We start from the raw sequence: 57671 nt of genomic DNA on the forward strand, positions 1-57671 counted from the left end.
TGTGTTTCCATTCTGATGAATGAAATAGGATTTGTATAAATCCTTGAAAATATCTTAAAGAAATTTTCAGGGTTAACATGTTATTAATTTGTCAAAGGTTCATATTTGTCGTTCTTAGCGACAACTTCTATAAGATATCACTTTATTTCGTCTTTGTCAAGAACTTTTTTTAATTTCTTTTGACTCTTTCGACGGCATATTGTGATGTCGAATAGTGTTTTTTGCTGTCTTATCAGCGACAGCTTGCTTATAATAGCACTCTAATTTTGGAAAGTCAACCCCCTTTTTCAATTTTTTTATTTTTGTCGAATCGGAGGTCTGTTTTCCTTTATTCTGTCACTGTGCAACCTTAAATGCCCAGATCGCAGATATCTGATATTGTAATGTATCATAGTCCCACAACTGCTGGCTTCGTTCAATACTGTTTGGATCATGAACACGGAACTTATCTCCTTCCATTCCAGCGATCACGATAAAATGTCCCTGTGAAGTAAAGTCTCCAGACCGCATTGCACATACAAGCGGATGTCCCTGTGAGAGTTCCTCCTGCATGTTATCTTTGCTCAGGTAAATATAGTATCCCTGTACGCCATACACTGCGGCTACCTCATCCATAAACGACCACTTTGTTCCAGAATTCTGTTCATAATATCCATGTTCTGTTGCATAGTCTGCCAGCTTGTCCGGTGTTGCCTCCTGATTCTTCGTAAGACCAATGACTATCATCGAAAGACAGGTTGGTCCGCATCCTGACAATCCGATGACATCATTTCCGTAGGCATCATACCCCCAGCGCTTATCCCATTGGATAAACAGAGGGATTCCATCTAATTCAGATGTCTCCAGCGTACCGGAGGTCGTATCATAGTTCTCCGGATAGCCAAGTGCAAAATCCAGCATATTCGGATTGCAGCACAGATTATTCAAAAGTGCTTCCGGATATTGATCCATGTGATCGTAGATCGTCTGGAACTCCGGATACCGGTCTGACAGATTCTTCAATCTTGTCTGGATCTCCTCTGTCGAATAGTGCGCTGGTGATCCTACCATATATTTCTTCTCATAATAATTCGGCAATGCCTGACTCTGTACCTGCGCAATCTCTCCGGTTGCCGACACCTTTGGTTCCGCGGCATCTGCCTGCTGCTCTGTGAACGCCGATTCACTGGCAGCCACCACTTCGGATACATCCTGTTTTTTAGAGGAAATCCCTCTCCGCACCAATGCCACGATCAATACCAGCATGGCAACACAGATACACAAGCAGAACAATTCCTTTGCCCGTTGTTTTCTCCTTCTGCGCCGGCGCAGCTCTTCCTTTCGTTTCTTTAATTTCTTTCTACGCAGTTCTTCGCGTTGCTGTTCCTGCAATATCGTCCGCCTCCTGATGACTTCTGAATCCTCGGAAATTATACCCACATTCCCGTTCGTTTCATTCCGTCTGTATCTTTCACTGTATCTTTCGTATTCCATTTTCATGCACACTCCTTTTATAAACTTCCCGTAGTTTACATGGACTGTGCATCATATCTGTCTCATATATGTATCATTTTTCCATCTTAGTTGCATATTTTTGTATGTCACCTGACGGCTCCACATGTGCCTTCACATTATGTCTGTCTGTGCAGGTGCATCCATCATATTGCTCATTGTATCGCAACTCCATCATAGATGGTTCCAATCGATGATATATCCTGATCGACCCACATGCCAATCTCTACAAACTGCTTTCCGTCTTTTTCCTGCTCCTTCACACCTGCCATATAATTCGCAGTCAGTTTGCCATCTGCATTCATATTATAGCCTTCTCCATACATTTCATTATAGACGCCATAGTTATACTTCTTAATAATAACCTCTTCGGAAATGCCCAGCTCCTCCGCCATATATTTCACCACATCCGCTTTTAAAAACGCCTGCCATTCAGCATCTGTCATATAGGCATATACAGTATACCCCAAAATCTTTCCGGTTTCCACATCTACACATAAATACATATAATCATCAGAAACCTGACACACCATATATTCAAGCATCACGTATTGATTCATATTGTCCAGATTAACCAGAGTTTCATACTGCGTATCCGCATATATATCAAGAATATCAAAATCTAATTCAGGAAGTAAATGTGCTGCCTGCATCCTTTCAATCTGCGGTGCTACCTGCACTTGCATATCATAATCATCATATACGTCTGCATTTTCCACCGGATAAGAAGTTGACACATGCATCCCTTTTGATCTCCCGTCCATCAAATCAAGTTTTTCTTCCATCGTCATCTGCGCGGCAGTATCCAGATAGGATGTATCTGCCTGCTGCACGTATATGTGATCAACCTCACTTTTATCCATCATGGCAAATATTGTCTTCGGTGCCATAATTCCGATTGTCAAAACAGCAGCTCCCGCCAGCACGCACAGGCAATTGCGCAGGATATTTTTATGCATTTCATTGTTTTTCTCTGTTTTTTGTTCATTTTTCTTCGTTTCCGCATGTCCCCTCATACTTCTTCCTCCATTTCCATCTTTTCCGAATTAACCTGTCTGCATACCTCCTTCGGAAAACAGACACTCACCTGCGTTCCAATCCCCTTTTTACTCATGATCTGCAGCTTTGCCTGATGCAGCTTCACAATCTCGCTACAGATAGCAAGTCCCAGTCCCGCACCACCGTTTGCCCGGGAGCGTGATTTGTCTACCATATAAAATGCTTCGGTCAGCCGGCTCAGATTCTCCTCATCGATACCGCATCCGTTATCCTTGATTCCGATACGATATTCGTCTGATACCCACACACCAAACAAAGAAATTTTCCCTTTTCCATCCATCGATTTTCTGGCATTGTCAAACAGATTGATCAATACCGTCTTCATCAGATCCGGCTCAAGCTTCACTATCGCAGGCTGTACGTTGACCGTCAGTTCAACTCCATATTTACCGGCAACCGGAAGCAGGGTCTCATACACTGCTTCCGCAAAAATCGTTATATCCATATCATAAAACAGAAAATCCTGTTTTTTAAGCACGATCAGGTCCATCAGTTTCATGGACATTTTCTCTAAGCGCCTGCCCTCCACAACAATCTGGTTGGCATAGGTAATCAACTCCTCCTCCGAAAGCTGATTGGAACGGATCAGATCTGCATATCCGATCATTGAGGTAAGCGGTGTTTTCAACTCATGAGCAAAGTTATTTGTAAACATCTCCTGACTTTTTGTTTTTTCTTCCAGTTCCTTCATTGTCCTGTTCAGACTCGTGGACATCCGGTTGAAATCTTCCGCCAACACACCGATCTCATCTTTGCTTCTTTTTCTAATGCGGATTCCGGCACGTCCGCCAGCTACCAGCTTTGTTGCCCTCGACAATCGTCGGATCGGAACCACGATCATATTGTTTAAGATTGCCATCAGCATGAGACAGACAATCATGACAATAATCATGATCACACGGAACATCCGAAGCTGCGCGTCACGGTTTTCATAGTCACGTGTGATATCCGAAAATGTCTCCACATAATAGACCCGGTCAAGTACCTCAAAACTTGTTCCGGTATATAATACATATCTGCCGTTTTGCTTGACAATCTTGTAGCCTTCCTGCCCAGCTTCAAGTTCATCCCGGCAGATTGATTCCTTTGATTCTTTCAGTCTGTTTGTACTGTAAATCCTTGTTTTTTCATCTGTCCAAAGTGCAAACTGTACTTCCTCTCCGGCATTCCGGACAGAAACTGATTGTGCCGCCTGACGCACGACAACATTTTTTTGTTTTTCATATCCGGTATCCCGATATACAAGATTGATCGTCCGCTTTACATTCTGTACAAGATTGATACAGACAACGCTTGCATTATTATATCCGTTCTGGATATCTTTTTCTCTTGCACTTTTGAAGCCCGAATGGATCAGAAATGTTCCACACGCCGAAAATGCCAGCATCATACAGGTACAAACGGATAAAAACAGTTTCCAGAATAATTTCAAGCTTATACCTCCAGCCGGTATCCCACCTTATATACCGGTACAATTTTATCTTCCAATCCAAGCTTCTTACGCAGACGCTGTACATGCAGATCAACCGTACGGCTGTCCCCATAGTACGGTTCATGCCATACACTCTCGAAGATCCGCTCACGGAACAATGCGACATTCGGGTTGCGCATGAACATCACTAAAATCTCATACTCTTTCTTCGTCAGGTGAATCTCCACCCCGGCTTTTTTTACCTGAAATGACTGCGTATCCACCTCAATATCATATGCGGTAAGTGTCTGTGATACTTTATTATACCGACGCAGCACACGTTCCACTCTGGCAAGCAGTTCGATGATTTCAAATGGCTTTACCATATAATCTTCCGCGCCAAGCTTTAATCCCCTGACCTTATCCTGCACATCTCCCATCGCTGTGAGAAAAATCACCGGGACATGATAATAGTTAAAATATTCCATCAGGGAAAATCCATCCGGTCCCGGCAGCATAATATCGACAAGTGCCAGATCATATATCTCCTGTTCCAGCTGTCCGGAAACCGAGGTGCCATCGTAGACACAATCACACAGATAACCTGCATTCCGTAAACTGATCTCTATGACATTGGAGATGGATGTATCATCTTCCACAACTAAAATTCGATTCATAAAACTGTCTCCTTGTTATTTGTAAATGACGGCTTAATGCAAACCATTCCGTATGACAGTCGGTTGCACAAAAAACAGAGAGGAGCCATCTCTGACCTCTCTCTGTTATTTTACATCATTTTTGCATCATTTTAGCATCAAAAATGATGAATTTTGATTTTTTTGTAAATTTTATGAAAATACCTGTTTGATACTGTCATAATGCAGGAATTTCCCCTGTGCACCAAGTGCTTTGATTTCTTCTGCAGTCGCTAACATACACCCATCCGTTTCCGCCTCCTGCAGATGCAGGTCTGCTTCTGTAAAATCTCCGGTAAAGCAATAGATATCCACAAAATAGTTGTCGCCCTCGTCCGGGTTTTCGCGCGTATAAGAAAACACAAAACCACCTTCAAATGAAGAGATGTCGAGTCCGGTTTCTTCTTTGATTTCGCGCTTCACAGCATCTAAAGAGTCCTCACCCGCCTGTGCCGCACCTCCGGATACTTCCCAGCTTCCCGGTGCCCATGCCTTTGTCATGACACGCTTCGTAATCAGATATTTCCCGTTTGTATGCCGAATCACACCAAGCACAGTCAGGTGAAAATCTCCCGGCTGCATATGCCAGTCATTTCGTTTCATTGTTCGTCCGGTACGCTGTTTGTCCCGGTCGTAGATATCCCATAATTCCATGTATGTCCTCCTTGCGGGCTCCCGACTGCATCTACCGCGGGGAACGCCCACATTTTCATTCATCATTTTCTTTACTTGGCAAGGTCATATTTCTGCAGGAAATTAAACAATGCACCAATCAGGTTCGAATCATTGCCGAATTTGCATAAGTCAATCTTCATCCGCTCATAAATATAAGACAGACGACGCAGCTTCGATGTATATTTGATGATTCCCTCCATAAACTTCGGCTGTGCACTGATGCCACCGCCAATCAGGATAATCTCCGGTGCAAGCGTGATGTAGAGGTTACAGCAGTGCCATGCAATGTTGTAATACATCTGCTCCAGAATATCCTGTACCTCCGGATCGGTCTCTGCCATCTCATAGATATCCTCACCGTTTACTTCCTGCCACTTGAGTCCCTTTGCCTTAGCAACCTTCCGGCGAAGTGCCTGCACGGATGCCTGCTGTGTCCATATACAAGGATCCGGAAGTGCTCCCCCTTGCTTCGAATTGATCTCTTCAAGCGGGCAGATCTTATCCACATCCTCAATCGGCAGTCCGTCATATAAAAAGGACATCTCTCCTGCAATCATACCGACACCATGGCGCACCTTCCGGTCAATAATGATACCGCCACCAATTCCGGTACCAAACACAAGCACGCAGGCATCTTTGCAATCCCTGGCATTTCCAATCCAGACCTCTGCAAGTGCGGCGCACTTTGCATCATTTTCAAGTGCAACCGGAACATTTCCGCATCGTCTGCTGATCAGATTACCAAGCGGCACCCGGTCAAGATAAGGCAGACTGCCACCCCCATAGACGATACCCTGATTCACATTCACCTGTCCCGGAAGGCTCATCGCAATTCCTGTAATCTGATATTCCTTGCTATACTTTCCGTATATAATATCAATCTGCTCCAGGAATGCGGCAATACCATCTTCTGTTTTCACTGTATACGGCGTAATCTCATCGCCATTGTCATCCACTTTTCCATCCTGAAATGGTGTCGGGACTTTATACTTCTCATAAATCTTGCCCTTCTGATCCATGAGCGCATACTTGATAAATGTACCACCTACATCAAATACTAAATACATATGTCACCTCCTGTATTTCCCTGCATCCGCGCGTCTCCTGATATAATTTACTCCGCACACCGGAGACGATGCACGGAGTTTTGTTTCATTTCTTTATTCTGTTGTGCAGGTATTGCGATACGCACCCTTACATCGTTACACCGCCGCAGTAACGCAGGAAGATTACGATCATGGAAATCGTAACAACGATAATCATCGCCGGAGCAGCCGTCTTACAATATCTGCCCCATCCGATCGGATATCCGTTCTTTGCTGCCACAGATGTACCAACAACATTTGCAGACGCACCGATCGGGGTTGCACTGCCACCGATATCAGTTCCGATTGACAATGTCCATGCAAGGCAATCAAGCAATGGCTGATTTGCACCTGCCAGGCTCTTAATGATTGGAAGCATCGTTGCTGCAAATGGGATATTATCTACAAATGCACTTGCAATCGCAGAGATCCAGATGATAATTGCTACCATTACGTATACATTTCCGCCACTGACCTTACCGATGAAGGATGCAATAGACTTCAGGATTCCTGTCTGCTCCAGTCCACCAACGACAATAAACAATCCGATGAAAAATAACAGTGTCTTATAATCTACTTTTTTAAGCAGTTCTAACGCATCTTTTCCTGATGTGACCAGCGTAATGATTGCGATAACTGTACCGATAAATGCAACGGTCAGACCTGTTGATGCATGGGATACAAGAAGTACCACTGCACATGCAAAAATCACGCTGCTGATAATAAACTTCTTCTTGTCTGTAATAGCTGTGGAAGGGTCTGGGATATTGGATGTATCCAGCTCCTGTGACTCTTCTGACAACAACTCCTTACGGTATACAAGGTAGAAGTAAATAATAACTACAACAAGGCAGATACCGGCGATCAGACCGGTATTTGTCAAAAAGTCGGAGAATGAAAGTCCCAGTCCTGTTCCGATGATGATATTTGGTGGGTCGCCACACATCGTTGCGGAACCACCTAAGTTCGCACAGAATACCTCTGACAGAATCATCGGTACCGGATCTAGATGCAACAGCTTCGCGAGCTCGATCGTAACGGCTGCAAGGAACAAAATAACCGTAATACTGTCAATGAACATCGACAAAACGGCTGCCATAACCATAAATGTCACGAACAATGGTATCGGCTTATAATGCACCAGCTTCGCAAGGCGTAAGCATAACCACCGGAAGAATCCGGCCTTTGCCATACTTTCTACCATTACCATCATGCCTGCAAGGAATATAATCGTCGCCCAGTTGATACCGGATGACTCCTCGGAACCCTCACCGGATGTAATCCAGAATCCCTTCGTGAAAATATTCTTTACATTCAATGTCTCTATGACCGCATCCATGCTATGCATTGCCACACCGAACACAAGAATCAGTGTCAGCGCGCCAGCCACGAGTGTGATGTACTGCTTCTCAATCTTATCCAGCACCATCAACACAAACATGACCACAAAGATGGATACAGCCAAAATCTGTGCTACTGTCATATCATCGTCCTCCTTTAATCTATGTTATGCCACATATGTACCTGCGACAAGTTGCACATTGATTTTTCAACCTGCATTATAATAGCATTAAACATCGAAAAAAGGAATAACTTTTTCTACTTTTTTTACATATTAAAAAGAGTTCTCAAAATATGTATATTTTATTGGTTATAAATATCCTCTTTGCTCATGGATGTAAATGCGAGGATTCCCTTTGCTTTTACCTTTCCATCAACCATTACCTTCGCATTGAACTTCACAAGTCCGGCACCGCCGCTTTCCTTACGGACTTCGATTTCCAGACAGTCGCCCGGTATTACCGGTCTTAAGAATTTGAATTCCTCGCACTTTAACAGTACGTAGATTTTATCCTCCTCCGTTCCCTGGCTTTCCATCGTGATGGAGCAAAGCTGTGCGCACGCCTCAATGACCAGTACTCCCGGCATGATTGGTGCATCCGGAAAATGTCCTGCAAAATATGGTTCATTCACGGAAACACATTTGATTCCCTTTGCATATTCGCCGTCTTCCACTTCTAAAACCTTCTCGATCATCTGAAATGGCGGGCGTTGCTTGATTCTTTTTTGTACTTCGTTAATATTCATCATTACAGGCTCAGTCCTCCATCCAATACAATTACCTGCCCTGTCATGTAGGAGCATGCAGGTCCGGCAAGCATCGTAACTACATCACCGATTTCCTCGGCTGTACCAAACCGCTTCATCGGAATATCTTTTAAGTATTCTTCCTTCTTATCCTCCGGCAATGCCTCTACCATATCGGTTGCGATAAAACCCGGTGCCACTGCATTGACACGGATGCCATATGGTGCAAGCTCCTTTGCCATTGTTGCCGTCATGGAGTTTACAGCGCCTTTCGTTGCACTGTATACACTCTGTCCCGGTACTGCAAGCTTAGAACTTACGGATGATACATTCACGATCACGCCCTGTTTCTTCGAGAACATCTTCAAAACTGCCTGCTGGGTACAGTACATGTATCCCTTGATGTTCAGGTTGAGACACTGATCGATCGTATCCGGGTTCATCATCAGGACAAATTCATCCTTTACGATTCCGGCGTTGTTGACAAGGACGTCTAACTGTCCAAATGTGTTTATGACTTCTCGCATCATTGTCTTTACTTCGGCAAGGTCGGATACATTTGCCTTGATGGCAACTGCCTCACTACCTGCAGCCTTGATCTTCTCTACGACTTTGTTTGCGGCTGCTTCGTTTGAATTATAGTTGACGGCTACCTTGTAGCCTGCCTCTCCAAGCTTGATTGCACATGCGCGCCCGATTCCGCGGGATGCGCCTGTGACAAGCGCTACTTTACCATTTGTCATGTTTTTCTCCTTTATTCTGTATATTCTACAATTGCGAACCCCACATATCTCGAATATATATTTCCAGTTTGTTCATTCCATATACAATGTATTGAATCTAAGAAGTTCTAAATGTTCTGATATATGTATCTATAATATGCGCCACCGCCGTCAATTCGCCATCCATGGCTCAATGACGGCTTGTTTGAACATCGTGTTCAAACATGGCTAATATTATTACAGAACATTAAGAACTTCTAATATTCAAACATATCGTATATGTTCATGAAACAAACTGGAAATATATAATTCACTTTATCATTTTGTTCGCAATTGACTCTATAATTATCTTTTTATAATCCATACTATGCTGCTTTCTTTAAGATGACTGCGGCGTAGCTGCCACCGATGGCGCAGCTTGTTGCGAGTACATACTTGTATGCGGATGTATCGACAACTTCCTTCGTTACCTCTTCGGTCGTTACATAGTAAGCATTCTGTCTTGCGTCAAGATCTCCGGACAGTGTAAGTGCGGCATGTGCAACAGACAGTGCGGAGCTTGCAGCTCTGCCTTCACCTGTATAATCTCTGACCTGATGTACAGGAACCTTTCCTGCGAAAATTTCCTCATAGACATGGCGTTCCAATGTATCGACTTCGTCTGCACCGTTTGCAAATCCGTAAACGGCATCAATCTGATTCAATGTGATGCCTGCCATAGCAGCTGCATCTACGATTGCGTTCATCAGTCCCTTCTCAGTACCTGCAACATCACCGTAAGCAACGCCTTCGTGTGTCATGGCATAACCGCATACTTCTGCATACTTCTTTGCGTTGTGGCTTGCTGCATATGTCTCGTTTTCAAGTGCGATACTCGTACTGCCATCGGCAAGCACGAATCCGTCACCGCCGGCATATGCCTGCTTTACATCACCGGCTACCTTGCCAAGCTTCGCGTAAAGCTTCTCCATAACCTCGCTGTTCTCGTCGGTACCGGTTGCAAGCATTGCCTTGCCACGGTTCTGCTTGATCTCGTTATATGCGTAACACAAGCTGCTCATACCGGACTGTGCACCGTTTGTCACGGTTACATTATAGCCACGCATACCTGTCTTGATGGAGAGGTATCCGCCTGCTGCATTGTAAACGGTATTCGGGAAGTTGAAGGCAGAACCTGCCGTTGTTCCGTTCTCAGAGATATGCTCCTGGAACTCGTATACGGTTGTAAGTGGGCCATCGCCGGTTCCGACGATCATACCAAGCTCTTCTGCATTCTCCTCTGTCACCTCGATGCCTGCCTCCTGCAGTGCCTCAAGACCGGAAATTACCTGCATCAGGCTGAACTTATCAAGCTTTCTGTAGAATGCCATCTTCAAGCCATATTTGTCGTAATCTTCTTTTCCGACATTTGCATGTACAGACGTTGCTTCCGGCTTTGCCTGCGCATTAACCTTGTCAATATAGTTGGCAACACCGTTTCCAAGTGGGCTGACAATACCAAGACCTGTGATGTAAACCTTCTCGTCGTTCTCGGTTTCCTTCACATTTCCCGGCTCCTTCGAGAAGATGATACTTGCATTGCTTCCGCCAAATGCAAAGGAGTTGGACATGACATAATGCAGGTCCTTTTCCTTCATTGTATTCGGCATGAAATCGAATGTGCCTGCCTTCTCTCCAAGTGCTACGATATCTTCCTCAGAATATCCGATTGTTGGTGGAATCTTATTCTCTGTCAAAGCCTTGATTGCGAAGACTGCCTCGATTGCACCGGCTGCACCTAAGCAGTGGCCAACCATTGCCTTTGTGGAGCTGACGCTTAAATCCGGATTTGCCTCGTCAAAAATCGTATGTAAGGAGAGGAATTCTGCCTCATCGTTCTTCGCGGTTCCTGTTCCGTGTGCATTTACATATGCAACATCCTTTGGCTTAATTCCTGACTTCTCAATTGCCTGACGGATTGCATACATCTGTCCAAGTCCGTCCGGACGTGGTGCTGTAATATGATGGGCATCACTGCTGATACCTGCCGAAAGCACATCACAGTAGATCTTCGCATTCCGCTTCTTTGCATGCTCATAGCTCTCCACGATAATCGCACCAGAACCTTCACCAAGTGTGATACCGTTGCTGTGGTTAAATGGCGAACATGCCTGCTCAGAAAGCGCATGAAGAGCTAAGAAGCCTGAAAATGGAACAGATGCAAATGCATCGGCACCACCAACGATAAACGCATCTGCCACACCGGCACGGATCAACTCACACGCATAAGCAATACTGATCGTACTTGCTGCGCAGGCATTACCAACGTTTGTGACAACACCCTTTGCGCCTGCCATATTTGCTACATGGTTTGCAATCGAGGCAATCGTCATCTTGTTGATATCCTCTGCATGCTCACCCTTTGTTACATAATTTTCTACACTGACAACACCACCGACGCAGCTTCCCATGACAACACCGACACGACCGGCATTACTCTCATCGATCACAAGACCTGCATCATCGAGTGCTTCCTTGGAAGCCTTCAGGCAGAGCTTGCTGACACGGTCAACATCCTTTGCCTCATCGATCTCATCCAGTGTATCGCAGTGTACTTCTGCACCAAGGTTTGCATAGCAGTCGGTTGTATCGACGGATGCTACCTTGTCAATTCCGGTTTTTCCAGCCAGTGCATTTGCGAAGCACTCATCTACGTTATTTCCGATTGCGCTGATCATGCCAAGTCCGGTTACAACGCAACGTGTATTTGTAATCTTATCCATTTTTATCTCCTTTTCAGAATACATAGGGCTGCCCCAAAGTTTCCTTTCGGGACAGCCCTCTTTGTATGACTTGCTATTACATATTTGCTACAACGTACTTTGTAAGGCTCTCGATGTTGTAGAAGTGCTCCTTTGCAACACCTGTCATAGCTACGCCGTAAGCAGAATCGATACAAGCGATAATCTCCAGGGAATCAACAGAATCAAGTCCAATTCCATCACCAAACAATGGAACTTCATAATCTAACTCTTCCTCAGGGATTCTAAGATTCTTTGAAAGCATTCCTTTAATGTTCTCAGCGATTTCTAATTCTTTTTCGTTCATTCTATGTATCCTTCCTTTTCTTATATTTTCCCCCGGATAAGCGGGGATATTTTAAGAGTGTTCCCACTCAAAATATCATGATTTTTTCACACCGTAGGTATCACGCAGTTCGTAGATTCTGTCCCGGCAGATACCTGCGTATTTTTTAAGGACAACCGACGGTCTGCCCTCTTCATTCAGATCCATCTCAACCGGCTTGCCGATGATAATATGCATGCGATGGAACAGCTTGAATTCGCCATCGATCACGACCGGTACAACCTGTGCCTGTGCCTGTCTTGCAAGCATCAGAAATCCTGGTTTGAATTCATCCATCACTCCGGTATGGCTTGTATGTCCCTCCGGAAATATGTAGACCGGGCAGCCCTCATTCATCTTCTCCAGTCCCATCGACAGCCAGCTTGTATCCATCTCCTGCCGGTTCATCGGGATGTACGGAAGATTCCGGAACAGCCAGTTTATTTTCTTCCTGTCATACCAATCCCTTGCAACAAAGGTATGTACCTTATATCTGCCAAGCAGACGCGTCATATAGAAGCCATCCACATGGCTTGTATGGTTGGAATAGACAACACAGTTGCCTTTCTTCAACGCTTCTTTCGCAGCTTTTTTATCTTCCCATGTCACCTTCGGTGGGTACAGGATGCGAATCACGCCATTCGCAATTGCAAAGGCTAGCTTCGCCGCAAATCTCTTTAGTATCTCCACGTTCTACACCAGCTTTCCGTAAGGTCCAACCTCCGGGTTGTCCCAGTTCATATTGATTGCCATTTCGAATGTACTGTGTCCAAGCAATGGTCGCTGCAGCCTGTTCCACGTACGTTCCGATAAGCAACCTTCCCTTGCATATTCGTGACCGGCCTCTGTGAATTTTTCCAGATAGCGTGCCACCTTCTGTGCAAATCCCTGTTCTGAGAGTGGTCCACCCTGCGGTGCAAGCACCGTTGTGTATTTCCCTTCTCCGCAGATCCGGTCAAACTCTGCAAACACAGCATCGTAACAGTTGTCTGTCACCTCATAGCCACATGTGGATACTAAAATCAGTTTTTTCTTTTCCAGCTCCGGATACCGCATGTTATGCAGGAACCTGTGATTTTCCTCATCGCCCGGATTCCCGCGATACTCCTTTACATAGGAGATCATACGATCCGTAAATGCCTTCAGCTTCGAAGGCAGTCCAAAGAAATAAAGCGGAAAGCTCTCAACAATGATATCGCTGTCCATCACCATCTGTCGCAGCTCATCCATATCGTCGTGGATACAACACTGTCCCGGCGTCGTCTTCCAACAGGCAAAGCACCCATGACAATGGTCAATCCGCTTGTCCTTCAATGCCACCTCACAGACTTCGGTGTCCGCTCCATATTCTTCCACCATGCCTTTCACAAATGCATGGGCAACTTTGAGGGAAGAACTGTACTCTCCACGTAAGCTTCCGTTAATCAAAAGTATCTTCATCTTCGCTCACACTTTATCTTCTAATTTTGTTATGTTTCCTCTGCACACATCCAGTCATCATCGGTATGTGCGTAGAAAATCACTGTGTTATTTTCGCATATATTCGCATTTCCTACAAGTGTCAAAAAACGGAATGTGTATAGTTTTTACACATTCCGTCTGATTTGCACAACTTTTTATCTGTTCTTATTCTCCAAATACCCGCTTCATTACCGGATCTTCACGAAGCACCTGTTTTGCTTTCTCCCGGTACTTTTCCTCATGCAGATAGGTGTAGCGGTTCGGCTTGATCTGCGGGGCCATGTCGATTGCTGCCTCATAGTCTGCACGGTTTAATCCCAGTGTCGCTACAAAATCCCAGAAACCGGTATCCTCAAATATCTTATTCACACGTACGTACCGGTGATCCTGTACGACCGCCATCACATAGGTGGCAATTCCAACCTGCACACCGTGAAGCTGCGGCACTTCGAGCAGCTTGTCAAGCGCATGTGAGATCAGATGCTCACTGCCACTCGTCGGTGCACTGCCGCCTGCGATCTCATTTGCAATTCCACTCATCGCCAGCGAATCAACCAGTTCTTTCAGGAAGAGATTATCCTGTATGCTTTCAAACGGTGTCCGTACGAAGCTGTTAACCGCTTTCTTCGCAATCATCACCGCGAAGTCATTTACCTCAGACACGCCATGCTCCGCCTCGAAGATCCAGTCGTAAAGTGCCGTGATCTTCGATACCATATCTCCGATTCCGGAATATAGAAACTTCGCAGGGGCTGATTTTAATACATCGGTATCGACCACGATGCCATATGCCATGCGCGCCGGCACAGAGGTACGTTTGCCATTTACCATAAGCGATGCACTTGCCGAAGAAAATCCATCACTCGATGCCGATGTCGGCATACTGATAAACGGAAGCTTCCGCAGATATGCCGCATATTTACCGGCATCAATGACCTTGCCACCGCCGATACCTAAGATGACCTGTGTCTTCGCATCGATCGAAAATGCCAGATCGATAATATCCTTGATATCCGTCGTGTCAAGTTCACAATAAGAAAGCACCTCGATATCCGCCTCGGAGAGGGAATCCATCACTGTCTTTCCGAACATCTCGACAAGTCCATTGCCGAAGAATACTACCGCCTTTTTAAATCCGCTTGACTGCAGATATTTTCCTACGTTTCCAAGTGTTCCGCTCCCGATCTTTAAGATTGTCGGGATTGCAATATGAGATCCTGCCATGTATATACCCTCCTGTTTATTTGCCTGATCTGTTTATCCGTCATATAAATAAGCAGCTCTGCCTGCAAGCAGTCCCGCTGCTTATTTGCCTGATCTTTTTATTATACTCTGACCAAATAATTACGATTTCTTCGTTCTTCGAACTCTCGAAATCGTAAACAGCCATGCGCATTCCGGGTTATCACCCTGCATGCTTATGCCTGTTTATCCGTCATATAAATAAGCAGCTCTGCCTGCAAGCAGTCTCGCTGCTTATTTGCCTGACGGAATTATTTGGTTCAGATTATTCAATAATACCTGACCGACACCATCCACTGCAGCTATCGCTTTCTCCATCAGCGCGACCGGATCCTGTTCCACACGCCCGCGTATCCACTCGACTGCATTTTCCGAAAGCATCTTCGCGAGTATATAAGATGTATCCTTGATTGCCTGTTCCTTGTATGTGATGTCCGGATTTTGCACCATTTCTTTTTCTGCGTACGCCTGCACGCTCCGGTAAATGGAGCCATAGCTGATTTCTAACAGCTGGTCGCCAAACGCGTCCCGTCCCATTGACTGGTAAAGATTTCTTATAAAGTTCTCGTTCTTCTTGCCATACTGTCCCATGAAACGCAGGTTACTCTTCCACGAGTTCTCCAGATTGTCCTCGTCCAAGACAAACAATTTCTTCGCCTTTGTGACGACGATTTCCTCCAACAATGCATAGATATCCTGATAGTGATAGTAAAATGTATTCCGTGTAATTCCAATATAATCGGTTACCTTCTTCACCGTAATCTTATCGATTGGCATCTGCTTGGACAGCTCGATAAATCCATCCATAATCGCCTGCTTTGTAAATTTGGACATGCCATCTTCCTTCCTGTATAAAACCAGATCTTACAATTCCTACATCATTGTTTCTTCGAACCGCTCACTATCCCTGATGTATTTCTTCCACATACTCCTCACACTGCCTGCGTGCGAATTCCTGCAGTGCTTCACCATGCTCTAACCGCAGCCTGCACAGGTCACGTTTTGCTTCCTGCACATAGGCAATGTACGCTTCCCGGTCTACAAACTTCCGCGTGCCAAAAAGCACCGCCTGCATGTAGCCTGCCACATCATCTTCCTTCAAAAATGCACGCAGGGCAAAATCCCAGCGTTCATACCATGCATCTGTCCCGATCTCTCCACCGGTCAGCAGATCCTCCGCCTTCAGGAACCGTGGCACTGCAGCAAGCAGCTTCGCAATCCCTGCCTCGCGGTCACCGTCGAATGCCAAGATTTCCAGATTGCCACAATCGTCAAACACACCATTTCCAAGGCGCAGGTCTGCAAATCCGTCAATTCCCTCTGCCACAACCTCAGTCAGGTGTTCACAACGTGCAAATGCATAATCATCCAGATAGCGCAAATTTTTTCCAAGATATACACGCTTTAAATTCTTCTTATCATAACATGCCTTTTTTCCAAGTTCTGATACCGGAAGGATACGTGTATAGCTTCTTCCCTGTATATCAAACAGCGTAACCGGGAGTTCATCCGGTATCTTCAAGGTCTCCGTATCACTGTCAATATGTTCAATCCGGATACGGTCACCATCCAACATCGCCAGACCTTTTTTTATCATACATGTAAATGAATTCTCCTCATAGAGGCAGCTAAATTCATCCTGAACCATACGTTATTCCCTCAATTTTTAATCATACGAAAGCTTCGTATCTTCCAGACAGAGTTCGCAGGTAATCCGCATCGTATCCCCGGCATCCACATACCGAATCGTACCGCCATTTTCATCGACGATCCGCTGGATGATCTGTGTTCCATACCCATGCGAGCCGCGATCCTCTTTTGTCGTCTGATATCCCATTCCTGCTTCATTCGCATGCAGCTTCTGACTGCTGTTCTTTGAGTTCTGTAATTTCAATTCCAGCATCTGCGCCGCAGGATCTTCTGCGATCACAACCTGAATCTGTCTGGTCTCCGTCTGCACACATGCTTCGATCGCATTGTCCAGCAGATTCATCACGAGGCTGACCAGCGACATCTCGTCCATACGCAGATTCCCATTTAAGGTTCCCTGCACATCACAAGTGATCTGTTTATGCTCTGCTTCCTGTATTTTCTTCTGCAATACAAGCTCCAGCAACTGTCCATGCGTGACCGTTCCCATATTCTCACGCATAACCTGTACAAGCCACTGATACTTTTTTAATTCATGATTTATCTGGCGATACGATTGGTTCTGTTTTGCCACATCCACATATTGCTTCTGCATCTGTTTGATACTCTGCTCCAGCCTCTCGCATTCTGCCTTTGCCCGCTGCCGTTCTTTGAAATAATGTGCCTGCACAAAGGCAACACCCACAACCAGCAGGGCAAACAGTCCAATCCCCACTGCTTTCTCCATTTACATTTCTCCCTGTTTCTATACTACACATGCTGTTCCACCATACGCATGTACTGTTCATGAAATGATGTCCGGTATGTCCGTCCAATCGGAATCTCCGTACCATTTGACAAAATCACGTTCTCCCGCATCACAGTATCAATATAATTATAATTCACGACATATCCGCCATGACAGCGCAGGAAATTTCTTCCAAGAAGTTTCATAATCTTTGTCAATGATTGATAACATTGGTACGTTCCCTGTGTCGTGTGAATCTGTACAACCCTATCCTGTCTTTCTGCATAGAGAATATCTACCTGTCGTACATATAGCATCTTTCCATGATTACGTAATTCAATAATCTCATGATCTACCTGATCGCGATAAATTTGTATTGCCTTTTCCATCGCACGCGGCAGCATTTTCTCCTCATTTTGCTTTAACACAAAATAACAGTGGATTGTATCATACACTTCCGGTGCAAATTCCAGCATCCATGTCAGATAGATAATCTGACACAGCGGCAGCTTTTTATTTATCTCTTTGCTTAATGTAATCCCGTTGAACTGCCGGCTTTCATACTCGATATCCATAATCGCAATATCACATTTTATATCCTGCACATCCAGTCCCAGATGCATCTCCTGTGGTGTAAAAATCGTAATGTCTTCCTCCTGAACACCTTTGCAGGAAAGTAATATCGTTTTCGCACGTTCGGCATCCATTCGTTCATCATCACATATAATAATCTTCATCGTAATAATCGTTCCTTTGTATTTCTCTTTCAGTGGCGAACCGTAGACTGTGGAAGCAGCACACAGATCTGCCGTTCTCTTCCCCTTTTCCGCAGTTGTTTACTACCATCATATTTCTTAATCAGCGCTTCTGCAAGTGCCTGTTCCTTTTTGTGCGGCACTCGTTTTCCCGTCATATAATCAACATCCAGAAACAAACTACCCTTCCGCTCACTCACTGTAAGCTGTACAAATGCATCCGCCTCCTCAACAACTCCTGCAAATGCCGTCTCCAGCATCGCATCCACAATCACCGTTACGTCCAGTTCCGCCTTATCCGTACATTGCAGCGGTTCCACGACTGCCTCAAACAGCAGCGCACGTGCCTGTGCACGCTTCGCATAATCCGCCACGACTGCATCTAGTGTAACATTTCCACTCAGGTTCTGTCCATAGACAAATGGCTGTTTTGCAAGTGCTGCATAATGCATCAGACTTTCTGCCTGTAATTTTTGCAGCATTTCCTGCTCCCGTTTCCGCCACACGATTTCAAGTTTATTATACACATATGGCACATAATTACAAACCATAATCAAAGATAAAACCCACACGATACCCAGTGCCAGCACCTCGTATCCTGTAATCGTATTTTTCCTCATCCGGTCAATCAGCTTCCAGCGGGATGCCAGTGACACATATGAGATAAACGTATAACCAAACACAATTCGTTTGTAGATATATCCGCTTCCCTCATACTCCTGCTTAAATATTTTCTTTAAGAAGAGTGCCGAAAGAACAAATGCCAGTGACATCACTCCAAACACCAGAATGCACGCCCGAACCGGTTCAACCGGTGTAAAGCTTACTAATTTTGTCAGATCTTTACTTAAATCCGGAGATGCATATCCGAAAATCGAAAACAACAGACTTGTCATACCCTGTTCCAAAATCAATATACAATAATTGCGCCAAAAGCATCCCTCATTATTGATTACGATTAACAATGCCAGCATCAAAATCTCCGACAATCCGGTATAAAACCAGATTTTCTCTCCATGATAAAACATCATAATTTCGTAGATTTCAAAATACCCGACAATCATAAACAGAGACAGCAGCCGCATCCATACGCTCTGCCGTCTCCGCTTAATCAAAACCATGCACGTTATAAACAGCCACACGGAAATCTCTAACCCCAGTGCCAACACGGAAAATAATTCTTCTACCATAGTACCCCCACGTACAATTTATCCTTCTGTTTCTTCTTTCTGTACCTGATTTGGAAGCAACACACAAATCTGCCGCTCTCCGCCTTTTCTTCTAATCTGTTTACTGCCATCATATTTCTTAATCAGCCCTTCTGCAAGTACCGGTTCCTTCTTGTATAGCAGGCGTTTTCCCATCATGTAATCCACATCCAGAAACAGACTCCCTTTTCTCTGCCGCACAGTAAGCTGTACAAACGCATCCGTGTCTGTCGAAGTTTGTGCAAATGCCATCTCTAACATAGCATCGACAATCACTGTTACATCGAGTTCTGCCATATTGGATATGTGCAAAGGTTCTACCACCGCGTCAAACAAAAGCGTTCGCTCCTGCGCACGTTTCGTATAATCCGCCACTACCGCATCTAACGTCACATTTCCACTCAGTGCCTGTCCATAGGCAAACGGTGCTTCTACCAGCCGCTCATAGTGGAGTTCACTCTCTGCCAGCAGCTGTGACAACATCTGTTGTTCTTTTTTCTTCCATTTTGATTCTGAACGGTTGTAGATATACGGAACATAATTGCAAAGAATCACAATCCCTATGATCCATACCATATATAGAGCAATAAAATTACTGATTTCCACATCGCCTTGCCGTATCCGGTCAATCAGCTTCCAGCGTGAAGCAAGGGATACATACGCGATCAAAATATATCCGATCATGATATTCCGGTACAGATGTCCATCCCCGGTATATTCCTTCCGGAAAATGAATTTCAGAACAAGTGTTGCAACGATACAGCTAACATTCATCAAACCCAAAATGAAAAAGTTCGTAACAGAAAACGGAAGCGGACGAAATCCGACGATATTCATTTGATACTCCTGCAATTTTGGAAATGGCAGTGCCGCCATTGTAAAAAACAGGCTTCCAACCCCTTGCTGTAACACAACGATGCAGAAGTTTCTCCATAAATTTCCCTCGTTATTCACGGCAACAACCGTCATCATGACTGCAATCTCCACGAGTCCTGCCGGAAACCACGCTACCTCACCGTGATAACTCATCAAAAACTCATACAGTATAAAATATACAATCAACACAGCCCACATGCCTGCATGAAACAGAAACGGTCTTGGTTTCCGTTTCAGCAGAAACATGGAGCTTAAAAACAGCCACGATCCAGTTACAAGCCCTAACATAACAAGCTTATAAACATTCTCTGTCATACCAGCAACCTGTTACAGTGCCTTCATCCGGTCGATTGCCTTAACCGTATTCTCATAGGTTCCAAATGCAGTCAGACGGAAATATCCTTCGCCGCTTGGTCCAAATCCAGAACCCGGTGTACCAACGACGTTCGCCTTCTCTAACAGATAATCGAAAAACTCCCAGGAACTCATACCGTCCGGTGTCTTCAGCCAGATATATGGTGCATTCACGCCTCCGGATACCGAATATCCGGCACTCTTCAATCCGTCGAAAATATACTTTGCATTCTTCATATAGTATGCAATCTGCTCACCGGTCTGCTTTTTCCCTGCCTCAGAGTACACAGCTTCTCCGGCTGCCTGCACGATATAAGGAGCGCCGTTGTATTTTGTTCCGTGACGTCTTGCCCAAAGCGGATTTAAGGCAACGCCATCTGCGGATTTTAACTCCTTTGGAATCACGGTAAACCCAAGTCTTGTTCCTGTAAATCCGGCGTTCTTCGAGAAGCTTCGAAGCTCAATCGCACAGGTTTTTGCACCGTCACACTCATAGATGGTATGTGGTACATCCGCCTCACTAATATATGCCTCATATGCAGCATCGTAGATGATCACTGCATGTTTTTCGTTTGCATAGTCCACCCATTTCTGCAGCTGCTCCTTTGTGATCGTTGCACCGGTCGGGTTGTTCGGGAAACACAGATAGATGATATCCGGTGTCTCCTCTGGAAGCTCCGGTGCAAATCCGTTTTCTTCCTTACATGGCATGTAGATCACATCACTCCAAAGACCGGTTGTTGCATCATACGTTCCGGTTCTTCCTGCCATAACATTGGAATCTACATAGACAGGATATACCGGATCGCAGACAGCGATCTTATTGTCAAGGGAAAAGATCTCCTGAATATTTCCGGAATCACATTTTGCGCCGTCGCTGACAAACACTTCGTCGATTGCGATATCAACACCACGTGCATTGTAATCGTTCTTCACGATTGCACTACGCAAAAACTCATAACCAAGATCCGGCGCATAACCTTTAAATGTCTCCTGCACGCCCATCTCGGATACTGCCTCATGCAGACGGTCAATGATGGCTGGTGCCAGTGGCTGGGTTACATCACCGATTCCAAGACGGATGATCTCCTTGTCCGGATGTGCCTCCTGATATGCACGTACTTTCTTGCCGATGGTTGAGAAGAGGTAACTTCCCGGAAGCTTCAAATAGTTGTCGTTTACTTTAAACATGTCTTTTCCTCCTAATATTATCACGCTGCAAACCTCTATACTGCGTACAGGTTGTTCAAAATGGTCAATTCCATGCAGACGCGCTCCCGCTCAATTCAACACGCAGTGGTACTAAATTCGTGCCAGCAAGCTGACTCTTATTAAGTACCAGCGTGTTTCAATGGTCTGCATTCAAATTGACATTTTTGAACAACCAGATTTACTATTTTAAGGTTTGCAGCTGTATTTACAAATATTCACAAACAAATAGTATCGTAATGTAATCAACTGCAAAATTATATGATTTACACTTTTTCTTATTGTACAATTTTGTATTAGTTACTGCGAATGTTTTGTAACCGCTGCCTTGGTTATATGTCTATTTCACCATCGAAGACAACCTTCGCAGGACCGGTCATATAGACGATATTTTCGTCACGGTCCCAGCGGATGATCAGCTCACCGCCAAGCAGCTTCACTGTCACTTCATCTTCTGTCCTGCCATTTAAGATGCAGGCAACAGCGGTTGCACATGTACCGGTTCCACAAGCAAGTGTCTCTCCGGTTCCACGCTCCCACACACGCATCTTCGCATACGTCGGACTGACTAACTCAACAAACTCTGCGTTGACACGGTTCGGGAAAATCGGATTGTTCTCAAACAGCGGTCCCACTTCCTCCAACGGGAAGTTCTCGACGTCATCCACGAAGCTTACGCAATGTGGATTGCCCATCGATACGCAGGTAATGCGGTATTCCTTTCCAGCTACCGTGATTGGATAATCCTTCACGAGATCGTCTGCCTCCGGAAGCTTTACCGGAACATCCTCCGGGGTAAGAATCGGGGATCCCATATTGACACGCACAAGTTCTACTGTCTTCCGTCCGTTTTTTTCCTCATCGCTGGGTGTAAACTCCAGGTATTTGATACCTGCCAATGTCTCGATGGACACGGACGTTTTATCCGTCAGTCCATAATCATACACATACTTTCCGACACAACGGATGCCATTTCCGCACATCTCGCTCTGTGTGCCGTCCGCATTGTACATATCCATCTTGAAATCCGCCACCTCTGACGGCTTGATCAGTATAAGCCCATCCGAGCCAATCCCGAAATGCCGGTCTGATACCCGCACCGCAAGTTCCGATGGATGTTCTATTTTTTCCTTGAAGCAGTTGACATAGACATAATCGTTGCCAAGTCCTTCCATCTTCGTAAAATGAAGTCTCATATGCTCACCTTCCATCTTTCCTGTTGATTTTATATTTTACTTGTTTTAACAAACTAAACCATTGAAATTTTACCATAAAACAAAGGAGAGTGCAACGCACTCTCCAATAGAATCTCGAGATTATCTATTTATCCGTCAAATAAATAATCAGCCGGCTTCCTTATACCGTGAATGTAAGATCTAAATAATACATATACTGCCCTTCCACGATCTGACCGTCCACGGCACTGACTCCAAACAGATATCGCTCTTTTCCCCCTTCTCTCGTAGATCCATAATACGCCCATATCGGAATCACATTACATTTTCCATCCGTATAACACACATAGACATAATTTAGCTCCACCCGGTCTATCATTATCTTATGGACATCTGCATAGGCATTCGTCTTTTCAAATTTCTGCATATAGTTCTGCGCCGCTGCATCCACCTGTTCCAGGGTAAGAGCACTTTCAATTCCGGTTCCTGTCTCTTCCACGTCATATGGTGCTGACTGTATATCTGCCACAGCCACGCCGTCAACATCTACTGCAACCGTGATCACCTCTTCCGAAGCCGGCAGTTGATCGGCGATTCCAAATGTAAAATTATGTGCACCGGGTGTCCCAGCTACCAAAATTCCATCCCTCGTACGAGTGTAGCTAAAGCAGTACGCACAATCGTTCAACGTACTCGGATTCATAGCTGCGGTATCCTCATTTGCAACGAGTTTTGCTCCAATACCGGTTTCAAAGCATGTGAAATCGTCATATCCAAGTTTTGCAAGAAACGCATCGGCCTTTGCCTCCGCATCTCTTATATCCAGCCCCTCCACAGCATCTTCCTCTGTTTTCGGCCGCACCGTAATTTTCGCTTCATACGAATACATATCATACCTCATGTAACGCATACGGGAATAAGGATATGCATTCGAGTCATAATATGCACATGTATATACATACGGGATTTCATCGATTTCACCATCCACGCGGGCAAGACTTGTCGTTAATCCATCTGCAATCTCATATGTATAAATAGCCTTTCCTGTTTCCTCTGTGACCATTGACTCATCCCGTTGATCTGCAAGCCAGTCCTCCGTTTCCAGATCCGACTGAATCCCCTTTTCCCATATTGCATGAACGGAACTGTTCTCCGTATCTGTCTGCAACTGTAATTCCTGCTGTCTCTGAAGCAATTGTTTCTGTCTGTTTGCAAGCTCCTGCTGACTGCACACCTCATACGGTTTGACCTGCTGCAAAGTTCCCTCGTCAAATATTGTATAGACATGCTCCTTTAGATATGCCTCATCCACTCCCACAGGTTTTGCCCCATAGCAGTGACTTTCTGCAAGCTTTCCACCGCCTGTCGCATCGGCATCCACCGTGAATGTGATTCCGGAATCACTGATAAGCTCATAGGTCAGATGTCCTGTAATATCTGCATCTGCAGATGTATCACTCGCCAGCTCGTCGTTCTTCTGGTAGTCCTTCGCCAGTTCATCGCCCCGGTCTTTTCCACATCCGGCAAGCATCAGACAGGTTAACCCTAATATAATCATTTTATCCCATTGTCTCATGATACTATCCTCTCCTCTATAAATCAAACGGATTTGTTACAACTTTGGAATACACGCCCTCGATAATCTGTCCATCCACCGCACTGACTCCAAACAGGAAACATTCCCGCGGTGAAGCATTGCCCCCGTGATATCCTTCTTGATATGGATTTCGTTCATACTGATATCCATAATACGCCCACATTGGAATCATATTGTAGTTTCCATCTGTATAACGGACATAAGCATAATTTAGCTTTACATGTGTTACAGAGACTGCCTGTGGTACATTCTTCGTGATATAATCCGGTTGTTTATATTCACTCATGTATTTCTGAGCGGCTGCATCCACCTGCTCAAAGGTAAGATAAGACGTAATACCGGTTCCTTCTTCCTCTAATTCATATTGATTTGTCTGTACCTTCACAGTCGCAACGCCCTGTGCATCCACCATAACATCGATGGTCTCCTGTGGAGCGGTCAGCTCCCCTGATACACCAAATTGCAGATCATTGACACCTGCTGTAACCGCTGTCGCAATCCCATCCATCTTCCGGCTATAAGAAAAGCAATACCAACGATCGATCAGATTAGTTCCCATCGCATACGGATCTTCCTCCCTTTCCCTGTAAGCACCAATCTCCGTTCCACAACACACAAAGTCTCCATATCCAAGCTTCTGTAAAAATGCATCTGCCTCCGCCTGTGCATCCGTCTCATCCAGATCCGGAACTTCATCCCCGTCCTCCTTCGGCCGCGCAAGAATTTGCTTCCGATATCTGTCGTACCGCATATATAAGGTAACCCAGTTTACATTTTCTACACCGTCTGAAGCCTCCTGATAATACGTTTCATATACATACGGCAGGCCATCAATTTCACCATCCACTCTTGCCCGGCTGATATTCTTACCTTCTGCATCGACATAGCTATACGTTTTCTGGTTGTCTGCTGTGACCGGTATTCTCGGATCCACTTTTTCTTCTCCTGTCAAGGTTGTATGTATCCCCTGGCCCTTCGTATCGGTAGTTCTGTTCAACTCACTCATATCTGCAAAATATCCATACGTCCAGATCTCAGAGACGGCATCCGTCTGGGATGCCGGTTGTTCATACACCTTATCTATCTCTGTCCAAAGAGCATCTCTTCTGTCATCCATCTCTTTATCTGTACATACCATATACGGCTTTACTGCCTGTGCCGTTCCCTCATCAAATGCCGGATATACCTTCGTTTCCACATACGCATCATCGAGCACCCGTGGTTTTACTCCATAGCACCGGCTGCCAGAGAGCCGCTCACCTCCTGTCACATCCGCATCGACTGTAAACATCACATCATCATTTCCCGCAATCTCATAGCTTATATGCTCTGGCTCACCTGCCTCAAATGTACCACCCTCCGCATTTTTCTGATAATCTGAGGCAACATCACCTCTGCCTTTTCCGCATCCTGTCAATAGCAAAAAAAACATTCCTATGCATAGCACTTTTATCCATCGTTTCATCCCGGATTCCTCCCCTTCTGATTTGATGGTCTCAGTGTAGCATAGGAATGTATCAAATTTGTATCTATTCCAGATGATTTTTTATTTTCCTGCGGGCAGCGGCATGAATACAAAACCGGTACCGGTTTCTGACTTATATTGCAAAATCTGAAAATTCTCCAGTTCTCCGCCTACCCGGATTGTAAGCAATGCTCCGTTTTCAATCTTCTGTATTTTCTCCGCATCCGGATATGGAATCGACACAGAAGAAACCGGCTTATACTTCATCGCAGACATCTTATATATTCTGTTATCACCTAAGATATCCCTGCTCTGTGCATTTTTATAAAACTTTGACAGATCATATTCGTCCAGAGAATAATTTCCATTTGTCCAGGCAAGCAGGATCGTTCCACTTTCTGTCATGTAGACGATATTCTCCACGCTGTTATCATACTTTGTAAATGTGATTTTCCAGAGATATGCTGTGTAGGTGTTAAAACTGGTATCTGTGTAACTGTAAAGCTCTGACGAATAGGAATACAGATTGTCATACTGGATTTGCACTGAATATGGATACACATCCTGCTTGTAATAGACATCCAGTTGCTTCTTTGCAAGCTCCACCGCCTCGACTTCATCCAGAAAGCCATCTGTGATCTCGCATTTTTCCATGTTGCTATCCCATGTACCGGAGATCAGCTTAATCCGGTCAATCGAAGAAAGATTTGATGATGTGTTGCGTGACATCATCGTTCCTGCTTCCAGATAATATTCCTCCGGTGCCACCTTGACGTGATTCGTCTGTTCTGTAAGCGTCCGTGCAAGCAGATATTTCGGTGCCACAATGCTAAGCACGACAATCATCGCACAACAGGCAAAGAGCAGTCCGACACGTATTTTATTGTTTTGTAAGATTTTTCTCATGAAATACCACCCACATCGTTGTTCCTTCTCCAACAGTACTTTCAATCTCCAGCTTCTCCCCGTGGCTTTCCACAATCGATGCCGCAAGCGAAAGCCCAAGACCTGCACCGCCCTCTTTCCGTGAACGCGATTTGTCTACCATATAAAACTCATCGAAGATTCTTTGTAAATGTTCCCCGCTGATACCAACGCCAAAATCCTGCACACCGATCTTCACGCCTCCGTCCGTCCGCTTCGCAAAGAAATGGATTCCGCTTCCTTCCTCCGACGCCTTTCTGGCGTTGTCTATAATATTGATAAATGCGGATTTCAAAAGATTGCTGTCTCCCTCGATTCTCTCATCCACCGTCATACAGGTAAGCGTCTGATTCTTCTGCGCCAGAATTGGCGTCACACTCTCCGCCACCTCCTGCATGAAGCTCACAACCGAGATCGGTTGAAACTCAATCTTTCTGTGTTTCGTGTAGATGAAATCAAACAACTTCATTGACATTGATTCCAGCCGTTTTCCCTCATGGAAAATATACGACGCAGCAAGCACCTGGTTCTCCCGTTTCATCTCCTTGGAACGCAGCATATCCGCATACCCGATGATCGTCGTCATCGGTGTTTTGACCTCATGCGTGAAATCCGCCACGAACTGTTCCTGACGCGTCACCATCCCCTGCAGTTCATCCATATGCTCACACACCGCATCCGCCATCTGGTTGTAGGTCTGTGCCAGTGTGCCAACTTCATCGTGGCTGCGCAGATGCACACGGCTCTCATAATCCCCTTCCCCAAACTTTTTCGATGCCTTATTCAGCGTCTCCAAGGGCTTCGTCAGAAGATAGGTAATGGCAAAGACTGTGACAGTACAGCAGAGCACGACAATCCCTAAAAGCAGCACAAAATACCGCCTCTGTGTCTCCACGAGCCGGTATGTCTCGGTGATATCCCGCGCATTGACAATATTCATCGTCTTGCTCTGAACCAGACTTGTCGAACAGGAAAACAGATAATACCGTCCGGCTTCCTTCGTGATCATATACTGCTTCTGCCCGATCACAGCCGTCCCCCACAATTCTTCCGGACAGACAAGCTTGTTGTCATCCGCCGCAGAATGTACAACCTCCGCACCATCGTAGAACACATAGACACCTTTGTTGTTTCCACCCATCTTGCCTACGACATCAGCACTTAAATTTTTCATCTGATACACAAGATTCGATGGGGAAGAATTGATTGTATCAAGCAAACGATACTCGATCGTAGACTGCAGCAGATTGTTCTCCTCGATTGAGGTTTTTATCTGCGCATCCAGCGCAAGCTGGAAATTCCGACGGATCATAAAGAATCCTACGGTTCCTATTCCGAGCGATAATAATATGATATTGATAATTGCAACTTTATAACGAAACTTCACAAATCTTCTCTATTCCTTTAATCTTCCAGCCGGTAACCGACCTTGTAAATCGTTTTAAGCTTATCGGTAAGTCCAAGCTTCTTGCGAAGCCGCTGCACATGCAGATCAAGCGTACGCGTATCGCCGTAGCTGTCATTTTCCCAGACGAGCTCATAGATCTTGTCCCGGAACAGGGTAATATTCTTATTGCGCACAAATATCTCGAGCAGCATAAATTCTTTCGGTGTCAGCTCGACCGGCTCACCGTCCCGGAGTACTGTGCGATTCTCCGTATTGATCTGCAGATCTCCAAACACAAGCTTTGTCGCATCTTTATGGAACCGCCGCAGCACAACCTGTACCCGTGCGATCAGTTCCACAATTTCAAACGGCTTTACAATATAATCCTCTGCACCCAGATTTAACCCCTTGACACGGTCGGTAAGTCCCGCCTTCGCAGTGAGAAAAATCACCGGTGTTCCTGTCGGCTTGATATAGTCTAACAATTCATATCCATTTACTTTCGGCAGCATAATATCCAGAAGAACCAGATCGAAATTCTGTTTTTCCAGAATATCTGCAGCCTCCATGCCATCATATGCACAGGTGCAGGCGTATCCGGCATCCTCCAGATTCATCCGTATCAAATCCGAGATTGCCCGTTCATCCTCCACGACCAATATCTTAATCACGCAACCATCCTCCAGGTAAACTTTTATTCTTTCTTTTCTTCTGCTTCAATCACAACACGTCCATCCTCAATCCGTACTTTTACCTTATTCGTATCAATACCGGCTGCCGCAAGCATGTCCTCGCTCAGTTGTACACGATGCGCCTTATCCAGTACGGAATATTCCTCGTGTGTCTCCTCTGTCATATCCGGTGATTCCAGCTGATCCAGCATATCCCGGTAATGCTGTTTCAGAATCTTCTCTGTGCTGATCTTGCCATCCGAAATCATGACAACACGGTCTACTTTATGCGCCAGCTTCATGTCATGTGTTACAATGATAATCGTCAGCCCAAGCTCCCGGTTTAACTTCCGGAACAAATCCTGAATGTTCGAAGAGGTTTTTGTATCAACTGCTCCCGTCGGTTCATCTGCAAGCAGAATTTCCGGTTCGTTTGCAAGTGCCACTGCAATTGCAATCCTCTGCTGTTCTCCCCCCGACATCTGCGCCGGGTAGGAATCCCGCTTATGTTCCATCCCAACAAGTGCAAGCAATTCGCCCGCCTTTTCCCGTCGTTTCTTCGCATTCTTATGAATCGCAAGCATCGGAGCCTCGATATTTTCCAGCGACGTCAGATACGGAAACAGATTTCTTCCGCTTTTCTGCCATACAAACCCAATCTTTTTCTTCCGGTACTGCACCATCTGTCGTTCCGTAAATTCTGCCAGATTCTGTCCATCTACCACAATACGTCCGGCAGATGGCACCTCCAGTCCGCCTACAATATTCATAAGCGTACTTTTTCCACTTCCACTTTTTCCGATGATTGCCATCAGTTCTCCACGATTCACCACAAGGTCAAGTCCCTGCAAAGCAAGCACCTCGACTTCCTTCGTCTTATAGATTTTTACGAGAGAATCACAGACGATCAGAGGGGAAGTTTCCATCCGTTTTCCATCTTTTTCTATGTCATTTTCCATCTCTTCCAATGTATCATTCTCGTATTTGTCTGTCAATAATCTCACCATCCTCTAACTCATAGACAACATCACCCAGCTCCATCAGATTCGGATCATGTGTCGTCATAACGATCGTCACACCCTCTCTTTCAATCAGATTCCGAAACAACTGCATCACACGCAGTCCGGATTCTGTATCCAAAGCTCCGGTTGGTTCATCCGCGAACACCACCTTCGGTCGGTGCGCCACTGCTCGTGCAATTGCCACACGTTGCTGCTCTCCACCTGACATCTGTCCCGGCATATGCCGCATCCGGTCTTCCATGCCAACAAACGCAAGTGTCTCCTTAATCCGCTCATCAACCGCTTTGGCAGACAACCCCTGCGCTGCCAGCCGCATCGCAAAATCCACATTTTCATAGGCATTCATAATTGGAATCAGGGCGACTGCCTGAAAGACAAATCCAATCTCCACCCTTCGCAGCTGTTCTTTTTGCACTTTTCCCATCTCAGAATATGCCTGTCCATCAAAACTGACATCCCCTTCGGTCGGTGTATCCAGCGCACTTAATATGTTCATAAGCGTTGTCTTTCCACTTCCGGAACGGCCCTTTAAGATCGTAAGTTTTCCTGCCGGTATGTCAATATCAACATTCCTCAGGGCGTAGAATTCGCCACCGCCAACCGGAAACATCCGTGTAATATTTCTTGCTTCAATCATATTCATATGCGAATTCCTACTCCTCTCCTAATTTCAATGCCTGCGTGATATTCAGGCTTCGCACCAGCCGCCGCAGAATCACGATACACAACAAGATCATAACCAGAAGCACCGCAACAAGCTTCAACACATCCATCTGGTCAAGATAAATATAGATACCCAGGTTATGCTTCTGCGGAAGATAAATCACGCCAAAAAGCTTCACAAACAGATACGTTGCTACGCCTCCGCAGGCGCCGCCTGCCAGAATCGATGGCAGTGTAGAAAAGAAATGTTCATTTACCAGCATATGATTCACTTCTTTCTCACTTAACCCCATCGCCCGGTACACGCCAAACAACAATTCCCGCTGCCGGATTGATGAAATCCAGTAGATCAAAAATCCGATCATACACAAAATCAGCGCAATGACAAAGCTTAAAGTAAACATACCATTTGTGATGCGTATCATCGCTGTCTCCTTCATTGCAGCAATGTCGCGATCTAATGCGGTGTATGCTGACAGCTTTGCACCACTCGCATCGATCATTGCCCGTACTGTATCACTATCCACGCCATCTGCCAGCTTATACCATATCTCATATGGGGAAATCTTGAAACTCTGAACGGTCTTCGCGTAGTTTGCAACGATCAGATAATGTTCCAATTCCTCTCCATCTTCATATGTATACTGTACAAATCCCGGCCATGCATCAACGATTGCCACAACCTTTCCACTGATCGTTCCACGCACGGTTTCCTTCTTCATTACAGAATCTCCATATCTGGAACAATCCACAATATCACCGACTTTGACCTCCAGCGCAGCCGCCAGATTCTTCGACAGGATCACGCCATTCTCCTGTTTTGCCAGTTCATTTAAGTATGTATACCAATGAACCTCTTTGTTTAATTCTTCCTGCAAATACGCCGTCTCTCCGAAGTCCTTTGTATGGATTCCCATAAATTCGCAGTTAGCAATCTTCGTCTTCCCTCGGCTCACCGATACATTGTCTGTCCGGATTACCTTCGCCATGCTCGTGCAAAGTCCCTGTTTGACCGGTTCGTCATACTTTACCGGATCCGGCTCTACATAATTATAATCAATATCGTTGGCAGACACATAAAATGCCTGCATCTTCCACGTCTCCTGCAAACGGATATCTGCGCCATCTGCGTAGCGGATACGATTCTCATAATTCTGGTTGATCGTACGAGCCGCATTGGCATTGAACAATCCCATTGCCACAGTCAGAATTAAAAACACCGAGATGAAACCCTGTTTACGGAAGTTTCGTGTGATCTGCAAAAACGACGCATACACCGCCGGACGCCAGCGTTTCCTCCCAATATGATAGACAAGCTGTACAAGATAATGCAGCAGCCGCAGCACAACAAGCCCCATCGCCACGATAAAAAGCACGGAATCCAGAAAAATAAGCGGATCCATCTTCGCCCCAAGCAGTGCCCGTGCACGAATCTTGTCGATTTCCTGATTAAAATTATGAAGCAGATAGAGCGACACACCCAGCAGTACAATATCCAGAAAATATTTTTCCCAGAACATCTTCTTGCTGATCTTCTGATCAGACTTCTGCTGTACGATTGACACCCCTGAATGAATCACTACCGGAATCAGGATAAACAAAATCCCAACAGCAGACGCCGCCAGTCCATAGACAAGCATCACAGGTGTAAAATGATACATTGAAAGATTCCCGACGTGGAAGGTCAGGAAATCTGTGGTTGATGCAGCAAGCTTACACAGACCATACCCAAGAGGCGTTCCAATCAGTATCGCTGCCATACAGAGCACACATGCCTGCAATGCATAAACAGCTACAATCTGACCACGGCGATAACCACGGCTCCGCATCATGGCGATCTCCCCCTGTTCCGTGTCGATAATCTGTCCGGTCACCATATAGATAAATGCGAGCACCAGACCAAGCAACGGAAGCTCCAATACCCAGAGTGTGATATCCACCGTTTTCCTATCCTTCTGGTACTGCGTAAGCAGACTCAGGAACGAATCGGTAAAGCTCTGATCCTCCTTATGAAACTGTTCAATATAATATTGCACATCCGTTACATTTTTCTGATTGATTTTTGTATAATCAAGAAGTACATTTGTCGAATAGTTAATCTTTTCCGGTGCAAACTGTTTCACGATAGCATCAAATGTCTCTTCCTTAACGAAGATTTCCTGCTCCATTGCATTTGGTGCTGTATACCAGAAAGTATCCGTACTGTCTGCTTCTTTGAAAATACCACAAATCTGTAGTTTCAGCGTTTTCCCATCAACATCCGTCCAGAGTGGGAACTCCAGTGTCTCCCCGACCGTAAATCCGCAGGCATCCATCACACTCTCAGACAGCATACAGCCATACAATTCACCCGCATATGCATCGTAATCCTCTCCGACAAGCACCTGTATATGCGCGAGCATCCCCGGCATATACGACACCTTCAGATATTTTCCCTTTCCACCATACGCCCCCTGTACGGACTGTTCGTCCAATGTCAGCATCGTCTGTGTATTTACCGCCTGTATGGAACCAAGATATTTCTCCCATGTCTGCCGATACCCCTTCACGCCATCGAGTACAGCCTCTGCCGTCTGCCGTTTCTCTGTCACATAAGCTCCTGTTCTGCCAATGACAGCAGGATATACATCCGCTTCCTCGCCTGCATTATGAAAGCTGTCCAATAACATTTTGTTGAGCGATCCTGCCTTGAACATCGGCTGACAGGAAACCGCTGCAACCAGAAAGACAAGTCCTAAGAGCAGGCAGGTCGTTAACCATTTTTTGTTTTTAATTTTCTGTAAAACGAACCGTATCATCTTTTACTCCTCTTCCTCCGAAACTGGTCCTGCCAGTATATCTCCCTCCGAAATACCGTTAAATATACATGCCACTACATCACCTTTTTTATATTTGGATGTATCCTGCGCGCTGTTGCAGATTGCCGCATTCACATATTGTTTCTCGATATTTCCATCTACGATCTTCCACACATAATAAAAATCCGCGGATTTCTCCTTGCCTGAATTTGCCTTCTCTGTGTAGAGGGCATCTGCCGGAATCGTATACACATCCGAATAGGAAATCAAAGGATAGGAGATCATCTGACCTCCAGTTACCTGCTCCACAGCTACTGCCTCTCCATCCAACTTCACATAATACATCCGGCTGTCACTCGTTACACTCTGCGTGATATAGACACGGTTTCCAACCGTTGTGACATAATATTCTTCTTTTGTTCCATCCATGATTCCATTGGATCCACAGACGATTCCCTGTATCACCTTTCCGCTTTCCTCGTCCTGCACAGTCACCGGTGTTCCATTTGCAACTTTGCTGTTCCCACCATATAATGCCAGTTTCTTCTTCGCCGGTGTATCAATCGCCAAAATATCCGAATTAAGCTCCAGTTTGGCTCCGGTGTCTATCCAGAAATCTAATATTTCACCTTCATGCTCGGCGCAGATTGACATCACACCAGTTCCATCATTGTTACAGCTTGCCTCTGTGTATGCTTCCTCCGACTGTTTCAGCTGATCGTTATAATCCAGCGTCTGGATTTGAAAATCCAGATTCTCGATCTGGATATCAACATCCAGCATAGACGGGAGATTTGGATTCAACGGTTCTTCTGCATCACTGCTGGTTGCTGTCTGCGCATCGGTACCAGTTGCAAGCGGTGTCTGTCCACCCGTCAAAGCCGTCTGCTTCTCCTGCTGCAACGATTGAAGTGTGTCCTCATGTGCCTGCACCGCTTTCGCGCGGCTTCCCTTCATATCTTCAATCCCTGCCCGCATCTCTGCCAGCTTCGCGCTGCCTTCGTTGGTTCGAACCTTGAGTAACACATCCCCTCTTTGTACATAATCTCCATTGGATACACAGACCTCCTGAATCGTGCCCTCATAAGGTGATGTATAATTGATCCGCATCGTATCTGCAATCGCGTAACGGTTTGTATAAAACATCGAATCATAATTTGTTGGAGCACCTACCGTATATTCCTCATATGCATCCGGCCACGCTGTCTCGGATGTATAATACACTTTTTCTCCCTCAGAAAGGCCAGATATTACCTCTGTATTTACAGTGTCGCTGACTCCGGTCTCAATATAGCGTTGTTCGCGTTGCTCCCCATTTTTTACATAAACAAACGTTCCCTGATCATCCTCGTAGATAGAATCGTTCCCGACATACAAGACATCCTCCACGCGGTCTCTGACCAGATAAACTGCAATCACAGAACCGACCGGTGCGCATTTCGTAAGATCCTCATACTGCATGCGGAGTGCCGGATATTTCTGCTGATTTTCGGCAGTCAGGCGTTCCTGTGTCGTATATGCATACTCTTTGAGTGAAATTTTCTTTCCATCCTGTATCGTATAATAACGATCATATTTTTCCAGAAGCTTGTCTTTGATTGTTGTGTTCTGTACCTGAATATATGTATCCTCATAATCCGCGATTGTAACCACATTCATGGAACTTGTGACCTGATTACCATATGTGAATTGACGGACATAAGAGACATATCCGCTTGCGGTTGCCCTGAGTGTTCCATCTTCAATGATTTCCTGCTGTTTCTGAATCTGCTCGTCATAATCAGCAAGCTGATGTTGATACAACAGATTATCATAATTGACATTTTCCTGTTCTGTCTCGATCTCTTTTCCTGTTTTCGCTGCACTGTCAGGATCTCCCAACTGGTTTTCTCCCGCCTGTTGCAGATTCAGCTTCTGTATCACAAGCTGTTGCTTTTGCACTTCCAGATCATGTTTTTGCACCAGCAGATTCCGTGAATCTTCAAGATCCTCTCTTGTTTTCTGTGCTGATTCGAGGTCCGCAGTTGCTACCACCTGTCCTGCCTCTACATAATCCCCTACATCAACAACAATCTCCGCCACATTTACCTGTGTCGTCCAGAATACAGCATGTTCCGTCGGCACAACCGAACCATAAGCAATTTTCAGATCTCCAACATCACCTATGGATACCTCACGGTATGATTCGGTACCGGATACCGGTTCCAGCAAAGCCGGGGCATCCGCATATTTTGTTCCACAGGCAGCCAATGAGATTGCGCAAAGCATACTCATACAAAATCCAAGCTGTCGTTTTATCTTCTGTCCGATTTTCATTTCGCAATCACCACCTTCTCCCCCTCCTGCAATCCATCCTCGATCACAGTATAGCCGTCAATCGTCGCCCCGGTCTGTACCTGCACACCATGCCGGAATCCATCTTCATCCAACACATAAACATAGTTCCGACTTCCTACATATACAATTGCTTTTTCCGGCACGTACAAAACATTTTTAAGCACATTTTTTTCAATTTCCAGATCCAGAGAATCCGAGCTTGGCCGCTTCGAAGAGTCAACCAATGTAAATGTCAGCTGGCGTTTTGTTCCGGCATCCGTATCGGAAGCCAGCGTATCAATCGCTGTCAGCATAACCTCATAACTTCCAACTCCAAACGTCGCCGTGAATGTCTGCCCCACTTCGAATGCATAATCATCCTCCGTTGTCGTAACATAATTATCCGAACCATACAGGATTGTTACGACCGCATCCCCTGCATATACGGTTCCATAATCAAGCATATCCGACAGACTGCTCACAATGCCGCTTCCTTCTGCCTTTATCGTATATGCCTCCAGTCTCGCATCCAGATCCTTCATATACAGTCCTGCAATCTCCTGATCTTTCTTTAGCTGATCAATGCTCTCCTGATGTTCATCCGTCTGGTTAATCGCATCCAGCTTTGTATAATGGTCGATCAGAAGGGCATCTTCCTCCACCCGGTTTTCATACTGTCTGCGTTCCTCCGCAATATCCTCAGAAGAAAATGTAACTAACGTGTCCCCATTCTGCACGACATCTCCAACATGGACATACACCTGATCCACTTTCATCTCATCATGATCCGGATAGTACTCCTTCCGTTCAAAATCGTCGGCCTTCAATCTCAGATCTAATACAGGCGCAATATCTCCATATACCGCCTTTTCTGTTGTATATGTAATTTTTTCATATTCCGGTATCGTAATCACAAGATCGTCCGTCTGGGCGTTGCCCGCACATCCACCGAGCAATCCTACACAGAGTACCATCACGGCTGCCATCCGTTTTCTTCTTATTTTTCTCACCGCAATCTCCTCTCAGTATCCATTATTTTACTGTTTTATCTTACCATGAAAATGTATCTAATTTGTATCATTTTGTACACATTAAGACAAAAAAGAACTCCAATCTGCGAAAATCCGCAAATTGGAGTTTTATACGTTCTTCTTACTCTACAACGTAAGGGATAAGAGCTACGTGTCTTGCTCTCTTGATTGCAACTGTAAGTGCACGCTGATGCTTTGCACAGTTACCGGTAATTCTTCTAGGAAGAATCTTACCTCTTTCAGAGATGTATCTCTTAAGCTTGTTTGTATCCTTGTAATCAATTACTGCATTCTTCTCTGCACAGAATACACAGACCTTTTTTCTTCTACGAATTGGTCTTCTCTTCATAGGAGCGTCTGGACGATCGCTCTTCTCTGTCTTATTGTAAGCCATTGCTAATTACCTCCATTTAATTTCCTTACTTAAATGGTAAATCGTTGCCTGTCAATCCTGTTGGAATATCCATAAATCCATCTGCACTGGCATTTCCCGGTGCCGGTCTGTCTTCCTGCTGATATCCACCGCCATTGTTTCCAGATGCATTCTTGCTCTCTGCAAACTCCTGCTCTTCTACGACAACCTCTGTTGTATAAACCTTGTTGCCATCTTTATTTGTATAGCTGCCTGTCTGAATACGTCCCGTAATCGCAATCTTTGTACCCTGCTTCAAATACTTCTCAGCAAACTCTCCGTTTCTGCCAAAAGCGACACAGGAGATAAAATCTGCTGTCTGCTCATTTCCAGAATTGTCTCTTCTCTGGAATCTACGGTCAACTGCAAGTGTATATCTTGCGATTGCTAAAGGCTCTGCAGCCTGTGAATATCTAACTTCCGGATCACGAGTTAAACGACCCATCAAAATTACTTTGTTCATCGGAAATCCTCCTAACTACTACTCTGCGTCCTGTCTAACACAAAGATATCTGAGAACAGATTCCATAATACGAACACTTGCTTCGATCTGAGCTGGAGCTTCAGCGTTTGCATCAAACTGAATGAAGTAGTAGAAACCTTCCTTCATCTTCTGAATCTCGTATGCTAATCTCAGCTTGCCTTTTTCGTCAACGTTTGTGATTGTGCCGCCTGCCTTCTCGATAATAGCCTTAGCCTTATCTACAACAGCAGTTCTTGCGTCATCATCAATCTTTGCGCTAACAACCAACGCTAATTCATACTTGTTCATGTTATTGCACCTCCTTATGGTCTATTGGCCTCCGAACTGGTCGGAAGCAAGGAATATAAAAATATATCACAGAGTTAGATATTATCATACGATATTTTATTTTGCAAGCAATTTCTCATTTTTTTCTTCATAATTTTTTATTTTTTCGTCATTATAATAATGTACAAATCTTTCCCTTGCATCCGGTTATTGTATTCACATAGCATTTGTGTTACATTAAATCATATATTATCACACAGCAGCGTGATGATCTGTACGTGTTGCAGTGTGCTTCATTTAACAGTAACTACATACTATTAGGAGGGTTTTATTACAATGAAAGATGAAACAAAATGCCTGCATGCAGGCTATACACCAAAGAACGGAGAGCCACGCGTTCTGCCTATCGTCCAAAGTACAACCTATGTTTACGAATCTGCTGCAGAGGTTGCCGGAATCTTTGACGATCCAACAAAGGGACTCTGTTATTCCCGTTTCGCCAACCCGACAGTCATGGCGGTCGAAGAGAAAATTGCAGCCTTAGAAGGCGGTGTCGGTGCCATGTGTACCACTTCCGGTCAGGCAGCTACCCTGCTTTCCATCCTGAATATCTGTCAGGCTGGTGACAGCATCATCAGTACCCCGGAAATCTACGGCGGTACAATCAACCTTTTCTCTTTTACTTTAAAGAAGCTTGGCATTGAGTGTATCTATGTTGATAAAAATATGTCCGACGACGAAATCAAAGCATGCTTCAAGGAAAATACGAAACTTGTATTCGGCGAGACGATTGCGAATCCGGCGCTGACTGTATTTGACATTGAACGCTTTGCAAATATCGCCCATGCAATGGGAGTTCCATTGATCGTGGACAACACCTTTGCAACTCCGATTCTCTGCAAACCATTTGACTTCGGTGCCGACATTGTCGTACATTCCACAAGCAAATATATGGATGGACATGCCGTTCAGATTGGCGGTGTCATCGTGGACAGCGGTAAATTCAACTGGGATAACGGTAAATTCCCGGAGCTTGTAGAGCCCGACGAATCTTATCACGGAACCTGCTACACCAAATCCTACGGCAACATGGCATATATCATCAAAGCAAGAATGCAGCTCATGCGTGACTTCGGCGTGTATCCTGCCGCACATTCTGCATTTCTGTTGAACCTCGGATTAGAAACACTTCCGGTTCGTATGAAACAATATACAGAAAATGCAATGGCAGTTGCAGAATACCTTGAAAAAAGCGACGCTGTTATAAGTGTCAGTTGTCCGGCACTTCCTTCGGATCCAAACCATGCACTTGCAGAGAAATATCTCGGTGGCAAATCCTGCGGTGTCATCTCCTTTATCATCAAAGGTGGACGCCCGGCAGCCGCAAAGTTCATGGATTCGTTAAAGCTTGCCTCCAACGAAGTGCATGTTGCAGATATCCGTACCTGCGTCCTGCATCCGGCAAGCGAGACACATCGACAGCTTTCCGATGAACAGCTGGTTGCCGCTGGTATCGATGCCGGTATGGTTCGTTTCTCTGTTGGTCTGGAGAACATCGACGATATCCTGGAAGATTTAGATGCCGCGTTAAAAGCAGCTATGGAATAATTTATAGATTATGCATCCATAAGAAAAAGGGTTGAGATATCTCAACCCTTTTTCTTATTCTGCCTTATATCTGCAATTCCAAAACACTTCCAAGAATCGCTTTCGGTTCCTTCACCTTTCGCTCTTCCGCATAAAAAGCTTTGTTATATTCTTGTAGTTTCTGCATAGATATTGGCTTATCCGCATCCTCATACATCTGTGCATTCTTTGCACTGACCAGATTTGCCATACTGATGAATCCCGGTTCAATCACAACCCCACTATCTTCTATCGGAGTTTCCGATTCCTTTGCCGGTCCCCACCATTTCATTCCAATCGTATCCGCATATTCCTCCGTTGGTGTCTCACACAAAAACTCCAACGCATACTGCTCTACCTGCTGCTTCGTGCATACAATCTTCCTGCATCCCGTCACATGGCCTTCCTTGTCCACACGACCAATCAATGCCGGATATGTGTCCACGCTATTCAGATAATGACAATCAATTACATGCATCCGAAGTTCCGTACGTTTGATACCACGCCGTTTTAACAAAACCGCAATATCCGGTTTCACATTCATCATCCAACGTGCAAGCGGATTACGATATTCACGTTCTTTTCCGGACCACCCGTTGATATGCTTTCCAAGGTCAAATCCTGGGTTCTCCATATCCAGTTCCTTGTCCAGATTGTAGATTTCCGCCACATTCACTGTCTTTACATCCACATCCTCCAACATAGCCCCCTGCGCCTCCTCACCGGCATACAGAGCCCGCAGCTTCCGGTTTGCAAATGTCAGGAGCTTTCGGTTGAATTCTGCCTTGCTATCCACATAATTAAAGTAGTCGCGTAGGAATTCCGGCATGTAATACGCCTGTATCACTTCGTAAGTCTTGTTTGCATAATTGTCAGAATCGATCTTGACACGTTTGCATCCATTCATAATCTGAAACAGATACACAGAAAATTGAGCCTCATCCCTGCACAAGGAACGCTCTCCATTTATATAGTCATTGATCAATATGTCCATATGTTTTACCACCGTCTATTTTATCTTAATAATCAAAGGTATATATACCCAGCTTCGCAGCGGATCCCTTTGAAAAATGCCAGTACATTGGCGAACCTTCACATTCCAGTATTACATAAACTGTCGCACCATCAGATACATCACTGAAATCCAGATCCGGATAATTCTCACGGATATCCGGTGCATCACCATTGGATGCCGTAAATGTACCTGTATATGTTCCGGCATATTCCTCATCGTTTGACACAAGAGACACTGTTACATCTCCATCAAATAATCCATCTACCAGATTACCGGAACGTGTCACGGTAACTAGCTCATCGCCGGCATCCTCGTTGACAGATGTCTCAGTACCCGCACCATTTGGTTTATCGTTACTCCATGCACCTTCATAGACAAGATATGCCTGATTGTAACCATCCATCTTTACAAACAATGATCCCTGTCCACTTCGGACACCATTCTCGTAATCTCCATAATAGAAGTAATATCCGGAACTCAGCAGAGATGAATATGTGTAAACTCCTGCACCCTTTCCCGTGTATGAGCTATCATAACCATCTGTTGCATAAATATAAGAAGTACCATCCATATTTGCGACAACCGTGCTGGCATTTTCAGAGCCATCTACATCCATCATACCTGCATAATCAGAAGCGGACATCAGACTGATTACCTGTTCCATCAGATCATGTCTGGCTGTCATCAAGGCACGTTCTGACTCAATCTTCTCTGTATAAGAAGAGAAATCCACATCTGACATGCTGTCTGCATATGTATTGATAAAGGACTCTGCCTGATCATACTGCTGTGTGTTCATCATATCATCCAGAACAGCATATGCACATTCTTTTCTTCCACTCAGGGCTGACTCATTGGTACTGTCAAGATCAAGAGCATCTCCATATGCAGCAATCTTATTTTCATAATCAGAATTGTCCATCGCATCCGCACGATCTACATATGCAGCCACAAGATTCTTCTTCAGACCACTGTCATTGGTCAGATCATACCCTTCCTTATACGCATCAATCAAAGAGTCTGTATCACTGTAAAGATCATCTGCATACTCATAAAATGCAACAATATCTTCAAGATTCTCTGTAACCTTGTCCGCATCAAAACCAGTGATTGTAGTACGGAACTCTGCAAAATTCTCCCTTGCTGCATCACTTTCACCGGAGCCAATCTGTGCCGCCAATAATCCATTCATAGCAGGAACCCGGTCAGAAAAGATTCCAAGTGCCGCCTCATATGCAGTCACTGCCTCTTCATAGCTGCTGTCTGTCATTGCATTTTCTGCGGTATCCATCTTCCGCTCATACCGCTTCTCCGGAGTAAAAAACAGGAAATATGCACCTGCTCCCAATGCCAGTACTGCAATAACACAGATAGTTACAATTAAGCCAGTTTTTTTCTTCTTTGGCGTACCATCCTTATTTACTTTTGGCTGTTTTGGTGCCTTTGCTTTCTTCTCTTTTGGAGCTTTTGGTGGTTTTGGAGCCTTTGGTGGCTTTCCACCATTCATCGGTGGCATCTGTCCATTATTCGGCATCATTCCCATCGGTGCTCCCATTGGTCCGTTTGGCATCTGCCCCATCGGTGCTCCCATTGGTCCGTTTGGCATCTGCCCCATCGGTGTTCCCATTGGTCCGTTTGGCATCTGCCCCATCGGCCCATTTGGCATCTGCCCCATCGGTGTTCCCATTGGTCCGTTTGGCATCTGCCCCATCGGTGCTCCCATTGGCCCATTTGGCATCTGCCCCATCGGTGCTCCCATCGGTCCGTTTGGCATCTGCCCCATCGGCGGAATCATCTGTGTCTTATCCTCAAACTGCGGTACTCCCGGCGCCGGAGCAGCCCCCATCATAGCTGGATCTGGTCCCGTCAGAACTGTTGTTGCACCTTCTGCATTATCGTCATCGGCTACTACCCTATCATCTGCGCGTAATACCGTTGTCGCACCCTCTTCTTCAGCGTCAGCTTCTGCATCCATCGCGCGCAACACAGTAGTTGCGCCCTCTTCCTCATCCACATCATATCTGGATTCCGGATTTTTATTTTCGTCCATATCATTTCCTCCTGCAATACTGCAATACCTTCTTTACAGTTTATACTTTTTCTACCTCATATGTCAACATACTTTCTCGTATTTCACGAACGATTTACCATTCTTCTCTGTTTTTCAGGCTCTGGATTTCCTCTGTAGTAAGTTTTCGATATTCCCCACAGGCAAGTGACTCATCCAGATACAATGGTCCCATACGCAATCGTTTTAAATAAAGCACCTGCATACCAACCGCTTCAAACATCCGCTTAATCTGATGATACCTGCCTTCTGTAATTGTGATCTCGATCTCGCTTTCACTTCCCGCCCTATAGATCTTCATTTCTGCCGGAGCTGTGAGCATCTCATCGCCGATATCTACGCCCTCAGCAAATGCAGCAACCTCATTTTTTGTGACCATACCTTTGATTCTGGCATAATAGGTTTTCTCTACATGTTTTCCCGGTGCCAGCAGATCATTGGACAATTTTCCATCATTTGTTAAAAGCAACAGACCCTCTGTATCTTTGTCCAGTCGTCCAACCGGAAATAAGTCCCTGCGTTTTTGCTCTGTAATCAGGCTCACAACAGTTTTTTCATGTGCATCTTTCGTTGCTGATACCACGCCCTGCGGTTTGTGCATCATATAATAAGAAAAGCTCTCATACACGACCGGTTTGCCCTGTACACAGACTACATCCTGTGCCGGCTCCAGTTTTTCCTCTGCATGCACACACGTCTCGCCATTAACGGTGACCTGTTTTGCTTTCAGCAGTCCTTTCACATCCCTTCGGCTGCCAAAACCCGCATCTGCCAGATATTTATCAATTCGTATTTTTGCCATTTTATACCAGTCCTCCCGTTTCCAGACAAAATAAAAAGATCCACAGTCAACCCGCGGATCTTCCCATTCTTATATCAATCCTCTTGGGGAGATTGAACTATACATTTTTTTACTAACTAAAATAAGCTGTCATAGAAGCTGCCAACTGACGTTCCTGCCACTGTTCCATACCGATCGTATAATACAGAAGAGGAATTCGCAGATGCGTCGCTTGCAAGCTGTAACATGCGGCTCTGAGTATTGCTTCCGAAGGAGAAATCTCCTGTGAAAAGCTTCTTCACATCAGACATATCTGCAGATGCAAATGCTTCCTCATCAAATGTCAGTGTATTATCGTTCTTTACCGTAATTCCGATCTTGGCTAATGCACTCGTATAATTTCCAGTCTGGGCCTCCAGTCTGGATGCATTCTTCAGAACGCCTGATTTATCAGAATTCTGTGCACTCTCCATCGCACTGTTGTAGTTGCTGACAAACTCCTTCACATTCTTCCGGATCGTATCTGTATCGCCATTCTGATACAGTTTCTCATCCTTCAATGTTTTAAGATCCTTCCATACGCTTTCTGCTGCAGACTTTGTCGCAGTATCCTCGGTCTTTGTATCTGTATCGTTCTTAGAAAACTGCTTCTGTGTCGCTTTCTTCGCACTATCGTTCGAATAATAATGCTTTGCAAGCTTCAGATAACTACCGTTCCGAATGGAGTTGTAATCGCCAAGAAGTCCCATCAATCCAGTGCCCGAATTATTAGAAGATGTTCCAAGCATGCTATTAAAAAAATTACTGCTAATATTCATACTCATATTTTCACTTCCTTTTTACATTTCTCCTGTTATTCGTTCTTACCCGTAGTATACTATATTTCCCACCGATTTGTAAAGAGCTTTACGGATTTGCGGTTGTTTCTGCAGTTGTTTCCTCTGTTGTTTCCACATCATCACGTTTGAGATAGATTACCTCATCCGTATATGCGCCCGTATCATCCACTGTTTCTTCCCAGATTGTTGTACATGCCTCATCCGTATATGCCTTATACTCTAATAAAGCAAGCTGCACCGGTATGTCAGCCGGAATAAGATAACTGTTCTCTAACCCTTTTCCTTCCATAACACGAAAAGTCACAGTCCGCATGTTGGTTGATGCGCGTGCAGTTTCTATGACCTCCGGATATGCATAAGAATTCCCTTCCGTTACCCAGGAATAGGACACCTTTTCACCGTTCGAGTCATAGCAATAATATTCCAGTACCTTATAATTAGCATCCAGAATATATTTGAATACATACGATGCATTGTCATTCTTATAATTTGTTTCCACTACGAGATCACCATCTTCGCGGTAGATATCCTTGATCGTCTGATCCGCCTCCGTGAGTGAAATGATCATATCGTTGTGGTTCGTGTTGATGATCGCATCTGCCACATTTGGTTCCGGATAAATTAATGCATAACACGTCTTATCCGAATCAATCAGATACCAATAGCCATATTCTTTATCAAGCACCTGTACAATTCCATTCGAATCCTCATACGCCTGCAGATATGTACCATCCTCTGCAAAGCCAAGGAACTGATATTCCGAATACACCTCAACACCATCACTATAATAGATTGTGTTCAGACTGTAATTGTTTCCCCCCGCAAGCAATGTGTCCCCTTTGTTTGCATCATAGATTGCTTCCAATGTGACCTTCTTATCTTCCTCCGAAGCTTCCTCGCGCTTTTTTTGTTCCTCGGTTGTACTCTCCGCTTCCTCCCGGATATCCGCCAGAATATCTTCGGTTGTCGTCGCATCGCTCTGCGATGCTGCCGCTTCGGTTGTCACAAGCACCAGCTTATCTTCTTTCCCACATGCAGTCAGTGCAAGCATCGCCGCCGTCATCACACTTGCCGCCCATAATTTTGACTTCCTCATAAGTTCTCCCTCCCGCTTACATGGCTGCTGTCCAGCGTTCACGCGCACACCACATTAAGCCTGTCTCTTCACTACACGTATCACAAGTTTCTTTACTTCTGCAAATTCACCCATCTTGAAATATGCTGCAAACATCAGCAGATTTGACACGATTACAGACACAATTGCCTTCAGAATCAGTGCCAGAATTCCAACACCCAGTATCTGACTTGCAACCAGATAAGTAAGTGTACATACAATTGCTGTCACAATTGTATAATATAAAAGCTTGCATATATATTCCCATGCATTCCGCTTAAACAGTACTGTAAACAGGTTATGCAGAATCCACGGCATACCAACAACCAGCACGGAAATAACGGTAGACAGGATAACACCATAGATACCGATAAACTGCACAAGAATAATATTCAGCACCAGATTCACAAGTGCCGTCACAAGCGGGCGGAATCGGTCTTCGTGCCAGATTCCGGCTGCATCTTTGTAGGTGATCAGGATCTGGTTTACCTGGCTGATGAAGAAATACACAACCATGCAGACAACAACTGCAAACGGAAGCATCCGCTTCTCTGTTACCCAGAGCCGCATGAACGGCTGATACAGACAGAGCATAACTGCACTACACATACCGGCAAGCCACATTATAATAAACGAGAGCTTCTTCAAATCCGTATAGTTTTTTTCTTCCGACTCCATCAGAATACTGTTTCCGATACCTGCAGTACACGATACGAACACAACATTCATGATTCCGGTTACCGCTGTCAGCACATAGTAATAATTGTTGTAAAATGCATTCGCAGCAAGTCCTAAGAATGCCGATATAACAATCGTATCCGCAGACGACACAATGACCTGTCCCACCTTCATGGTGAAGAGATCTCTGATACGGTTATTGATTTTCTTTACGGTCTCCTTCGGCAGCTTTCCGACTGCCTTATACTCCGGATACATCTTATTCGCAAAATATGCCGTTACCAGATTCGTCACGATCTGTGTGAAGATCTGTACAATCAGATAGATATAATAATCGCCGATTGTCATAACGACAACTAACTGTGCCGCATACTGGAACGTATTCGTCACAAGCATGACCTTGCTCGCCACATCATTTCTCTGGTGTGCGGTAAGCAGACTGTTCTTGTACGCGAGCAGCCAGTATGACATACAGGTACAGAACAGATTGAGCAGATAGACCGCATAGATGCTCACGCCCTCCGGCATATCGCTTTTAACAAGATACGGAATAAACGGCGTCAGAATTCCGCCGATGACCGCGATTACCAGTCCGATGATCCGGTAATATTTCTGATATAATTTTAACAACGCGCAGATCTGCTCTTTGTCATTGTCAATGATCGGCTGGTACATGGAATACACCATCGCCGAACCAACGCCCAGCTCCGCGAGGTTCAACACCCACAACACCGAACCAAACAAGCTGTTCAAGCCGAGATATCCATCGCCCATGTAGTACATGATTGCTGTACGCATGATGAACGGAAGCAGTATCTGATAGCCTTTCAAAAACATGCCAAACACAACATTTCGTGAGGCATTTCTTACACGGGTTTCCTGTTGCATAACATTCCTCTTTCTACTACGAACTTATGATTCCTGTGTAGAATCAATATAGACACGCGGTACACGCTGGGAGATATTACATACGATCTCATCGACATTCGTCTGCAGCAGATCTGCCATCCACTGGATAGAAAGTGCTCCGCCAAGCAGTGTTACCTGATCATTTCTTTCAACATCCGGGATATCTGTCACATCAACCATGCACTGATCCATACAGACTCTTCCGATGATCGGTGCTTCCTTCCCACGGATCAGCACCTTTCCACGGTTTGACAGATCTCTGCGATATCCATCCGCAAATCCAACCGGCAGGGTTGCGATCTTCGTCGGGCGTTTCGTCACGAACGTACCGCCATAGCCGACTTCGGTTCCTGTCGGAACTTCTTTCACCATAACGACATAGGTGTACCAGCTCAAAATCTCCTTGAAATTTTCTTTCTTAAATCCTTCTTCATCGATCGGATTCAAGCCATATAAGATATCTCCGGCACGTACCATGTCAAGCTGTGAATCCGGCATCAGCAAGATTGCCGGACTGTTCGCCACATGATATTTCGGAAATGTGATTCCCATCTCTTTTAATTTCTCTGTCATACGCAGGAAGCGGTCAAGCTGCTTTTTTGCACTCTTATGATCGTACTCGTCCGCCCGCGCAAAATGCGTGAAAATACCTGTCATATGCAGAGATTCCATCTGGGAGATCTCCTTGATTGCTTCAAGTGTCTCATCGTTGTCCGGGAACCCGATCCGGCTCATTCCGGTGTCAAGCTTGATCTGAATATTCTGCTTTCTGCCCTGTCGTTTCGCTGCCTCGGCGACTGTCTTCGCGTATTCCACCGAGAACACCGGGAAATCCAGATTGTAACGGACTGCCTCATCCAAGTCATAATCCCTGGTATCTCCAAGCACCAGAATCGGCTCTGTCGCGCCATGCTCGCGCAAGGCAACGCCCTCGCTCCACAGCGCAACCGCATAGTTTGTCACACCGCATGCTTTCAGCGTCGGATACAAACCTTCCGCGCCATGCCGGTATCCGTCACCCTTTAAAACCGCCATCAGTTCGACACCCGGTTTTAATTTCTTGCGGATCTCTGCTAAGTTATTTTTCAGCATACCAAGATCTACGACGGCTGCTGTTCTTCCCATCCAAGGTTCCATACAATCTATCATACCTTTCCATTTATCAAGTACATCAAAATTATCTAAAATAAAACACAATCGAGCAGGTTCATACATCCTGCCCGATTTACTTTCTACACAGATTATCTCTGTACAATTCTTACATCAATTCATTCATTGAATCTTTGATGATATCCAATCCGCGAATCAATTCGGCATCAGTTGCCACAAGCGCCGGCATCAGTTTCAACACATTGTTGTCCCGGCCTGCACGTTCCATGATCAATCCCTTTTCAAAGCACTTGTTACAGATTGCCAAAGCAAGCTTTCCATCTGCAACCTGGACGCCCCAGATACAGCCGATTCCCCGGATTTCTACACCCGGTCTTGCAATGTTCTCATCCATATATTTGCGGATGATTCCCTCTTTACGCTTTACCTCAGCCTCGACCTTATGGTCAAGCATATATTCCAGTCCTGCCTTCGCTGCAACCATAGAAAGCTGATTTCCACGGAACGTTCCGTTGTGTTCGCCCGGTGACCAGATATCTAACTCCGGCTTGAACATTGTCAGGGCAAATGGCATACCATATCCACCGATGGACTTCGACATTACGAACATATCCGGTATGATACCTGCACGCTCGAACGAGAAGAATGTTCCGGTTCTTGCACATCCTACCTGAATATCATCCACGATCATCAAAATGTCATACTTATCGCACAGCGCGCGGACACCCTGCAGGTATTCATTGGAAAATACGTGCACGCCGCCTTCTGCCTGTACGGTCTCGATAATGATTGCTGCCGGTTTCTCCACACCTGAGTGGTCATCCGTAAGCAATGTCTCCATATATTTGATTGTATCAAGCTCCGGGAACATATATGGTGCCGGAATGTGTGTAACATCATTCAGGCATACACCTGCGCCGCCACGGCTGCCCGCATCACTTGTGAGAGACAATGCGCCAAGTGTCATACCATGGAAGCATCCCATGAGTGCCCAGATCTGATTTCTCTTCTTTACTTTACGAGCCAGCTTCAATGCAGCCTCTACGCCATTGGTTCCGGTTGGTCCAGGGAACATTACCTTGAAATTCAACCCTCTTGGCTGTAACACCTTTTCTTCAAAGAACTGCAAAAACTCTTTCTTCGGAACGGTCATCATATCCATCGAATGCATAATTCCATCACTCATCAGGTATGCAACCATCTTTTCCTTAATATAGTCATTGTTATGTCCATAGTTTAAGGCTCCTGCTCCGCAGAAGAAATCTATATATTCCTTTCCATCGATATCCTTCATGATAGAGCCCTTTGAAGTTGTAAATACAGCTGGAAAACTTCTACAATAAGATCTTACTTCCGATTCATAATTTTCAAATACTTCAACGCCATTCATAATCAGCACCTCCTAATTCTTGTGTATTGCCTTCTACCCGAATCAATCCGTCGAAGACGGCACCTTGCAAAGATGCCTTTTATGTGCTTGAATTTGTTAATAGCCAAGCTATAATATACTCCTCATTCCCCCACTTCGCAAGTGAAAAAAGAATGAATTCTATGTTTTGGCCTTAAGATAATTCCAAATCCGGCTTATCAAACTCTTTCATCTTCTGGTTATACGCATCCCGCATCGCATCTTCATACGGTATTTTCTCCATATCCGCGCTTAACATACGCAGAAGATAATGTGTGAAATCCGGGTTTGCCACGAGGATTGGTCCAAGCATATAAGTCGCAAGGATTTTTCCTTTGCGGATTCCCTCGAATACCGACTTCGGATTCATACCGGTTCCCATCTCAACCTTGCAGAAGCTCTCCTGCTCCGGAATTCCAAATGTATGGGAGAAACGGCTTGTATAACCAAGCAGTGTGATGTCATCGAATTTTGCCTTCATCAATGTATTGAAACGGTTCGGTGTCTGTCTGACTGAATAGCTGTTTAAGTACGCCAGTGCCTCCACCTTGCTGCCATCTTCCCGCTTAATGTATTTGCCAAGCAGTTCGAGCGCATTTCCAACGAATAAAAATACCGTCTTCTCTGCATCAAATGCACGGAAGATTTCTTCCTTCAGAGGAAGCAGACGGCTTAAGATCACTTCCTGACTCTTCTCGCTCATTGAGCACATATATACCAGATCAATATCCTCTGTCAGAAACAGCGGCTTCGCATTCAGTGTTGTCTCTACAAATTCTGCATCCGGTAAGCAGAGCTTCAAGTATTGCATATTTCCTTTGTCACCATATAAGGTACAAAGTTCCGGATAAAGGATTTCAATCTTCATTATTTTTCATCCTCCAGTCTCTTCAAAAGCTTCTGCTTCATCTTGCAGGAAATACCATAGGTATCGCAGTCGTATAAGATGTACACCTTATCGGCGCCCTCTAAGTTCACTTTATCAACCGCTGCGACCTCATCGAGATCCCATGCAATCTTCTCCTCCGGGATTCCGGCGATCAGCGCACGCACGCGGTGATCGAGACATCTTGGTCCACAGCAGACAACCTGCATTACATCGTCTCTTGCAAACTGCTCATATTCCAGATCGTAGATCCAGCCGATAAACTCGATACTCTTCTGTCTGTCGCTGAAGTCATCCTCTGCGATCATGATGACCTTCTTACCAGGCTCTTCTGCCACATACTCGAACGTACGGCAGGAGCTGACTGCGCTCTGTCCTTTGCTGAGCGCCTGAACGACTGTCACATTTCCAACCTTCGTCTCGCTGTAACGGGATTCCGGCACATGAATCTCTGCGATCCGCTTCTTCACTTCGTCGGAAGAATATCCAAGCTCCCGCATCATCGTGATTACAGTCAGTTCATTATAAATATTAAACAACGCATCATGGATCAGTGCGTACTCGATTTCGTTTCCATCCTTTTCACAGACAATTAACTTCTTGCCTTCCTTGTCGACCTTCGTTGCGAGATAATCTGCATCTGCAGACTTGTAATCGCAGTTCGGACAATAAGCATTTCCAATATGATGATAACGAAGGTAGTTGAACTTCAGCTTCGTACCACATTTTGGGCATAATGTATAATCGGCGATCAGGTTGTATGGCTCAGTCCTGTCATCATCCTGCTTTCCGATACCGAAATAAACATGCTCGCTGTTCGGCTTTAAGTTGCTGCTGCACTGCTCGTCTGCATTTAAGATCAGCTTCGTTGTGTCCGGGCAGTATGTGTCAATGACACTGAAAATGTAGTCCGGATGTGCGTTTCGCTTCAGTGAATCGCGGAACAGGTTCGTCACAACGAGATAATCCGGCTTTACATATGGAAGAATCAGACGGGATGCACGCTCGTCCACCTCGAATACGGTCGCATCGACGCGGCATCTGCCAAGCCAGTTTACGCTGTTCAGCAGGTTTGTCACGCAGCCCGGTACGATATTCGAACCGGTCCGGTTGCTCACTACCTTCTTGCCTTCCTTCTCCAGCATATCAGTCAGCATGTTTGATACGGTCGTCTTGCCGTTCGTACCTGTCACGCAGATACAGAGCGGTGCCTTCGGTGCCTGCGCCATGAAATCCGGGCAGATCTTTCTCGCAACAACGCCTGGGGTATGCGTGCCGTTGCGCCCCGAAAGGCGGATAATGACTTTGCTGAATTTTGCAGCCATGACTGCGATATGATAACGTAACTTCGACATGATTGTCTCCTTTGAATTTATATGAAAGTACAATATCTACTGTGTAAAATCCAAGACATTATATATCTTGTGGGTAGGATTGTCAATGTATGGAAATTCTGTTTACTGAATGTTCCATTGTTTCTGTCCTGCCTGCTGATTGGAGCAAATCTCCCGACTGGGGATGCTGTACTCCAACCGGTTTTTTTGCCCAGTTCCACATTTGGAGTAATTTCTGTTCTTGTTCCTATTTACTCCAACCGTTTTTTTCAATTTATATAACAATTGGAGTAACTTCCCTATTTTTGCTGTTGTTACTCCTATATGACTTGCTTCCCATTTTTTGATTTTGGAGTTTTCCTTCTGAAAATCAATTATTTACTCCAATTGAAGTCATTCCTTGTATTTATGGATAGGAGTAAATTCTTCTTATTTCAAATTCTACTCCAATTCCATCACATCTGTTTTTATTCCCGTTGGAGTATATTTTTTATCACTTACTAATTGCTCCAAATCACATATACTGCCCGCATAACAATGCGCTCCTATCTTTTACAGATTTTCCATAAATCATTCTTACTGTAACAGATCGTGTTCGAGTGACGCGATCACAGCAGCACCATCTCCGATTGCAGTTGCGATCTGGCGGACAGTCTTGGTGCGCACATCCCCGATTGCATATAGAAATGGTACATTTGTGCGGCAGTCCTCGCCAGCGCAGATATAGCCATTCTCCATCTCTACGACCTCTTTTACAAGTGCAGTCTGTGGCTGCATGCCAACCGCGATAAAGATGCCGGATAATGCGAGATCTCGCTTTTCTTCTGTCCGGTTATCCTCGATCACGATATGGTCAACCATGTTCTCACCACAGATTTCTCGTACTTCGGTGTGTGGTAGGAATTCGATATTTGCCGCATCGAAGATCCGCTGCTGCAATACCTTGGCTCCGCGTAGCTCATCACGACGATGAATCAGGTAGACCTTCTCACATACATTTGCAAGGTACAGGGCATCTTCAAGTGCCACATCACCGCCACCGACAACGGCCACCGTTTTATTCCTGAAAAATGCACCGTCACAGGTTGCACAGTATGAAACACCGGCGCCGGAAAACTTTGCCTCGCCTTGCACGCCAAGCTTTCGATGGGTCGCACCAGTCGCTACAATTACTGCTGTTGTCTCGATCACACTGCCATCTTCCAGATGCACTTCCTTATGAGCGCCCTGATCGGCAATCTCCGTCACCGTACCCTCCATAAATGGAACCTCCAGCGCATCTGCATGTTCCCGGAACTTTACTGACAGATCATAGCCATTTGTTCCGTAGAAGCCAAGCAGATTATCCACACGGTCGGTTGTGACAATCTGTCCGCCGCTGAACATTTCCTTCTCGATCACTGCCACATCCAGCAACGCACGCTTCGCGTAAACCGCCGCCGATAAACCTGCGGGACCGCTACCGATAATCACGACATCTTTCCTTGTATCACTCATCTTTTTCCTCCAAACTGGTTTCTATTTCATTCGTTTCATTTTTTTAATCAATTTCTTATTTTATCCACGATCTATCTGTGTGCAAATTTTTTCATAACATCAATCGTTTTCCAGATATCTTCCTCTGTATGTGCATCTGAGATAAACATTGCCTCAAACTGCGATGGAGCGAGGTTGATTCCATGATCAAGCATATGGCGGAAGAATGCTGCATACTGCTTCGTGTCGCTCGTCATGGCGGTATCCATATCAACCACCTGCTTGTCTGTGAAGAAAATGCTCATCAATGAGCCGATCTGGTTGACACAGACCCGATCGCCAAATGCCTCTCTTGCTGCCTGTGCAAGTCCTGCGGTCTTTCCTTCGAGCTTTGCATACACTTCCGGATGTGCGTCCAGCAGCTTCAATGTCTCAATGCCTGCCGTCATCGCAATCGGATTACCGGACAAGGTTCCTGCCTGATATACCTCGCCAAGCGGTGCCACGCACTGCATGATCTCGCGTCTGCCTCCGTAGGTTCCAACCGGCATACCGCCACCGACGATCTTGCCAAGTGTTGTCAGATCCGGCTTGATATGGAAATATTCCTGTGCACCGCCCGGTGCCAGACGGAATCCTGTGATAACTTCATCGAAGATCAGTAATGCACCATCCGTCTGCGTGATGTCACGCAGGAACTCTAAAAATCCTGCCTTCGGCGGAACCACACCCATATTGGCCGCAACCGGCTCGACAATGATTGCTGCGATCTGTCCCTTGTACGCATCGAATAACTGTTTTACGGATTCCTCATCGTTATACTCTGCAACGAGGGTGTATTTCGCATAGCCCTCCGGAACACCTGCACTGTTTGCCACTGTCTGTGTAATCACGCCGGAACCGGCCTTTACCAAAAGTCCATCACTATGTCCATGATAACAGCCCTTGAATTTCACAATGTAATCTCTTCCGGTAAATCCGCGTGCCGCACGGATTGCACTCATCACTGCTTCTGTACCGGAATTTACCATACGGGACATTTCCATCGAAGGCATATGTGCCGTGATAAGCTCCGCAATCTCCAGCTCTTTTCTTGTTGGTGCACCAAAGGTCAGTCCATCATCGCAGGCCGCCTTTACCGCTTCGATTACCGTCTCCTTTGCATGTCCAAGGATTCCAGGTCCCCATGAACATACATAATCTATATATTCCCTTCCATCCTCATCGAATATACGGGAACCTTTCGCTTTTTTTATAAAAATCGGGGAGCGTCCGACTGAGCCGAATGCACGCACCGGCGAATTCACGCCGCCCGGAATATATTTCTTGGATTCTTCAAATAACTGTTCTGATTCTGTCTGCATGATGCTTCCTCCTGTCATCTGATACACATCTATCGTGATACACATTCCTGCGAATCATTCTATTGTTCATCCTGTAGCCATCTAGCCACGTCAAGTGCATGATACGTAATAATGATATCCGCGCCTGCACGTTTCATCGCGATCATGTTCTCCATGACGATACGTTTCTCATCGATCCAGCCGTTTAACGCTGCTGCCTTGACCATTGAATACTCGCCGCTTACATTGTAGACTGCAAGTGGATGCTTCGTCTCGCCACGCACCGCTTTCACGATGTCAAGATAAGCAAGTGCCGGCTTTACCATAATGATATCCGCCCCCTCTTCGATATCTGCCTCACATTCGCGCAATGCTTCTCTGCCATTTGCAGGGTCCATCTGATACGTTCTGCGATCGCCGAATGCCGGAGCGGAATGTGCCGCATCCCGGAACGGAGAATAATATCCGGACGCAAACTTTGCGCTGTATCCCATAAGCAATGTATCCACACATCCATTTTCATCCAATGCCTTTCGCAGATATGCGATATGTCCATCCATCATATCGGATGGCGCGATCATGTCCGCTCCCGCCTTGGCAAGTGTTACTGCCATCTTCGCCAGAAGCGGAAGCGTCTCATCGTTCAGGATTTTTCCGTCCTGCACCAATCCGCAATGTCCGTGGGAGGTATATTCGCACAGGCACACATCTGCGATAATCAAAAGCTCCGGTGCTTTCTTCTTGATCTCGCGCACCGCACGCTGTGTGATACCATTTTCATCGTAAGCGCCGCTGCCGCATTCATCCTTGTGCTCCGGGATACCGAAGATCAAAATTGCCGGAATGCCAGCCGCCTGTATGCGCTCTAGTTCCTCATCGAACCGATCCAATGTATACTGGTAGATGCCCGGCATGGAATCGACCGGGTTCTTCTCATTGGTTCCTTCTTTGATGAATACCGGGTAGACGAGATCGGATTTGCTGATTTGTGTCTCGCGCACCATGTTTCGCAGTACTTCATTTTCTCTCAATCTTCTTAATCGTATCATGTGTGTATATGCCTCTTTTCTATTTTATATTTACGAAACATGCATTGATTTGTATATAAATGTCTACATCCATTTTTGTAAATACCAGATGTATTGAAACTAAGAAGTACTAGATGTTCTGCTCTACATATTCATAAAATACGCCACCACCGCTCGGGTATCGCCCACTCGCATACGCTCGTCGGCAGGTTGTCGGGCGCATCCTAAATAGGAATCTGAGATTCCTATGCGCCCTCCGCTCGCCATCCATGGATCAGTGGCGGCTTGTTTGAACATCGTGTTCAAACATTGCTGGAAATCTACAGAACATCAAGAACTTCTAAGTTCCAAACATATTATATTTTCAAAAATGGATGCAGACGCATATACAAATCTACGCACGTTTCGCTAACTATGTTCAAATTCAACCTTTCAATCAATTATACACTTGCCTTGCCTTAAACGCACCATCCAATGCCCTTACTAAACCTTCCGCATCGCACTGCTCCGGAACGACGTCCGCGGGCAGTCCACATTTCGTGAGGGCATCTGCCGTTACCTGCCCGATTGCGCCGAGTACAATACGTTTCTTTCCTTGTGCCGGATTCCAGTCTGGCTGTCCGGTCTCGGCAAGGCAATCCGCAAATGCATGCACCCCGGAAGCGCTTGCAAATAAAATTGCATCGTAATTATTTAAGTATTTCCAGTTTTCTGTCCGCGCGCCACGCACATCGTAGATGGATAGAATCTCTGCGTCAATCTGGTTCGCAGATAGAATCTGTTCTAAGACCGGACTTCCTTCCTTCGCCCGCGGAATCAAAACCTTTTCTCCTGATTTTACAACGGTACAAATCCCATTTGCAAGACTTTCTGTCGTATATTGCTCCGGTATATAATCTGCATAAAATCCATACTGCTCCAGCGCCTGCGCACAGCCACTTCCAACCACGGCGAATCGGATATCTGCAAACTTCCGAAGATCGACCGCACACGCGCGCACCCGGTCAAAGAATAACCGGATTCCGTTCTGGCTTGTGAATACGATCCACCGGTAATCTGACAAGTTCTGAATTGCCACATCCAACTTCTCCATATCCGGACACGTTCTGACATGCATATCACAGATTGAAAATAATGATGCACCTTTTTCTTCCAACAGTCCGCGCAGCTTCTCCCGGAATACAGCCGTGCCAACGACACCAATCTTGCAGCCATCAATTGCACTGCGATTCTTGTCCTTCATCGTGCAGGCTGCTGTCTGTCCAACGACTATGATTGCCGGTGAAACAAGCTCGTTCTTCGAAACAAGCTTGCCGATTGTCCCTACCGTACCGCGCACAATTGTCTCTCCGGGCAGCATGCCATTTGAAATCACACTGACCGGTGTCTCCTCCGATTCCCCCTCTTCGCGCAGCCGCTGCATAATCGGTTCCAGATTCGAAAGTCCCATCAGGAACACACTGGTTCCCTCCTGTTTATGGATGTTCGCAAGTGCATCTGCCTCGCCCTTCTTCGTATGTCCGGTAATCACATGAAAGCTCCGGCTCATTTCCCGATGTGTCACAGGAATTCCAAGCACCTCCGGCACCGCAATTGCAGAAGTCACACCCGGAATCACCTGAAACGGAATATCTGCTTCCTGCAATGTAAGGATTTCCTCGCCGCCACGTCCGAACACAAACGAATCGCCGCCCTTTAGGCGGACAACCTTCTCGTATTTTCCTGCGGTCTCTACCAGAATCCGGTTGATTTCCTCCTGCTTCTTATAATGCGCACCTGCCTGCTTGCCGACATAGATTTTCGCACAATCCGGTCGCACAAGATCGAGAAGTTCTCCCGTTCCAAGCCGGTCGTAGATTACCGCATCGCACGATTTTAAGATCTGCAAGCCTTTGTATGTAATCAATCCCGGATTACCGGGACCTGCTCCGATTAAATATACCACTTTTACTGTCCTTTACTGTTTTTTATATTTTTTACTGTTCTTTACTGTTTTTGTTTCTTCCACATAAGTTTGATATGTATATCTCG

50 protein-coding genes are annotated in these 57671 nt (G+C 45.4%); 1 reads left to right on the forward strand and 49 read right to left on the reverse strand.

The genetic code is table 11. The features are described 5' to 3' along the window. Window positions 1-336: 336 nt before the first annotated feature. The 35 genes from ACZQK9_RS07040 to rpsF all read right to left on the reverse strand — a co-directional run bounded on the left by ACZQK9_RS07040 (window position 337) and on the right by rpsF (window position 38046). Window positions 337-1473, reverse strand: coding sequence for a C39 family peptidase (locus ACZQK9_RS07040; RefSeq protein WP_483270117.1), 1137 nt, complete (start codon window positions 1471-1473; stop codon window positions 337-339). 173 nt (window positions 1474-1646) lie between these two features. Further along, window positions 1647-2507 (reverse strand): hypothetical protein, encoded by an 861-nt coding sequence (locus ACZQK9_RS07045; RefSeq protein ID WP_483270118.1) that lies wholly within the window; start codon window positions 2505-2507, stop codon window positions 1647-1649. Next, window positions 2504-3982, reverse strand: coding sequence for a sensor histidine kinase (locus ACZQK9_RS07050; protein WP_483270119.1), 1479 nt, complete (start codon window positions 3980-3982; stop codon window positions 2504-2506). Before ACZQK9_RS07050 ends, ACZQK9_RS07045 begins: the two co-directional genes overlap by 4 nt. A 2-nt stretch (window positions 3983-3984) precedes the next feature. Continuing rightward, window positions 3985-4638: a response regulator transcription factor gene (locus ACZQK9_RS07055; RefSeq protein WP_483270120.1), complete on the reverse strand. Its 654-nt coding sequence runs from the start codon at window positions 4636-4638 to the stop codon at window positions 3985-3987. Window positions 4639-4809: 171 nt separating this feature from the next. Then, on the reverse strand, window positions 4810-5310 hold the full coding sequence (locus tag ACZQK9_RS07060) for an NUDIX hydrolase (RefSeq protein ID WP_483270121.1): 501 nt from the start codon (window positions 5308-5310) through the stop codon (window positions 4810-4812). 71 nt (window positions 5311-5381) lie between these two features. Beyond that, window positions 5382-6398 (reverse strand): ROK family protein, encoded by a 1017-nt coding sequence (locus ACZQK9_RS07065; protein WP_483270122.1) that lies wholly within the window; start codon window positions 6396-6398, stop codon window positions 5382-5384. 127 nt (window positions 6399-6525) lie between these two features. Beyond that, window positions 6526-7899 (reverse strand): ArsB/NhaD family transporter, encoded by a 1374-nt coding sequence (locus tag ACZQK9_RS07070; protein ID WP_483270123.1) that lies wholly within the window; start codon window positions 7897-7899, stop codon window positions 6526-6528. Window positions 7900-8060: 161 nt separating this feature from the next. After that, window positions 8061-8507 (reverse strand): 3-hydroxyacyl-ACP dehydratase FabZ, encoded by a 447-nt coding sequence (gene fabZ, locus ACZQK9_RS07075; protein ID WP_483270124.1) that lies wholly within the window; start codon window positions 8505-8507, stop codon window positions 8061-8063. Further along, window positions 8507-9247 carry a 3-oxoacyl-ACP reductase family protein gene (locus ACZQK9_RS07080; protein WP_483270125.1) on the reverse strand — a complete coding sequence of 247 codons (741 nt, stop codon included), beginning with the start codon at window positions 9245-9247 and terminating at the stop codon, window positions 8507-8509. The genes fabZ and ACZQK9_RS07080 overlap by 1 nt, the downstream gene beginning before the upstream one ends. A 344-nt stretch (window positions 9248-9591) precedes the next feature. Further along, complete coding sequence (locus tag ACZQK9_RS07085; RefSeq protein WP_483270126.1) at window positions 9592-11988, reverse strand: beta-ketoacyl synthase N-terminal-like domain-containing protein; 2397 nt, start codon at window positions 11986-11988, stop codon at window positions 9592-9594. Window positions 11989-12064: 76 nt separating this feature from the next. Beyond that, window positions 12065-12313, reverse strand: coding sequence for a phosphopantetheine-binding protein (locus ACZQK9_RS07090; protein WP_021984116.1), 249 nt, complete (start codon window positions 12311-12313; stop codon window positions 12065-12067). Between the two features lie 75 nt (window positions 12314-12388). Beyond that, window positions 12389-13021: a lysophospholipid acyltransferase family protein gene (locus ACZQK9_RS07095; RefSeq protein ID WP_483270127.1), complete on the reverse strand. Its 633-nt coding sequence runs from the start codon at window positions 13019-13021 to the stop codon at window positions 12389-12391. 3 nt (window positions 13022-13024) lie between these two features. Further along, a complete protein-coding gene (locus ACZQK9_RS07100) occupies window positions 13025-13771 on the reverse strand; it encodes a flavodoxin family protein (RefSeq protein ID WP_178018202.1) in 747 nt (248 codons plus the stop codon). 186 nt (window positions 13772-13957) lie between these two features. After that, complete coding sequence (locus tag ACZQK9_RS07105; RefSeq protein WP_178018201.1) at window positions 13958-15016, reverse strand: iron-containing alcohol dehydrogenase family protein; 1059 nt, start codon at window positions 15014-15016, stop codon at window positions 13958-13960. A gap of 252 nt (window positions 15017-15268) precedes the next feature. Continuing rightward, entirely contained in the window at window positions 15269-15868 is a 600-nt protein-coding gene (locus ACZQK9_RS07110; RefSeq protein ID WP_177981466.1) for a TetR/AcrR family transcriptional regulator, read from the reverse strand. 67 nt (window positions 15869-15935) lie between these two features. Beyond that, window positions 15936-16631: a leucine-rich repeat domain-containing protein gene (locus ACZQK9_RS07115; RefSeq protein WP_483270128.1), complete on the reverse strand. Its 696-nt coding sequence runs from the start codon at window positions 16629-16631 to the stop codon at window positions 15936-15938. A gap of 69 nt (window positions 16632-16700) precedes the next feature. Further along, window positions 16701-17411: a GHKL domain-containing protein gene (locus tag ACZQK9_RS07120; protein ID WP_483270129.1), complete on the reverse strand. Its 711-nt coding sequence runs from the start codon at window positions 17409-17411 to the stop codon at window positions 16701-16703. Between the two features lie 23 nt (window positions 17412-17434). Continuing rightward, a complete protein-coding gene (locus ACZQK9_RS07125) occupies window positions 17435-18148 on the reverse strand; it encodes a LytR/AlgR family response regulator transcription factor (protein WP_483270130.1) in 714 nt (237 codons plus the stop codon). 29 nt (window positions 18149-18177) lie between these two features. Further along, on the reverse strand, window positions 18178-19356 hold the full coding sequence (locus tag ACZQK9_RS07130; protein WP_483270131.1) for a hypothetical protein: 1179 nt from the start codon (window positions 19354-19356) through the stop codon (window positions 18178-18180). 18 nt (window positions 19357-19374) lie between these two features. Then, a complete protein-coding gene (locus ACZQK9_RS07135) occupies window positions 19375-20565 on the reverse strand; it encodes a hypothetical protein (RefSeq protein WP_483270132.1) in 1191 nt (396 codons plus the stop codon). 12 nt (window positions 20566-20577) lie between these two features. Further along, window positions 20578-21795, reverse strand: coding sequence for an LL-diaminopimelate aminotransferase (locus tag ACZQK9_RS07140; protein ID WP_483270133.1), 1218 nt, complete (start codon window positions 21793-21795; stop codon window positions 20578-20580). Between the two features lie 350 nt (window positions 21796-22145). Beyond that, window positions 22146-23009, reverse strand: coding sequence for a diaminopimelate epimerase (gene dapF / locus ACZQK9_RS07145; protein ID WP_483270134.1), 864 nt, complete (start codon window positions 23007-23009; stop codon window positions 22146-22148). A gap of 160 nt (window positions 23010-23169) precedes the next feature. Further along, window positions 23170-24564, reverse strand: a complete 1395-nt coding sequence (locus ACZQK9_RS07150) for a hypothetical protein (RefSeq protein WP_483270135.1) — start codon at window positions 24562-24564, stop codon at window positions 23170-23172. Window positions 24565-24580: 16 nt separating this feature from the next. Then, on the reverse strand, window positions 24581-26050 hold the full coding sequence (locus tag ACZQK9_RS07155) for a hypothetical protein (protein ID WP_483270136.1): 1470 nt from the start codon (window positions 26048-26050) through the stop codon (window positions 24581-24583). Window positions 26051-26131: 81 nt separating this feature from the next. Then, window positions 26132-26956, reverse strand: coding sequence for a hypothetical protein (locus tag ACZQK9_RS07160; protein WP_483270137.1), 825 nt, complete (start codon window positions 26954-26956; stop codon window positions 26132-26134). Beyond that, window positions 26931-28361, reverse strand: a complete 1431-nt coding sequence (locus ACZQK9_RS07165) for a sensor histidine kinase (protein ID WP_483270138.1) — start codon at window positions 28359-28361, stop codon at window positions 26931-26933. Before ACZQK9_RS07165 ends, ACZQK9_RS07160 begins: the two co-directional genes overlap by 26 nt. A 17-nt stretch (window positions 28362-28378) precedes the next feature. Next, window positions 28379-29032: a response regulator transcription factor gene (locus ACZQK9_RS07170; RefSeq protein WP_483270139.1), complete on the reverse strand. Its 654-nt coding sequence runs from the start codon at window positions 29030-29032 to the stop codon at window positions 28379-28381. A 23-nt stretch (window positions 29033-29055) separates the two neighbouring features. Beyond that, window positions 29056-30039, reverse strand: coding sequence for an ABC transporter ATP-binding protein (locus ACZQK9_RS07175; protein WP_483270140.1), 984 nt, complete (start codon window positions 30037-30039; stop codon window positions 29056-29058). After that, a complete protein-coding gene (locus tag ACZQK9_RS07180; protein ID WP_483270141.1) occupies window positions 30005-30697 on the reverse strand; it encodes an ABC transporter ATP-binding protein in 693 nt (230 codons plus the stop codon). Before ACZQK9_RS07180 ends, ACZQK9_RS07175 begins: the two co-directional genes overlap by 35 nt. A 10-nt stretch (window positions 30698-30707) precedes the next feature. Continuing rightward, the gene (locus ACZQK9_RS07185; RefSeq protein WP_483270142.1) at window positions 30708-33515 is read right to left on the reverse strand and encodes an ABC transporter permease; all 2808 of its coding nucleotides are present in this window, start codon (window positions 33513-33515) and stop codon (window positions 30708-30710) included. 3 nt (window positions 33516-33518) lie between these two features. Next, window positions 33519-35831, reverse strand: coding sequence for an efflux RND transporter periplasmic adaptor subunit (locus ACZQK9_RS07190; protein WP_483270143.1), 2313 nt, complete (start codon window positions 35829-35831; stop codon window positions 33519-33521). Continuing rightward, window positions 35828-36841, reverse strand: coding sequence for an efflux RND transporter periplasmic adaptor subunit (locus ACZQK9_RS07195; RefSeq protein ID WP_483270144.1), 1014 nt, complete (start codon window positions 36839-36841; stop codon window positions 35828-35830). Before ACZQK9_RS07195 ends, ACZQK9_RS07190 begins: the two co-directional genes overlap by 4 nt. A gap of 142 nt (window positions 36842-36983) precedes the next feature. Further along, a complete protein-coding gene (rpsR, locus tag ACZQK9_RS07200; RefSeq protein ID WP_021984140.1) occupies window positions 36984-37256 on the reverse strand; it encodes a 30S ribosomal protein S18 in 273 nt (90 codons plus the stop codon). A gap of 25 nt (window positions 37257-37281) precedes the next feature. Next, window positions 37282-37737: a single-stranded DNA-binding protein gene (locus ACZQK9_RS07205; protein WP_117780326.1), complete on the reverse strand. Its 456-nt coding sequence runs from the start codon at window positions 37735-37737 to the stop codon at window positions 37282-37284. 18 nt (window positions 37738-37755) lie between these two features. Continuing rightward, window positions 37756-38046, reverse strand: coding sequence for a 30S ribosomal protein S6 (rpsF, locus tag ACZQK9_RS07210; RefSeq protein WP_021984141.1), 291 nt, complete (start codon window positions 38044-38046; stop codon window positions 37756-37758). Window positions 38047-38361: 315 nt separating this feature from the next. On the opposite strand from rpsF, the gene ACZQK9_RS07215 reads away from it, so the two are divergent. After that, complete coding sequence (locus ACZQK9_RS07215) at window positions 38362-39633, forward strand: O-acetylhomoserine aminocarboxypropyltransferase/cysteine synthase family protein (protein ID WP_178017027.1); 1272 nt, start codon at window positions 38362-38364, stop codon at window positions 39631-39633. Window positions 39634-39697: 64 nt separating this feature from the next. On the opposite strand, the gene ACZQK9_RS07220 is transcribed toward ACZQK9_RS07215, so the two are convergent. From ACZQK9_RS07220 to cobA, 14 genes are all read right to left on the reverse strand, one after another. Continuing rightward, the gene (locus ACZQK9_RS07220; RefSeq protein ID WP_216508064.1) at window positions 39698-40645 is read right to left on the reverse strand and encodes a hypothetical protein; all 948 of its coding nucleotides are present in this window, start codon (window positions 40643-40645) and stop codon (window positions 39698-39700) included. 25 nt (window positions 40646-40670) lie between these two features. Next, complete coding sequence (locus ACZQK9_RS07225) at window positions 40671-42716, reverse strand: hypothetical protein (RefSeq protein ID WP_483270145.1); 2046 nt, start codon at window positions 42714-42716, stop codon at window positions 40671-40673. A gap of 94 nt (window positions 42717-42810) precedes the next feature. Beyond that, the gene (locus ACZQK9_RS07230) at window positions 42811-43536 is read right to left on the reverse strand and encodes a pseudouridine synthase (protein WP_483270146.1); all 726 of its coding nucleotides are present in this window, start codon (window positions 43534-43536) and stop codon (window positions 42811-42813) included. A gap of 116 nt (window positions 43537-43652) precedes the next feature. Continuing rightward, entirely contained in the window at window positions 43653-44339 is a 687-nt protein-coding gene (locus tag ACZQK9_RS07235; protein ID WP_483270147.1) for a hypothetical protein, read from the reverse strand. Between the two features lie 82 nt (window positions 44340-44421). After that, window positions 44422-45450 carry a hypothetical protein gene (locus tag ACZQK9_RS07240; protein WP_483270148.1) on the reverse strand — a complete coding sequence of 343 codons (1029 nt, stop codon included), beginning with the start codon at window positions 45448-45450 and terminating at the stop codon, window positions 44422-44424. Window positions 45451-45504: 54 nt separating this feature from the next. Beyond that, entirely contained in the window at window positions 45505-47034 is a 1530-nt protein-coding gene (locus ACZQK9_RS07245) for a lipopolysaccharide biosynthesis protein (protein ID WP_483270149.1), read from the reverse strand. Between the two features lie 24 nt (window positions 47035-47058). Then, complete coding sequence (gene alr / locus ACZQK9_RS07250) at window positions 47059-48180, reverse strand: alanine racemase (RefSeq protein WP_483270150.1); 1122 nt, start codon at window positions 48178-48180, stop codon at window positions 47059-47061. Between the two features lie 133 nt (window positions 48181-48313). Further along, on the reverse strand, window positions 48314-49555 hold the full coding sequence (gene ectB / locus ACZQK9_RS07255; protein ID WP_483270151.1) for a diaminobutyrate--2-oxoglutarate transaminase: 1242 nt from the start codon (window positions 49553-49555) through the stop codon (window positions 48314-48316). A gap of 172 nt (window positions 49556-49727) precedes the next feature. After that, window positions 49728-50441: a hypothetical protein gene (locus ACZQK9_RS07260; RefSeq protein WP_483270152.1), complete on the reverse strand. Its 714-nt coding sequence runs from the start codon at window positions 50439-50441 to the stop codon at window positions 49728-49730. Beyond that, window positions 50441-51814: a MurT ligase domain-containing protein gene (locus tag ACZQK9_RS07265; RefSeq protein WP_483270153.1), complete on the reverse strand. Its 1374-nt coding sequence runs from the start codon at window positions 51812-51814 to the stop codon at window positions 50441-50443. Before ACZQK9_RS07265 ends, ACZQK9_RS07260 begins: the two co-directional genes overlap by 1 nt. A gap of 555 nt (window positions 51815-52369) precedes the next feature. Then, window positions 52370-53290: an NAD(P)/FAD-dependent oxidoreductase gene (locus ACZQK9_RS07270; RefSeq protein ID WP_483270154.1), complete on the reverse strand. Its 921-nt coding sequence runs from the start codon at window positions 53288-53290 to the stop codon at window positions 52370-52372. Between the two features lie 71 nt (window positions 53291-53361). Next, complete coding sequence (gene hemL / locus ACZQK9_RS07275; RefSeq protein ID WP_483270155.1) at window positions 53362-54633, reverse strand: glutamate-1-semialdehyde 2,1-aminomutase; 1272 nt, start codon at window positions 54631-54633, stop codon at window positions 53362-53364. Window positions 54634-54692: 59 nt separating this feature from the next. Then, complete coding sequence (gene hemB / locus ACZQK9_RS07280; RefSeq protein ID WP_238299686.1) at window positions 54693-55661, reverse strand: porphobilinogen synthase; 969 nt, start codon at window positions 55659-55661, stop codon at window positions 54693-54695. A gap of 415 nt (window positions 55662-56076) precedes the next feature. Beyond that, window positions 56077-57585, reverse strand: coding sequence for a uroporphyrinogen-III C-methyltransferase (cobA, locus tag ACZQK9_RS07285; protein WP_483270156.1), 1509 nt, complete (start codon window positions 57583-57585; stop codon window positions 56077-56079). Between the last annotated feature and the right edge of the window lie 86 nt (window positions 57586-57671).

This window comes from Wujia sp. (genome assembly GCF_056872695.1).

What these genes read in the sequence shown, in the direction of transcription:
- ACZQK9_RS07140 (WP_483270133.1), bottom strand. Translation starts at nt 21,795, where the DNA reads ATGTTTAAAGTAAACGACAACTATTTGAAGCTTCCGGGAAGTTACCTC.
- ACZQK9_RS07245 (WP_483270149.1), bottom strand. Translation starts at nt 47,034, where the DNA reads ATGCAACAGGAAACCCGTGTAAGAAATGCCTCACGAAATGTTGTGTTT.
- ACZQK9_RS07270 (WP_483270154.1), bottom strand. Translation starts at nt 53,290, where the DNA reads ATGAGTGATACAAGGAAAGATGTCGTGATTATCGGTAGCGGTCCCGCA.
- ACZQK9_RS07155 (WP_483270136.1), bottom strand. Translation starts at nt 26,050, where the DNA reads ATGAAACGATGGATAAAAGTGCTATGCATAGGAATGTTTTTTTTGCTA.
- ACZQK9_RS07120 (WP_483270129.1), bottom strand. Translation starts at nt 17,411, where the DNA reads ATGGAGAAAGCAGTGGGGATTGGACTGTTTGCCCTGCTGGTTGTGGGT.
- rpsR (WP_021984140.1), bottom strand. Translation starts at nt 37,256, where the DNA reads ATGGCTTACAATAAGACAGAGAAGAGCGATCGTCCAGACGCTCCTATG.
- ACZQK9_RS07180 (WP_483270141.1), bottom strand. Translation starts at nt 30,697, where the DNA reads ATGAATATGATTGAAGCAAGAAATATTACACGGATGTTTCCGGTTGGC.
- ACZQK9_RS07070 (WP_483270123.1), bottom strand. Translation starts at nt 7,899, where the DNA reads ATGACAGTAGCACAGATTTTGGCTGTATCCATCTTTGTGGTCATGTTT.
- ACZQK9_RS07135 (WP_483270132.1), bottom strand. Translation starts at nt 20,565, where the DNA reads ATGACAGAGAATGTTTATAAGCTTGTTATGTTAGGGCTTGTAACTGGA.
- alr (WP_483270150.1), bottom strand. Translation starts at nt 48,180, where the DNA reads ATGGGAAGAACAGCAGCCGTCGTAGATCTTGGTATGCTGAAAAATAAC.
- ACZQK9_RS07205 (WP_117780326.1), bottom strand. Translation starts at nt 37,737, where the DNA reads ATGAACAAAGTAATTTTGATGGGTCGTTTAACTCGTGATCCGGAAGTT.
- ACZQK9_RS07160 (WP_483270137.1), bottom strand. Translation starts at nt 26,956, where the DNA reads ATGAGAAAAATCTTACAAAACAATAAAATACGTGTCGGACTGCTCTTT.
- ACZQK9_RS07230 (WP_483270146.1), bottom strand. Translation starts at nt 43,536, where the DNA reads ATGGCAAAAATACGAATTGATAAATATCTGGCAGATGCGGGTTTTGGC.
- ACZQK9_RS07065 (WP_483270122.1), bottom strand. Translation starts at nt 6,398, where the DNA reads ATGTATTTAGTATTTGATGTAGGTGGTACATTTATCAAGTATGCGCTC.
- fabZ (WP_483270124.1), bottom strand. Translation starts at nt 8,507, where the DNA reads ATGATGAATATTAACGAAGTACAAAAAAGAATCAAGCAACGCCCGCCA.
- ACZQK9_RS07260 (WP_483270152.1), bottom strand. Translation starts at nt 50,441, where the DNA reads ATGAAGATTGAAATCCTTTATCCGGAACTTTGTACCTTATATGGTGAC.
- ACZQK9_RS07185 (WP_483270142.1), bottom strand. Translation starts at nt 33,515, where the DNA reads ATGATACGGTTCGTTTTACAGAAAATTAAAAACAAAAAATGGTTAACG.
- ACZQK9_RS07220 (WP_216508064.1), bottom strand. Translation starts at nt 40,645, where the DNA reads ATGGACATATTGATCAATGACTATATAAATGGAGAGCGTTCCTTGTGC.
- ACZQK9_RS07235 (WP_483270147.1), bottom strand. Translation starts at nt 44,339, where the DNA reads ATGAGTATGAATATTAGCAGTAATTTTTTTAATAGCATGCTTGGAACA.
- hemL (WP_483270155.1), bottom strand. Translation starts at nt 54,633, where the DNA reads ATGCAGACAGAATCAGAACAGTTATTTGAAGAATCCAAGAAATATATT.
- ectB (WP_483270151.1), bottom strand. Translation starts at nt 49,555, where the DNA reads ATGAATGGCGTTGAAGTATTTGAAAATTATGAATCGGAAGTAAGATCT.
- ACZQK9_RS07190 (WP_483270143.1), bottom strand. Translation starts at nt 35,831, where the DNA reads ATGAAAATCGGACAGAAGATAAAACGACAGCTTGGATTTTGTATGAGT.
- ACZQK9_RS07105 (WP_178018201.1), bottom strand. Translation starts at nt 15,016, where the DNA reads ATGGCAGGATCTCATATTGCAATCCCGACAATCTTAAAGATCGGGAGC.
- ACZQK9_RS07225 (WP_483270145.1), bottom strand. Translation starts at nt 42,716, where the DNA reads ATGGACGAAAATAAAAATCCGGAATCCAGATATGATGTGGATGAGGAA.
- ACZQK9_RS07150 (WP_483270135.1), bottom strand. Translation starts at nt 24,564, where the DNA reads ATGAGACAATGGGATAAAATGATTATATTAGGGTTAACCTGTCTGATG.
- ACZQK9_RS07215 (WP_178017027.1), top strand. Translation starts at nt 38,362, where the DNA reads ATGAAAGATGAAACAAAATGCCTGCATGCAGGCTATACACCAAAGAAC.
- ACZQK9_RS07110 (WP_177981466.1), bottom strand. Translation starts at nt 15,868, where the DNA reads ATGTCCAAATTTACAAAGCAGGCGATTATGGATGGATTTATCGAGCTG.
- ACZQK9_RS07060 (WP_483270121.1), bottom strand. Translation starts at nt 5,310, where the DNA reads ATGGAATTATGGGATATCTACGACCGGGACAAACAGCGTACCGGACGA.
- hemB (WP_238299686.1), bottom strand. Translation starts at nt 55,661, where the DNA reads ATGATACGATTAAGAAGATTGAGAGAAAATGAAGTACTGCGAAACATG.
- ACZQK9_RS07085 (WP_483270126.1), bottom strand. Translation starts at nt 11,988, where the DNA reads ATGGATAAGATTACAAATACACGTTGCGTTGTAACCGGACTTGGCATG.
- ACZQK9_RS07175 (WP_483270140.1), bottom strand. Translation starts at nt 30,039, where the DNA reads ATGGTGAGATTATTGACAGACAAATACGAGAATGATACATTGGAAGAG.
- ACZQK9_RS07265 (WP_483270153.1), bottom strand. Translation starts at nt 51,814, where the DNA reads ATGTCGAAGTTACGTTATCATATCGCAGTCATGGCTGCAAAATTCAGC.
- rpsF (WP_021984141.1), bottom strand. Translation starts at nt 38,046, where the DNA reads ATGAACAAGTATGAATTAGCGTTGGTTGTTAGCGCAAAGATTGATGAT.
- ACZQK9_RS07090 (WP_021984116.1), bottom strand. Translation starts at nt 12,313, where the DNA reads ATGAACGAAAAAGAATTAGAAATCGCTGAGAACATTAAAGGAATGCTT.
- ACZQK9_RS07125 (WP_483270130.1), bottom strand. Translation starts at nt 18,148, where the DNA reads ATGAAGATTATTATATGTGATGATGAACGAATGGATGCCGAACGTGCG.
- ACZQK9_RS07055 (WP_483270120.1), bottom strand. Translation starts at nt 4,638, where the DNA reads ATGAATCGAATTTTAGTTGTGGAAGATGATACATCCATCTCCAATGTC.
- ACZQK9_RS07040 (WP_483270117.1), bottom strand. Translation starts at nt 1,473, where the DNA reads ATGGAATACGAAAGATACAGTGAAAGATACAGACGGAATGAAACGAAC.
- ACZQK9_RS07080 (WP_483270125.1), bottom strand. Translation starts at nt 9,247, where the DNA reads ATGACAAATGGTAAAGTAGCGCTTGTCACAGGCGCATCCCGCGGAATC.
- ACZQK9_RS07100 (WP_178018202.1), bottom strand. Translation starts at nt 13,771, where the DNA reads ATGAAGATACTTTTGATTAACGGAAGCTTACGTGGAGAGTACAGTTCT.
- ACZQK9_RS07045 (WP_483270118.1), bottom strand. Translation starts at nt 2,507, where the DNA reads ATGAGGGGACATGCGGAAACGAAGAAAAATGAACAAAAAACAGAGAAA.
- ACZQK9_RS07130 (WP_483270131.1), bottom strand. Translation starts at nt 19,356, where the DNA reads ATGGTAGAAGAATTATTTTCCGTGTTGGCACTGGGGTTAGAGATTTCC.
- dapF (WP_483270134.1), bottom strand. Translation starts at nt 23,009, where the DNA reads ATGAGACTTCATTTTACGAAGATGGAAGGACTTGGCAACGATTATGTC.
- ACZQK9_RS07240 (WP_483270148.1), bottom strand. Translation starts at nt 45,450, where the DNA reads ATGAGGAAGTCAAAATTATGGGCGGCAAGTGTGATGACGGCGGCGATG.
- ACZQK9_RS07115 (WP_483270128.1), bottom strand. Translation starts at nt 16,631, where the DNA reads ATGATAAAAAAAGGTCTGGCGATGTTGGATGGTGACCGTATCCGGATT.